41 protein-coding genes, 9 pseudogenes and 1 riboswitch (2 of these 51 running past the window's edge) are annotated in these 57,671 nt (G+C 64.4%); of the genes and pseudogenes, 23 read left to right on the forward strand and 27 right to left on the reverse strand.

Features of this window, described 5'->3' with window-relative positions:
- Window positions 1-1,009, reverse strand: a pseudogene (locus ACQVLG_RS25845) (DNA internalization-related competence protein ComEC/Rec2); it reaches 1,420 nt to the left of the window's first position.
- A gap of 214 nt (window positions 1,010-1,223) precedes the next feature.
- Here ACQVLG_RS25845 and ACQVLG_RS25850 point away from each other — a divergent pair.
- On the forward strand, window positions 1,224-1,985 hold the full coding sequence (locus tag ACQVLG_RS25850) for a hypothetical protein (protein ID WP_230539525.1): 762 nt from the start codon (window positions 1,224-1,226) through the stop codon (window positions 1,983-1,985).
- 147 nt (window positions 1,986-2,132) lie between these two features.
- Complete coding sequence (locus ACQVLG_RS25855; RefSeq protein WP_474291678.1) at window positions 2,133-4,118, forward strand: helicase-related protein; 1,986 nt, start codon at window positions 2,133-2,135, stop codon at window positions 4,116-4,118.
- Between the two features lie 3 nt (window positions 4,119-4,121).
- Here the strand turns inward: ACQVLG_RS25855 and ACQVLG_RS25860 are convergent, their stop codons facing one another.
- A complete protein-coding gene (locus tag ACQVLG_RS25860) occupies window positions 4,122-4,595 on the reverse strand; it encodes a T6SS effector amidase Tae4 family protein (protein WP_230539523.1) in 474 nt (157 codons plus the stop codon).
- A gap of 230 nt (window positions 4,596-4,825) precedes the next feature.
- Here ACQVLG_RS25860 and ACQVLG_RS25865 point away from each other — a divergent pair, with 230 nt between their 5' ends.
- Window positions 4,826-5,692, forward strand: a complete 867-nt coding sequence (locus ACQVLG_RS25865) for a hypothetical protein (RefSeq protein ID WP_474291679.1) — start codon at window positions 4,826-4,828, stop codon at window positions 5,690-5,692.
- Between the two features lie 44 nt (window positions 5,693-5,736).
- On the opposite strand, the gene ACQVLG_RS25870 is transcribed toward ACQVLG_RS25865, so the two are convergent.
- From ACQVLG_RS25870 to ACQVLG_RS25890, 5 genes and pseudogenes are all read right to left on the reverse strand, one after another.
- Window positions 5,737-6,975, reverse strand: coding sequence for a PQQ-dependent sugar dehydrogenase (locus tag ACQVLG_RS25870; RefSeq protein ID WP_474291680.1), 1,239 nt, complete (start codon window positions 6,973-6,975; stop codon window positions 5,737-5,739).
- Between the two features lie 4 nt (window positions 6,976-6,979).
- Window positions 6,980-7,779: pseudogene (locus ACQVLG_RS25875) on the reverse strand (TatD family hydrolase).
- Window positions 7,780-7,788: 9 nt separating this feature from the next.
- Window positions 7,789-8,517 (reverse strand): lipoprotein-releasing ABC transporter ATP-binding protein LolD, encoded by a 729-nt coding sequence (gene lolD, locus ACQVLG_RS25880; protein WP_474291681.1) that lies wholly within the window; start codon window positions 8,515-8,517, stop codon window positions 7,789-7,791.
- Between the two features lie 16 nt (window positions 8,518-8,533).
- A pseudogene (locus ACQVLG_RS25885) lies at window positions 8,534-9,801 on the reverse strand (lipoprotein-releasing ABC transporter permease subunit).
- 31 nt (window positions 9,802-9,832) lie between these two features.
- A complete protein-coding gene (locus ACQVLG_RS25890; protein ID WP_474291682.1) occupies window positions 9,833-11,110 on the reverse strand; it encodes a lipoprotein-releasing ABC transporter permease subunit in 1,278 nt (425 codons plus the stop codon).
- Window positions 11,111-11,473: 363 nt separating this feature from the next.
- Here ACQVLG_RS25890 and ACQVLG_RS25895 point away from each other — a divergent pair, with 363 nt between their 5' ends.
- From ACQVLG_RS25895 to ACQVLG_RS25950, 12 genes and pseudogenes are all read left to right on the forward strand, one after another.
- Window positions 11,474-12,022 (forward strand): fimbrial protein, encoded by a 549-nt coding sequence (locus tag ACQVLG_RS25895; protein ID WP_230539517.1) that lies wholly within the window; start codon window positions 11,474-11,476, stop codon window positions 12,020-12,022.
- A gap of 183 nt (window positions 12,023-12,205) precedes the next feature.
- Window positions 12,206-12,540, forward strand: a pseudogene (locus ACQVLG_RS25900) (fimbria/pilus periplasmic chaperone); the annotation flags it as partial.
- Window positions 12,541-12,735: 195 nt separating this feature from the next.
- A complete protein-coding gene (locus ACQVLG_RS25905; RefSeq protein ID WP_474295796.1) occupies window positions 12,736-12,879 on the forward strand; it encodes a hypothetical protein in 144 nt (47 codons plus the stop codon).
- A gap of 107 nt (window positions 12,880-12,986) precedes the next feature.
- The gene (locus tag ACQVLG_RS25910) at window positions 12,987-15,584 is read left to right on the forward strand and encodes a fimbria/pilus outer membrane usher protein (protein ID WP_474291683.1); all 2,598 of its coding nucleotides are present in this window, start codon (window positions 12,987-12,989) and stop codon (window positions 15,582-15,584) included.
- Window positions 15,581-16,675, forward strand: coding sequence for a fimbrial protein (locus tag ACQVLG_RS25915; protein WP_474291684.1), 1,095 nt, complete (start codon window positions 15,581-15,583; stop codon window positions 16,673-16,675). The genes ACQVLG_RS25910 and ACQVLG_RS25915 overlap by 4 nt, the downstream gene beginning before the upstream one ends.
- 175 nt (window positions 16,676-16,850) lie before the next feature.
- Window positions 16,851-17,870, forward strand: a complete 1,020-nt coding sequence (locus ACQVLG_RS25920) for a hypothetical protein (protein ID WP_474291685.1) — start codon at window positions 16,851-16,853, stop codon at window positions 17,868-17,870.
- Window positions 17,867-19,568: pseudogene (gene recJ / locus ACQVLG_RS25925) on the forward strand (single-stranded-DNA-specific exonuclease RecJ). Before ACQVLG_RS25920 ends, recJ begins: the two are co-directional and overlap by 4 nt.
- A gap of 234 nt (window positions 19,569-19,802) precedes the next feature.
- A pseudogene (gene fos, locus ACQVLG_RS25930) lies at window positions 19,803-20,215 on the forward strand (fosfomycin resistance glutathione transferase).
- A gap of 263 nt (window positions 20,216-20,478) precedes the next feature.
- Window positions 20,479-20,565: riboswitch (cyclic di-GMP riboswitch) on the forward strand.
- A gap of 86 nt (window positions 20,566-20,651) precedes the next feature.
- Window positions 20,652-23,267: a S53 family peptidase gene (locus ACQVLG_RS25935; protein ID WP_474291686.1), complete on the forward strand. Its 2,616-nt coding sequence runs from the start codon at window positions 20,652-20,654 to the stop codon at window positions 23,265-23,267.
- Window positions 23,268-23,408: 141 nt separating this feature from the next.
- Window positions 23,409-23,846, forward strand: coding sequence for an MbcA/ParS/Xre antitoxin family protein (locus tag ACQVLG_RS25940; protein WP_070254193.1), 438 nt, complete (start codon window positions 23,409-23,411; stop codon window positions 23,844-23,846).
- A gap of 2 nt (window positions 23,847-23,848) precedes the next feature.
- Window positions 23,849-24,554 (forward strand): annotated as a pseudogene (locus ACQVLG_RS25945) (RES family NAD+ phosphorylase).
- A 41-nt stretch (window positions 24,555-24,595) separates the two neighbouring features.
- The gene (locus ACQVLG_RS25950; RefSeq protein ID WP_474291687.1) at window positions 24,596-24,916 is read left to right on the forward strand and encodes a DUF2288 domain-containing protein; all 321 of its coding nucleotides are present in this window, start codon (window positions 24,596-24,598) and stop codon (window positions 24,914-24,916) included.
- Between the two features lie 49 nt (window positions 24,917-24,965).
- On the opposite strand, the gene ACQVLG_RS25955 is transcribed toward ACQVLG_RS25950, so the two are convergent.
- The 5 genes from ACQVLG_RS25955 to ACQVLG_RS25975 all read right to left on the reverse strand — a co-directional run bounded on the left by ACQVLG_RS25955 (window position 24,966) and on the right by ACQVLG_RS25975 (window position 31,948).
- The gene (locus tag ACQVLG_RS25955) at window positions 24,966-27,044 is read right to left on the reverse strand and encodes a TonB-dependent receptor plug domain-containing protein (RefSeq protein WP_474291688.1); all 2,079 of its coding nucleotides are present in this window, start codon (window positions 27,042-27,044) and stop codon (window positions 24,966-24,968) included.
- Window positions 27,045-27,127: 83 nt separating this feature from the next.
- Window positions 27,128-27,850 carry an ABC transporter ATP-binding protein gene (locus tag ACQVLG_RS25960; protein ID WP_474291689.1) on the reverse strand — a complete coding sequence of 241 codons (723 nt, stop codon included), beginning with the start codon at window positions 27,848-27,850 and terminating at the stop codon, window positions 27,128-27,130.
- A gap of 10 nt (window positions 27,851-27,860) precedes the next feature.
- A complete protein-coding gene (locus ACQVLG_RS25965) occupies window positions 27,861-29,804 on the reverse strand; it encodes a branched-chain amino acid ABC transporter ATP-binding protein/permease (RefSeq protein ID WP_230539507.1) in 1,944 nt (647 codons plus the stop codon).
- A gap of 7 nt (window positions 29,805-29,811) precedes the next feature.
- Window positions 29,812-30,702, reverse strand: coding sequence for a branched-chain amino acid ABC transporter permease (locus tag ACQVLG_RS25970; RefSeq protein ID WP_010398938.1), 891 nt, complete (start codon window positions 30,700-30,702; stop codon window positions 29,812-29,814).
- Between the two features lie 85 nt (window positions 30,703-30,787).
- Window positions 30,788-31,948: an ABC transporter substrate-binding protein gene (locus ACQVLG_RS25975; RefSeq protein WP_474291690.1), complete on the reverse strand. Its 1,161-nt coding sequence runs from the start codon at window positions 31,946-31,948 to the stop codon at window positions 30,788-30,790.
- Window positions 31,949-32,314: 366 nt separating this feature from the next.
- On the opposite strand from ACQVLG_RS25975, the gene ACQVLG_RS25980 reads away from it, so the two are divergent.
- Both ACQVLG_RS25980 and ACQVLG_RS25985 read left to right on the forward strand, forming a co-directional pair.
- Window positions 32,315-33,217 carry a hypothetical protein gene (locus ACQVLG_RS25980; protein ID WP_474291691.1) on the forward strand — a complete coding sequence of 301 codons (903 nt, stop codon included), beginning with the start codon at window positions 32,315-32,317 and terminating at the stop codon, window positions 33,215-33,217.
- Between the two features lie 24 nt (window positions 33,218-33,241).
- Window positions 33,242-33,655 (forward strand): hypothetical protein, encoded by a 414-nt coding sequence (locus tag ACQVLG_RS25985; RefSeq protein ID WP_474291692.1) that lies wholly within the window; start codon window positions 33,242-33,244, stop codon window positions 33,653-33,655.
- A gap of 21 nt (window positions 33,656-33,676) precedes the next feature.
- Here the strand turns inward: ACQVLG_RS25985 and ACQVLG_RS25990 are convergent, their stop codons facing one another.
- From ACQVLG_RS25990 to ACQVLG_RS26000, 3 genes are all read right to left on the reverse strand, one after another.
- Window positions 33,677-36,718: a heparinase II/III domain-containing protein gene (locus ACQVLG_RS25990; RefSeq protein WP_474295798.1), complete on the reverse strand. Its 3,042-nt coding sequence runs from the start codon at window positions 36,716-36,718 to the stop codon at window positions 33,677-33,679.
- Between the two features lie 320 nt (window positions 36,719-37,038).
- Window positions 37,039-37,527, reverse strand: a complete 489-nt coding sequence (locus ACQVLG_RS25995; RefSeq protein ID WP_474291693.1) for a tetratricopeptide repeat protein — start codon at window positions 37,525-37,527, stop codon at window positions 37,039-37,041.
- Window positions 37,524-39,557, reverse strand: a complete 2,034-nt coding sequence (locus ACQVLG_RS26000; RefSeq protein WP_474291694.1) for a bifunctional 2',3'-cyclic-nucleotide 2'-phosphodiesterase/3'-nucleotidase — start codon at window positions 39,555-39,557, stop codon at window positions 37,524-37,526. Before ACQVLG_RS26000 ends, ACQVLG_RS25995 begins: the two co-directional genes overlap by 4 nt.
- 202 nt (window positions 39,558-39,759) lie before the next feature.
- Between ACQVLG_RS26000 and prfB the strand changes: the two are divergent.
- The 3 genes and pseudogenes from prfB (at window position 39,760) to lysS (ending at window position 43,120) form a co-directional block, all read left to right on the forward strand.
- Window positions 39,760-40,868, forward strand: a pseudogene (gene prfB, locus ACQVLG_RS26005) (peptide chain release factor 2).
- 2 nt (window positions 40,869-40,870) lie between these two features.
- Complete coding sequence (locus ACQVLG_RS26010; RefSeq protein ID WP_474291695.1) at window positions 40,871-41,572, forward strand: HAD family hydrolase; 702 nt, start codon at window positions 40,871-40,873, stop codon at window positions 41,570-41,572.
- A gap of 18 nt (window positions 41,573-41,590) precedes the next feature.
- Window positions 41,591-43,120: pseudogene (lysS, locus tag ACQVLG_RS26015) on the forward strand (lysine--tRNA ligase).
- 72 nt (window positions 43,121-43,192) lie between these two features.
- On the opposite strand, the gene ACQVLG_RS26020 reads toward lysS, so the two are convergent.
- The 12 genes from ACQVLG_RS26020 to ppnN all read right to left on the reverse strand — a co-directional run bounded on the left by ACQVLG_RS26020 (window position 43,193) and on the right by ppnN (window position 53,784).
- Window positions 43,193-44,194 (reverse strand): Gfo/Idh/MocA family protein, encoded by a 1,002-nt coding sequence (locus ACQVLG_RS26020; protein WP_474291696.1) that lies wholly within the window; start codon window positions 44,192-44,194, stop codon window positions 43,193-43,195.
- Between the two features lie 12 nt (window positions 44,195-44,206).
- Window positions 44,207-44,818 carry a porin gene (locus ACQVLG_RS26025; RefSeq protein ID WP_474291697.1) on the reverse strand — a complete coding sequence of 204 codons (612 nt, stop codon included), beginning with the start codon at window positions 44,816-44,818 and terminating at the stop codon, window positions 44,207-44,209.
- The gene (locus tag ACQVLG_RS26030; protein WP_474291698.1) at window positions 44,815-45,228 is read right to left on the reverse strand and encodes a porin; all 414 of its coding nucleotides are present in this window, start codon (window positions 45,226-45,228) and stop codon (window positions 44,815-44,817) included. Before ACQVLG_RS26030 ends, ACQVLG_RS26025 begins: the two co-directional genes overlap by 4 nt.
- 33 nt (window positions 45,229-45,261) lie before the next feature.
- On the reverse strand, window positions 45,262-46,221 hold the full coding sequence (locus ACQVLG_RS26035; RefSeq protein WP_474291699.1) for a 2-hydroxyacid dehydrogenase: 960 nt from the start codon (window positions 46,219-46,221) through the stop codon (window positions 45,262-45,264).
- 19 nt (window positions 46,222-46,240) lie between these two features.
- Window positions 46,241-47,200, reverse strand: a complete 960-nt coding sequence (locus ACQVLG_RS26040) for a sugar kinase (RefSeq protein ID WP_474295800.1) — start codon at window positions 47,198-47,200, stop codon at window positions 46,241-46,243.
- Window positions 47,201-47,211: 11 nt separating this feature from the next.
- On the reverse strand, window positions 47,212-47,961 hold the full coding sequence (locus tag ACQVLG_RS26045; protein WP_474291700.1) for a sugar phosphate isomerase/epimerase family protein: 750 nt from the start codon (window positions 47,959-47,961) through the stop codon (window positions 47,212-47,214).
- Window positions 47,958-48,692 (reverse strand): amino acid ABC transporter ATP-binding protein, encoded by a 735-nt coding sequence (locus tag ACQVLG_RS26050; RefSeq protein WP_230539495.1) that lies wholly within the window; start codon window positions 48,690-48,692, stop codon window positions 47,958-47,960. The genes ACQVLG_RS26045 and ACQVLG_RS26050 overlap by 4 nt, the downstream gene beginning before the upstream one ends.
- A complete protein-coding gene (locus ACQVLG_RS26055) occupies window positions 48,679-49,329 on the reverse strand; it encodes an amino acid ABC transporter permease (protein WP_230539494.1) in 651 nt (216 codons plus the stop codon). The genes ACQVLG_RS26050 and ACQVLG_RS26055 overlap by 14 nt, the downstream gene beginning before the upstream one ends.
- A gap of 1 nt (window position 49,330) precedes the next feature.
- Window positions 49,331-50,023: an amino acid ABC transporter permease gene (locus tag ACQVLG_RS26060; RefSeq protein WP_099410165.1), complete on the reverse strand. Its 693-nt coding sequence runs from the start codon at window positions 50,021-50,023 to the stop codon at window positions 49,331-49,333.
- A 90-nt stretch (window positions 50,024-50,113) separates the two neighbouring features.
- Window positions 50,114-50,884: a transporter substrate-binding domain-containing protein gene (locus tag ACQVLG_RS26065; RefSeq protein WP_474291701.1), complete on the reverse strand. Its 771-nt coding sequence runs from the start codon at window positions 50,882-50,884 to the stop codon at window positions 50,114-50,116.
- A gap of 253 nt (window positions 50,885-51,137) precedes the next feature.
- Window positions 51,138-52,208, reverse strand: a complete 1,071-nt coding sequence (locus ACQVLG_RS26070; protein ID WP_474291702.1) for a LacI family DNA-binding transcriptional regulator — start codon at window positions 52,206-52,208, stop codon at window positions 51,138-51,140.
- A 205-nt stretch (window positions 52,209-52,413) separates the two neighbouring features.
- A complete protein-coding gene (gene ppnN / locus ACQVLG_RS26075) occupies window positions 52,414-53,784 on the reverse strand; it encodes a nucleotide 5'-monophosphate nucleosidase PpnN (protein WP_034782951.1) in 1,371 nt (456 codons plus the stop codon).
- A 328-nt stretch (window positions 53,785-54,112) separates the two neighbouring features.
- On the opposite strand from ppnN, the gene ACQVLG_RS26080 reads away from it, so the two are divergent.
- The 3 genes from ACQVLG_RS26080 to ACQVLG_RS26090 form a co-directional block, all read left to right on the forward strand.
- A complete protein-coding gene (locus tag ACQVLG_RS26080; RefSeq protein WP_152251960.1) occupies window positions 54,113-55,618 on the forward strand; it encodes a peptide MFS transporter in 1,506 nt (501 codons plus the stop codon).
- A gap of 131 nt (window positions 55,619-55,749) precedes the next feature.
- Window positions 55,750-56,427: a UPF0149 family protein gene (locus ACQVLG_RS26085; RefSeq protein ID WP_474291703.1), complete on the forward strand. Its 678-nt coding sequence runs from the start codon at window positions 55,750-55,752 to the stop codon at window positions 56,425-56,427.
- A 12-nt stretch (window positions 56,428-56,439) separates the two neighbouring features.
- Window positions 56,440-57,671: the 5' portion of a hypothetical protein gene (locus ACQVLG_RS26090; RefSeq protein WP_474291704.1), read on the forward strand. 472 nt of this gene lie beyond the right edge of the window; the window shows 1,232 of its 1,704 coding nt (coding positions 1-1,232); it begins with the start codon at window positions 56,440-56,442; its stop codon lies off the right edge, out of view.

The following is a 57,671-nucleotide window of genomic DNA, read 5'->3' on the forward strand; positions in this document are numbered from 1 at the left end:
ACAAGGCCAGTGCCACCACCAGCAACATATATAAAGTGCGCTGCGCTGGCACGCCGAAGCCCGCCAGCAGTACATACACAAATGCCGCCAGCGCGCCGGCCAGCGCCGCCACCTTTTGCGCCGGCAGCCGCAAGGGCAGTTGCCAGTCGGTAAAGAATGAGCGCCGCCACAGCGCGCCCGCGCCCAGGGCGAACAAGCCCGCGATCATCGTAATATGCAAGCCGGAAATCGAAATCAAATGACTGACACCCGTGCGGTTGAACACTTGCCAGTCCGACTGGGGAATGGCGCGCTGGTCGCCCACCACCAGCGCCACGATCACGCCCGCATACTGTTTATCTTCCAGGCTGCGCAGTATGCGCGCACGCAATACCGCGCGGCTCGCTTCCACCACATTGCCGAAACCGGGCACGAAGGCGGCCACGCGCACGTTCGGCGTATCGGCGCGCGGCTGCGGCCGCACATAGCCGGTGGCGCGCACGCCCTGCTCCAGCAGCCATGCCTCGTAATCGAAACCCATGGGATTCGCGTTGCCGTGCGGACGCTGCAGCCGCACCGTCAGCCGCCAGCGCTCGCCCGGCTGCACGTCGCCCACCTCGTTCGTCACTTCATCGCGAAAACCCGCGTACCAGGACAGCGCGATCAAAGGCGGCACCTTCGCGCCAACTGCCTTCTCCACGGCAAAATTGAAGCGCACGCCCTGCTCGAAGCGGTACGGCAGGCTGGCCACCGTGCCCGTGACGATGATGTCCTGCCCCTCGTCCGCCAGCGCCAGTTGCGGCGCCAGCGCGGCCTGGGCCAGCCAGGCGGCCCAAAAGTAGCCCAAGGCGGCGCCGTAGCACAAGCCATGGATGGCACCCGGGCGCCACTGCCATTGGCACATCAACAAGGCATACCCGGACGCGACAACCATCAAGCCCAACAGTACCCAGCCGGCAACGGCCGGCAATTCTGCCTGCATCTGCAGCAGAACCGCACCGCATGCAAAACCAAGGATGCCCATGCGCATGATACGGCCTTGCGTTCAAATGCCGAAACGAGGAAATAGGTGCTGCCTGGGGAAGAATAGACTGTGCGGCCAAGGCCTGGCACTTCATCAGCTCTTGGTTGAGATGCGTCAATATCAAGCGATTTACTCTGGCGAAGAGCCGTAATTTTCTTGCATACAAGAAGCTTCCGCGTACGATGATCAAAAGCCCCCCTCACTACTTGCAAGGAAAATCATGTACGAAAGCCACTATACGCATCACTTTTTCCGTCTGTGGGGCGCGCGGGAAGGCGCGGAGGGTCTCGCTCCAGACACTGTATTGCTGGGCAATAGCCAAAATGACTTCGATGCCAAGTTTGGCGATCTCGCGGGACAAGTCGGACTTCGCTACTTCCTGGTGGAATTCAAGACCGACCGCGCCGGCATCGCCCAGGAAGTCGGCATCACGGGCAAGCCTCACCGTCACGCGCTGTACCAGCATTTGCGCAATGACAGCAACTGTGAACTGTTGGCCAGCGTAGGCCATTTTGCGGGCTATCCGGAAAACGGTCTCCTGGTATTTGAACCTTACGGCCACGCTGTTGCTCAACGCCAACCACGCAAGGACATCGTGGACGGCATCATGCTCAACGACAAACCTTGGCATGCGCTCGATTACGCACGCAAGCCTCTCGCCTTCGATGCCTTTTACACCTTGCTCAATAATATCGATGGAAGCTTGACCACGGCACCGTCTGGTTTTTTCAGCAATGGCATTGGCCTACCCTTGAAAAAATTCGAGGAATATATCGAATGCATGTACCAGCACTTGGAGCAGGTAGTGGACGACAAGGGCACCATGCTCCTGGGAATTACGCACCCCGGCACCGGCGTTTTCATTTACTTCAAAGAAACCGTACCACAGTTGATCACCAGGCTGCACTCGGCATTTAATGCGCTGCGAGCAACGATCCCGCCACGCCCAACGCCGCCTGCCAATCCAGCCGGCATCCCTTGATTTTCTAGCTTTTTCTTTCCCTATCATCCGTCATGTCCTCCTTTCGGCGCCACCGTGCAACGCCACGGCTGCGCCGCAAGGTGCTAGAGTCAGCGCAATTGCCACGCGGTATAATCGGCCTCGCTTACTTCAACACCCAGGCACGACATGACTTCCTCCGCACTTCCTCCCGATACCTCCACCGACCTTTCCGACAGCACTGAAGACAATAACGACGCCACCCTGGTCGCGGAACTGGGGGAACTGGCCGAGCATATCCGCCTGGTGAAAATGGAAGGCCGCGTCTTCGTGCGCTTTTCTGGCGTCGTCAAGGCCGGCCACCTGGTGGTGCCGTATGCACTCGTGCCGGCGCAGGGGGTGCTGGCGCGGCCGGCCAAGTGGCGCAAGATGGACCGCGAGACCAAGCTGGCCCTGGTGCGCGAGCGGGCCAGCGCGGCCGTCTTCGAGGAGCTGCGCCAGCATGTGATGGACTTCGTCGCCGATATCGCGGGCCTGAGCGAGGACGTGGATACGGACCCGATGGTCTTCCTGCACACGCTGGCCGACATGCAGACGTCGGAGCCGGCCGGCATGGTGTTCGACCGCATCCGCCAGCGCTTCAATCACGCCATCGAGCGCCAGCAGGAGGAGCAGCACGCGGCGCGCACGCGCCAGAGCATCAACCTGGCCGAGTATCCGGCCTCGTTCGAGATGGCGCGCCGCCTGCCGCGCCGCTTCATCGCCCTGCTGGGCCCGACCAATTCCGGCAAGACGCACCGCGCGATGGAAGCACTGGTCAAGGCGAAAAGCGGCATCTACCTGGCGCCCTTGCGCCTGCTGGCACTGGAAAACTACGAACGGCTGCAGGAAGCCGCGCCGCATGGCAAACCGCTGGCCGTGAGCCTGGTCACGGGCGAGGAGCGCCGGGTCGTCGACGGCGCCACGCACGTGGCCAGCACGGTGGAAATGCTGGACACGAAAACCGTCGTCGAGGTGGCCGTCATCGATGAAATCCAGATGCTGGCCGACCCGGACCGGGGCGCCGCGTGGACGGCGGCCGTCTGCGGCGCGCCCGCCCACACCGTCTACCTGGTGGGGGCGCCCGAAGCGCGGCGCGCCATCGAGGCGCTGGCCGAGCGCCTGGACTGCCCGCTGGAAGTACATGTATTGAAACGCATGGCGCCTCTGTCGATGGAGCCGACGGCCGTGCGCAAGGTGCGCAACCTGCGCCGCGGCGACGCCGTCATCGCCTTTTCGCGCCGCGAAGTGCTGATGTGGCGCGACATGATCACGGAGACGGGGCTGTCGGTTGCCACCGTCTATGGCAACCTGTCGCCCGAGGTGCGGCGCGCGCAGGCGCAGCGCTTCCGCGACGGCACGGCCGATATCGTCGTCGGCACGGATGCGCTGGCGATGGGCCTGAACATGCCGATCGCGCGCATCGTCATGACCACCTGCGTCAAATACAATGGCCGCGAAGAGGAAGAGATTTCGGCCGCGCTGGCGCGCCAGATCGCCGGGCGCGCGGGCCGCTACGGCGTGCATGAAGAGGGCCTGGTGGCCGGCTACGACAACGAGACGCATGAAGTGATGCGCGCGCTGCTGAAGGAAAAACTGCATCCGCTGAACACCAGCGGCTTCGCCGTGGCGCCCTCGCTGGAACACCTGCACCGCATTTCGGCCGTGACGGGCGAGCTGTCGCTTTCTAAACTGCTGCGCCGCTTCATCCACAATATCGACGTACCGGACGGCTTTTTCTTCCCGCGCATCACGGAAGACCAGAAGGAGCGCGCCGTCTGGCTCGACACCCTGCCCCTTTCCGTGGCCGACAAATTTACTTTGTCGCTGGTCCCGATCTCCAGCAAGGTGCCGTCCTTGCAGACGGCGTGGGAGCACTGGGCGAAGAATCTGTCGCAGGGAAAAACCAGCACCTTGCGCCAGCACGCGTACGGCGGCGGCACGCAGAACCTGCAGCAGGTGGAAGACACCTGCCGCTACTATTCCGCGTACGCCTGGCTCAGCTACCGCCTGCCCGAATTCTTCCCCGATATCGCGGTCGCGCAAAACCTGTCGCGCGATGCGTCCGAACGGGTCGACTCCATCCTGCGCGCGCACAACACGGCCTCGCGCGGACGGTCGAAGAAATTCAAATAAGCGTCAGCTGACTGGCCAGAACCAGACCTCGCCGCAATCCCAGTAGCATTCGGTGCCGCACACCTTGACGCCGATGGACGGCAGCAGGATGTCGATATGCCCGCCCGCGCCGCCCAGGTAACCGGGAATGCGGAAGAAGGCGACAACGCCCTGGCGCTGGCCGATGCCGGCGTTGGCCGCGTCGCGAGCGAATTTTTCGGGCGCGCCGAACAGTGCGGGGCTGGCCAGCATGTGCGCCAGCCTGGCCTGTCCCGGTTCGATCAGCGCGCCCTTGAACGGGCCCCTGCGAATCGCCATGCGGCCTTTCAGCTGTATGCCCGCCTTGATCAGGGCCAGGCTGACGCGGATGGCGCAGGTGTTGGCAAAGCTGTCCTTGCCGATCAAATCGTCCCAGCCGATTTCGCCGAACAGCGCCGCCTGGTCGACGGCGGCCACGCTCGAATAATTCTCGCGCAGCGTGATGAATGCAGGTTTCACGTCAGCCTCCCGTTGCCCCTGCACGGCAGGGAACATCAGGCCGATTGTACGAGGATGCGGCAGCCCCGCACTGAGCAAGGTCAAGCATTGGCTTGAGGAAAGCCAGCTACCCGCTAACGATGGGGACAGTTTGGAGACGGGCGACTTCCGGCCCTTGGCGTTGCACCACATCAATGCAAGGCGGCCGCCAGCGGCCTGGGTGACGACAATGACTGAGCTGGAACAAACATGTGCCAGCCGCGCTCTACCACCGCCACCAGATACGACCTATTCTGATCTCATTCCCTATGCGGGATACCTCGCCACCGGCGCTGCGTCTCCTGAACGCACCAGACAGCGCCGCATTTAAATCTTATACCGGGTTGACGACAATGGGCATTGAGGAGATCAAGAATTTTTCCACTATCGCCGCAGCGGTAATTGTACTGATTGGCAATCTGATACTTTTTGTGCTGGTTTTCAAAAAAGAAAGGCTATTTGAAACCGAGCGGCAAAAATTTTTATTAGTACTAACGAATGTTGAACAGCAGCACGCCAAGAAACTTCAGGACGAGCGACATGATTTTGAAAGGAAACAGCAGGAACTTGTCGAGGAGCAGAATAGACTGAACTATCAATACTCTCAGAAGCTGCAACGACAACGGGCCGAACTGGATGCCTGGAGAACTGGCTATGAAGTCGAAACAAAAATAAGGAATGACGCCCTGCGCAACCTCAGAACGGCCGTTGTCACGCTGTTTGACGGCTTCCAGAACATGCTTCAGCTCGCAATGCGGGTGGATGACCAGGAAATTCTCGGGGTGCTTGCCAAGTGTGTTAAAGCGCTATCCGACCTCGATCACGCTATCGATGCGGCAAAGAGTATTGTGCGCAATGATATTGAAGCCGAGAAACTCCACCGATTACACATCATTAAGCGATTTTTCCTAAGAGTGATTCTGGACTTAACAAGAAGAAAAACAGAACGGATATCGCAAGCGCCGGCACTTCGGAAAATGGAGATCCGCCTGAAAAAACGTAAAGAAGTCACCATGCACTATCTTCAATCGGTCATGGAAGAGCGGCCCAGGGCACCCGACATTGGTGCCTCAGAATGACATGGTATTCCATGCATGAGAATGCCGAGCCGCACGCAGCCCCCTTACGGTTTGGCCGCCGCATAATGCAGCTTCAGCACCAGCCCGTTATGGTCATCGGCCATGTAGATATCGCCGTCCTGGCCCTGTTTCACGTCGACGGGCGCGCCCCTGCCCTGCTTGCCCTTGCGCTCCCAGTTGCCGATCAACTCGACGGACTTGCCCAGCGGTGCGCCGGCCTTGTCGGGCAGCAGCGCCACCAGGCGGTGGCCGTTGCTGCGGTAGCCGTGGTAGCCGATGATCAGGCTATTCTTGTACAGCGCCGGGAAGCGGCTGGCCGTATAAAAGGTCATGCCCAGCGGCGCGGCGTGGCCGGGCAGCAGACGCTCCGGCGCCGCATACTGGGCGTCGCAAGCCGTCTTCGGGTATTCGGGACTGGCCACATTGTCGTCGTAGCAGTATGGCCAGCCGTAGTGGCGGTCGGCCTTGATCAGGTTCAGCTCTTCATGCGGCAGGTTTTCGTCGCTTTTCAGCTGCGGCATGGCCGCCTGGATGGCGTCGCGCGCGTTTTCCGCCTGCCACAGTTCGCCCGTGGCCGGGTGGAAGGCCAGCGCCATCGAATTGCGCAAGCCGCGCGCGTGCGTGCGCCAGCTCGTCACCGTGCCGGCCGGCCAGGCCATCGTGTATTCGCGGATGGCGCCCAGCGCCTCAAGGCCTTCCGCCGAAGGACAGGCCTTGGCCGGATCGGGCGCCTTGCCATCGTTCTCGCAATGGTCGGTGCTCGAACCCACGTTCACGTACAGGTCGCCCTTGGGACTGAAACGCATGTTCGTCAGCAGGTGCAAGCCCAGGCCCGGCAGGCGCGGCGTCTTTGCCGTGCCGCCGATGATGTCGGTGGTGGCGCGGGCGGGATCGCGCAGATCGAAGCGGAAGATGCGCCCCACCTCGCCCACGTAGACCAGGCCGTCCGGCCCCTGCACGATGCCGTTCGGGCGATCGAGCTTGTCGAGCAGCAGCTTGCGCTCGTAGCCCGGGCCGGCCGCCTTGCGCTGCAACAGCCACAATTTGCCCTGCTTCGGCGTCCATCCCGCCATGTCCGTGACGAGGATGTCGCCATTCGTCAGCGGCAGCACGCCGCGGGGGAAATTCAGGCCGTCGGCCAGCACGGCCACGCAAAAGCCGGCCGGCGTGGTCACGTCGAGGCGCGGCATGCCGTCGCACTGGGCGCCAGGTGCCGCCAGGGCGGGCGCCAACGCGCCGGAAAGGCAGGCCGCCAGGGCGCCCGCGAGCATTTTCTTGTTCATGGTCTCATTCCATCAAGGGTAATCGGGACAGTACGGCGCGCGCGTTGGCGCTGGTCGCAGCCGCCACTTGCGCAATATCAAGGCCGCGCAATTCGGCCAGCACGGCACCGATGCGGGGCAATTCTTCGGGGCTGTTGCGGCCCGGGTGGATCCAGGCGGGGGAAATGTCGGGCGCGTCCGTCTCCAGCACGATGGCATCCAAAGGCAGGTCCGTGGCCATGCGGCGTATCTGCAAGGCCCGCGTAAAGGTCATGGCGCCGCCGAAACCGAGCTTGAAACCGAGATCGATATAACCCTGCGCCTGCTGGAAGCTGCCGTTGAACGCATGGGCGATGCCGCCGTTCGGGGGCGGATCTGGCGCGCGTGCTTGAGGACGATGTCCTGCGAGCGGCGCACGTGGGCCAGCACGGGCAAGTCGAAGTCGCGGGCGATTTTCAGCTGCTCGCGCAAAAAATGCTCCTGTTTGGCGCGCATGGCCGGTTCGCACAGCATCGGAATGAAGAAATCGAGGCCGATCTCGCCGATGGCGACAAAATGCGGGTCGGCCATGGCGGCTTGCACGGCCTCGCGCAGCGCGATCAAATCATCGTCCGTGGCGTGCGGCATGTAGATCGGGTGGATACCGAGCGCATAGCAGGCATTGGGCGCCGTTGCCGCCAGATCGCGCACGATGCTGAAATTGGCCCGTTCGACGGCGGGGACGACGATCATCGCCACGCCCTGCGCGGCCGCGCGCGCCGCCACCTGCAGCGATTCGCTGCCGAATTCATGCGCGTCGAGGTGGCAGTGCGTGTCGATCCACATGGCGGCTCCTTAATACTGGTACGGCTGCAGCCCTTCGTCCGTCAGGCGCAGCACGCGGTCGCAGCGTTTGGCCAGTTCGATATCGTGCGTGACGATGACGAAGGCCGTGCCCAGGGTGCGCGACAGTTCCAGCATCAGGTCGAAAATCTGTTCGGCCGTGGCGTGATCGAGATTGCCCGTCGGTTCATCGGCCAGCACGCAGGCCGGCTGCGTGACGAGGGCGCGGGCCAGGGCCACGCGCTGGCGCTCGCCGCCCGACAATTCGCCCGGCGTGTGCGTGACGCGCTTGGCCAGGTTCACGCGCGTCAAAATCTGCTGCGCCAGCTCGGTGGCCGGCGCGCGCTTCATGCGCCGTATCATCAAGGGCATGGCGACGTTGTCGAGCGCGGAAAACTCGGGCAGCAGGTGGTGGAACTGGTAGACGAAGCCCAGCGAGGCGTTGCGCAAGTCGCCGCGCGCCTTTTCGCTGAGGGTGGCGAAATCCTTGCCCAGCAGGGTCACCTTGCCGCTGGTGGGCGTATCGAGGCCGCCCAGCAGGTGCAGCAGCAGGGTCGACTTGCCCGAGCCGGAGGCGCCGACGATGGCGACGCGCTCGCCGCGGTGGACGTCAATGTCGATGCCGGCCAGCACCTGCACCTTGTAGCTGCCCTGCGTAAAAGTCTTGCCCAGGCCGCGGCAGCTAAGGACGGCAGAATCGGCGGTGGCGCCGTTGGAGGCAGGTTTGTTCAGATCGGTCATGGTCGTAGTCAGTGGTTTATTCATAGCGCAGGGCTTCCGCAGGTTTGACGCGGGCAGCCCACCAGCTTGGGTACAGGGTCGCCAAAAAGGCGAGGATCACGGCCAGCACGCCGATCTTGGTGACGTCGGGCCAGCGCAGGTCGGACGGCACGGTGCTGATGAAATAGATGTCCTTGGAGAGGAACTGCACGCCCAGCAAATGCTCGATGAAGGGCACGATCACGTCGATGTTCATGGCCACCAGCACGCCGCCGCCCACGCCCAGTATCGTGCCCAGGATGCCCACCAGCGCGCCCTGGATCATGAAGATCTTCATGATGGAACGGGGCGAGGCGCCCAGCGTGCGCAAAATCGCGATATCGGCCTGCTTGTCCGTCACCGTCATCACCAGGGTCGACACGAGGTTGAACGCGGCCACGGCGATGATCAGGGTCAGGATGATGAACATCATGCGCTTTTTTCCGTCTGCACGGCGGCGAACCAGTTGGCGTTCAGCTTGGACCAGTCGCGCAGCCACAGGTCGCCCGGCATGGATTTCTTCAATTCGGCGGCCACTTGCGGCGCCTGGTTCATGTCGGCCAGGCGCAGGCGCAGGCCGGACGGGCCGTCGAGGCGCAGCAAACGCTGGCCGTCTTCGATATTGATGAAGGCCAGGCCGGCGTCGAATTCATTGTGGCCCGCCTGGAAGATGCCGCTGACGGTGAAGCTGCGCATGCGCGGCAGCACGCCGGCCGGCGTGACCTGGCCCTGCGCCAGCATCAAGGTCACTTTTTCGCCGAGGTTGACGCGCAGGGCGCGCGCCAGCTCGATGCCCAGCACGATATTGAAGGTGCCCGGCTGCAGGGCCTTGAAGCTGCCCATGCGCGTCTGGCCGGCCACGTCGGAGACGTTCGGCTCTTCCTCGGGCAGCACGCCGCGCACGATGGCGGGACGCAGCGCATCGTCGCGCAGCAGCATGCCTTGCGTTTCCACAAACGGCGCGGCGCCTTTTACTGCCGGATTCTTGAAGGCCTGGGCCGCCTCGGCGCGCCAGTCGGGCATGCTGCCGCTGTTGTCGAACACTTCCACGTGGGCCAGCACGGACAGCATGCGGTCCGTCACTTCCTTCTGGAAGCCGTTCATCACGGACAGCACGACGATCAGCGCCGCCACGCCCAGGCCGATGCCGGCCATGGAAATGAGCGAGATGAAGGAGATAAAACTGTTACGGCCACTGCGCTTGCCGGCCCGCGTGTAGCGCAGGCCAACCAGCCATTCGAAGGGCAGATTCTTGAAAATACTCATTGTTCAGGCGGTCTTATCGTTTCTTGATGTGTTATTCGTAGCGCAGCGCCTCGGCCGGCTTGACTCTGGCGGCACGCCAGCTCGGGTAGATCGTCGCCACCAGCGCCAGGCCAAAGGCGATCAGGCCGATCTGCGCCACGTCCAGCCAGTGCACGTCGGACGGCACGGCGCTGATCTGGTAGATTTCCTTGGAAATGAAGTGCAGGCCGAAGATGCCTTCGATGAAGGGCACGATGACGCCCACGTTCAGCGCCAGCACGACGCCGCCGATGACGCCCAGGGCACTCCCCAGCAAGCCCACCAGCGCGCCCTGGATCATGAAAATCTTCATGATGGAGAACGGCGAGGCGCCCAGCGTGCGCAAAATGGCGATATCGGCCTGCTTGTCGGTCACCGACATGACCAGGGTCGAGACCAGGTTGAACGCGGCCACGGCGATGATCATGCTGAGGATGATGAACATCATGTTCTTCTGGCTTTGCACCAGCGCATACCAGCTGGCGCTGGCGCGCGACCAGTCGCGCATCCACAGCTGGCCCGGCATCGAGGCCTTGAGTTCGCGCGCCACCTGGGGCGCCTGGTTCATGTCGTGCAGGCGCAGGCGCAGGCCGGACGGGCCGTCGAGCTGCAGCAGCTGCTGCGCATCAGCCATATTGACGAAGGCCAGGCTGCCATCGAGTTCATTATGACCTGCCTCAAAGATGCCGGCCACCTTGAGCGCGCGCATGCGCGGCATGATGATGCCGTTGGCCGGGTCGCCGGCCCTTGGCTCGCGCTCCAGCATCAGGGTCACGTTCTGCCCCACCTGCACGCCCAGCGCCTTGGCCAGGTCGATGCCCAGCACGATGTTGTACGAACCGGGCGTGAGATCCTTGAAACTGCCCTGCTTCATCTGGGCGGCCACGCTGGAAACGGTGGCTTCCTGCTGCGGCAGCACGCCGCGCACGATGGACGGGCGCATGGTTTCGTCATTGAGCAGCATGCCCTGGGTTTCCACGAAGGGCGACACGGCTTTCACTTGCGGGTTGGCGTAGGCGGCGCGCTCCTGCGCCTGCCAGTTGGGCATGGAGCCGCTCGTGTCGAACACCTCGACGTGGGCCAGCACCGACATCAGCCGGTCGGTGACTTCCTTCTGGAAGCCGTTCATGACGGAGAGGACGACGATCAGGGCGGCCACGCCCAGGCCGATGCCGGCCACGGAAATGAGGGAGATGAAGGAAATGAAGCTGTTGCGGCCACTGCGCTTCCCGGCGCGCGTGTAGCGCACGCCGACCTGCCACTCGAAAGGAAATTGTTTGATGATGCTCATGCGCTCCCGCGACAACGATGATATGCGAGCGCGCAGTGTGCCACACAATGGGCATTTTATGCATGAACTCTGCGTGAAACAGGGCACCCCGCGCTATTTCCGGCCCCGCGCCGGCCCGAAAACCGGCAACAACTGCCGCGCCAGCGCATGTTGACGCCGCCCGGGCCGGACGGCGCCATCAGCCGATGCGCCGCAACAACAACTTCAACTACTAGTTACATGCGCGGCAAAAAGTACGTCCATATACTTGTTTATCGACGGCGCCGGTTTCATGGGCAGCTCATCCGCGTTTGCCTTGCCTGGAACTGCGCCCGCCATGCCAACGCCTTTCACTACAACACGACACTACTCGATAGGATACCTATGACATTCGCACGCTCAGGCGTCCTGGCGGCGCTCATCGCGGCCGCCTCCGCCATGCCGGCCCTTGCACACGCTGCCGACGGCACCATCACCTTCACGGGCCAGGTCACGGCCCAGACCTGCACCATCAACGGCGGCGCCGGCAAGGATTTCACCGTCGCACTGCCCCCGGTCTCGGCCTCCTCACTCTCGATTGACGGCGCGACGGCGGGCCGCACACCGTTCAAGATCGTGCTGACGGCCTGCACGTCGGCCACGGGCAATGTGTCAGCCTATTTCGAAGCAGGCACGACCATCGATACGGCGACGGGCCGGCTGAAAAATGCGGCGGGTACGGCGACCAAGGTGCAAATCGGCCTGCTCAACTCCGACCTCACCAACACCGCGATCGTGCTGGGCGCGGCACAGGCGGCGCAGAACTCGCAGAGCGTGGCGATCGCCAGCAACACGGCCACCCTCAATTACTTCGCCCAGTACGTGGCGAGCGGCGGCGCGGCCGGCGTCGGCACGGTCAGTACCTCCGTCATGTACACGATGTCCTACCAGTAACTACCAGTAACCATCAGGAATTGACGCGGTGTCAAGCGGTGCCCCGAAAATGCGCCGGTTGGCGAAGAGACAGAACGAAATACGAATGCAATATGTAATCAAAATTACAAGATACGCGATGGCAAAATGACAGTGCGCAACAAATTATCCAGAACGATTGCGGTTTTCGCCTTGTCATGCATGATGGCGGGCGCGCATGCGTCTGTCGTGATCGGCGCGACGCGCGTGATCTATCGCGCCAGCGACCGCGAAGTCACCGTCAAGCTGGCCAATGAAGGCAATGCGCCGGCCCTGGTGCGGCGTGGCTCGATACGGGCAATCCGAACGCCCTGCCGGACGAATCGAAAGTGCCGTTCACCCTGCTGCCGCCGCTGTTCCGCCTCGATCCGAAGAAAGGCCAAAGCCTGCGCCTGATCTATACGCAGGAACCGTTGCCGCAAGACAAGGAATCCTTGTTCTGGCTCAATGTGCTCGAAGTGCCGCCGCGCGCCGGCGCCGCCGCCAACGGGGACAGTCCGAATTTCCTGCAACTGGCGTTCCGCACGCGCATCAAGCTGTTCTTCCGTCCCACGGGACTGTCGGGCAAGGCGGACGATGCCGCCGCCCTCGTGCGCTGGCGCTTCAAGCGCCTGGAGAATGGCCGCTACGTGCTGGAGGGCAATAATCCCACGCCATACCACGTAACATTCAGCAAGCTCACCGCTGCCGACGGCGTGGCGAGCTGGAGCAACGACATGGGCGCCATGCTGACCCCCGGCGCCAGCGCGGACTTCGACCTCGGCAACGCCGCGCCGCGCGCCGCGCCGTGCCCACGCAGGTCGACTACACTTATATCAACGATTATGGCGCCGGCGTGAGCGGCAAGGCCCTGCGCAAGGGCACGAACGAGTAAGCCATGCGTACCCGGGAACAGTCTGCGCCCCCGCGTGCCGGAACGCGGCTTGCGCTCAGGCGCGGCCACGCCGTGCTGCTGGGCGCGCTCGCCGCATGGGGCGCCCCGCCCGCCTGCACCGCGGCGGCCGAGGTGGCCGAGGTGGCCGCGGTGGCCGCGGTGGCCGATGTTGCCGAAGTGCAATTCAACAGCGATTTCCTGATGAAGCCGCCAGGCCAGAGCGTCGACGTGGCGCGTTTCGCGCGCGGCAATCCGGTGCCGCCCGGCGCCTACACGGTCGACCTGTACGTCAACGGCCGTTGGGTGGGCCACGATGCGCTGCGTTTCGTCACGCATGCGGGCGCCGCCAGCGCCACGCCGTGCCTGGACAGGACCGCGACCACGCGCCTGGGTCTCGACCTGGAGAAGCTGTCCGCCCCGGCGCGCGCCGCACTGGCGGCCCCCCGGGCGGACTCTTGCGCGAATCTCGCCGACCTGGTCGACGGCGCGACGCAAGCGTTCGACCTGTCCGAGCTGCGGCTCGACCTGGGTATTCCGCAAGCCTCGCTGCTGCGCCAGCCGCAAGGCTACGTGAGCCAGGAATTCTGGGACGAAGGCGTCGCGTCGGCCACGCTCGGCTACAGCCTGAATACCTTTCACGTGGCCGGCGCCGGCACGGCGGGCACGCAGACCTACCTGGGCCTGAACGGCGGCGTCAATCTCGGCAGCTGGCACCTGCGGCAAAATACCGCGCTGACGTGGCAGGCGGGCGGGCAGCGCAGCCGTCAGAACATCGCCACCTACCTGCAGCACGAGCTGCCCGCCCTGCGCAGCCAGCTGACGCTCGGCGATGCCTTCACCGACGGCGCCGTGTTCGACAGCATCGGCATACGCGGCGTGGCCCTCGCCAGCGACGACCGCATGCTGCCAGGCTCGCTGCGCGGCTATGCGCCGCTGATACGCGGCGTGGCCTTGAGCAATGCCCGCGTCAGCGTGACGCAGAACGGCAACAAGCTGTACGAGGCCACCGTGGCGCCCGGCCCCTTTGAAATCAACGACTTGTATGCCACCGGCTATGGCGGCGACCTGCTCGTCACGGTAACGGAAGCCGACGGCAGCGTGCACGGTTTTCCCGTGCCGTATGCGTCGGTGGCGCAATTGTTGCGCCCAGGAACCACGCGCTTCCACGTCGCCGCCGGCCAGTTGCGCGACGCGCAGTCGAACGGACGCCCCCATCTGCTGCAGGGCACGGTGCAGCACGGCTTCAGCAATTTTCTCACCGCGTATGCGGGCATGATCGTTGCCGATGGCTACCTGGCCGGCTTGCTGGGCACGGCGTTCAACACGCCCGCAGGCGCCGTCGCCGTCGACGTGACGGGCGCGCGCGCGCGGATTCGCGGCCTGGACGGCACCACGGGCCAGAGCGTGCGGCTCGGCTACAGCAAACTGCTGCCCGCCACCGGCACCAATTTCGCGCTGGCCGCCTACCGCTACTCGTCGAGCGGCTTCTGGGCCTTGCGCGACGCCATGCTGGCGCGCAGCGAAGCGGCCGCGGGACGCGACCCGGGCGCCGTCGGCCGCCGGCGCAACCAGCTGCAACTGACCATGAACCAGAGCCTGGCGGACGGCTGGGGCAATGCCTATGTGCTGGCGTCGACGCAGGATTACTGGAACCGGGGCGGCGCCACCGTGCAGTTCCAGCTGGGCTACAACAATACGCGGCGCGCGCTCGGCACCAGTGTCAGCTACAACGTGTCGCTGTCGCGCCAGCGCAACGACCTGACGGGACAAATGCAGAGCCAGGCCTTCGCCAGCGTGTCGCTGCCGCTCGGCACGGACGAGCACGCGCCGGCCTTGTCGACGTTTCTCACGCGCAACAACACGAACGGCTCGTCCGCGCAAGCGATGCTGAACGGCTCGGCCGGCACGGACAACAACGCCTACACCTACGGCGTCATGGCGAATCGTGCGCCGGGTTCCAGCACGGCCGGCGCGAACGGCCAGTATCGCAGCCCGTACGCGACCTTCTCCGCCAGCGCCAGCGGCGGCGCGGCGTATTCGCAACTGTCGGCGGGCGTGACGGGCGCCATCGTCGCGCACCCGGGCGGCGTGACCCTGGCCAACAACCTGGGCGACACGATAGCCGTGGTCGAGGCGAAAGGCGCGACTGGCGCCCGCGTCAGCAATGCGGCCGGCGTGCGCATCGACGGCTTCGGCTATGCGGTGATTCCATACTTGTCGCCGTACAGCCTGAACACGGTCGACATCGATCCGAACGGAATGCCGCTCGACGTCGAATTCAAGTCCACCAGCCAGCAGGTGGCGCCGCGCGCGAATGCGGTGGTGATGCTGCGCTTCGACACGCTGACGGGCCGGGCGGCGGTGATCGCGGCCCGCTTGCCGGACGGCGCGGCGCTGCCGTTCGGCGCGGCGGTGTATGACGCGCAGGGGCAAGGCGTGGGCGCAATCGGCCAGAACAGCCGCATCTTCGTGCGCGGCGTGGCCGACGAGGGCATGCTCACGGCGCAATGGGGCGACGCCGCCGACGAGCAATGCGCGTTCGCGTATCGCCTGCCGCCCAAGGGCGAAGACAGGGGCGCGTATGCGCATATCGACGCCGTGTGCAGTGCGACGGGCGTCATGGCAAGCCCGGCGATGGCGCGGCGGTCCAACGGAGGAAAAATACGATGAACAGCCAGATTTCATGTCACTTTAGCAAGAAATTGTCCGGTGTACCGCTCGTGTGGGCCGCCAGCTGTGCCGGCCTGATCTTGAGCGCGCCGGCGCAGGCGAAGAATTGCACGATCACCCCCGCTGCCACGACGATCACCTTCGGCACGGTGACGGTGCCGCGCAATGCGCCGGTGGGCACGCAGATCGGTGCAACGCAGACTTCGTCGGGAACGTGGACGTGCCCGGCGAATCCTTCTACAAACCCCGACCTCCCCAACATACACGGCTACAACGTGGGCATTACCCCGTCGCGGGCCGACATCAGCTTGCCCGCCACGTGGGTATGGGATACCGGCATCGCGGGGATCGGCATCGAAGTGATGGACACGACCTACCTTGGTCCCGACAACTATAACGGCCTTATCTCCAGGCTGGGCTACACGGGCGGAATTAACTATTATGTGCCCTTCGTCGAGCCCGCCCTGACGTATACCAGCACCTTGGCGAGCGGCTCCTTCGGGTTCAGGTATCGGCTGGTCACCACCGCCGCGCCGGTGACCGTGGGCGGCCCGATTCCCACGATTGAGCTGGCTTCCCTGGGCAGCAACGACCGCACCGGCGGTGGTTCGACGACCATGACGACCGACGTCAAGATTTATCTGGGCAGCACGACGATCGTCGCGAACGGCGCCACGTGCACGGTGAGCGCGCCAGCGAGCGTGGTCTTGCCGGCCGTCAAGGCAAGCGCATTGAACCCGGCCGGCACGGCGGCGGGCGACACCGCCTTCAGCATCGATCTCTCGTCCTGCCCGGCCGGCGTGAACGTCTACATCACCTTGACCGACATGAATGGCGCCGACACCACCACCAGCAACCTGAACCTCACGGCCGATTCCAGCGCGCAAGGCGTGAAGCTGCGCGTGTCGAACAGCGGCGGCCCCGTGAAATATGGACCGGCCTTGCCGGACGCGGGCAATACGAACCAGTGGCTGGTCGGCGCGTCGGCCAGCACCATGGCCATCCCGTTGAAAGTGCAATACATCTCGACGGGGCCGGTGACGGCCGGCACGGTAAAGGGGCAAATGCAGTTCACGATGAGCTATCAGTGAGCCATCTGACCACAGCTGCGCGCAGATCGTTTTATTGCATTAAGAGAAAGTCTGACGCGCCGGCAAAGGATGCCGCCCGCGGCAAAAAACCATGCGCCCTTCTCGCGCGGCGCCACAATCGCCTACAATCTCGGGATGAATCAACTTACCCTCGTCCCTCGTCCTGCCCTTCGCCTTGCCCAATGCCGAACTGGCTGCCGACCTGCTCAAGGTCTTGCAGGCGCCCGCGCTGGCGGCCCTGCTGTCGCGCACGTCCACTTGCCATTTAGAAACTTTTGACAACGCCAGCCGCCTGCTGCCGCACGAAGCGTGGCTGGCGCACGCCTTGACCCTGTCGCCCGCGCCCAACGGCGAGGCGGCGCGGGCGGCCTTTGCGGCCCAGGCCATGCGCGGCTACGGCCTCGTGCCGGAACCGGGCGGGCGCTATTTCCTGCTGCATCCGGCCCACCTGGCCATTGCCCGCAGCCATATCAGCCTCGATGAGTTGCGCCAGCTCAAGCTGGGCGAAGCGGAAAGCCGCGCCCTGTTCGACATCGCGGCCCCGTATTTCGACGAAATCGGCCAGCCGCTGGCATATGGCGACGCGGGCACCTGGTTCATGCGCGCCGATGGCTGGACCGACTTGCAGTGCGCCACGCCGGATGCCGCCACCACGCAAGACCTGTCCGTGTGGATGCCGGAAGGCGAGCACGCGCGCGCCGCGCGCCGTTTGCAAAATGAAGTGCAGATGCTGTGGCATGAACACCCGGTCAATGCGGCGCGCGAGGAACGGGGCTTGAAAGCCGTCAACGCCTTCTGGATCTGGGGCGCCAGCGTCGCCACGGCGCAAGCTCCCGGCTGCGCCGCCAGCCTGCATACCCGGGACGCGCCCGGCTGGCTGGCCGCACTGGCGGAACCGGCGCAGCGCGATGCCAGTCTAAACAGTGTGCTGGCAAGCCAGCAGGACGCCATCGTCGTGCCGGGCGGCCTGATCGAAGCGGCGCAGGCCCAGGAATGGGGCATGTGGCTGCAGCAATTGCAAGCGCTGGAAGCGGACTGGTTCGCGCCCCTGCTGGCGGCCCTCAAGGATGGCCGCCTGGGACAGCTGCGCCTGGTGCTGAGCCACCGCGACGCCTGGCTCGACGTCACCACCAGCAAGCATGCGCAGCGCAAATTCTGGCGCGCGATGACCCTGAACAAGTTGAAAGCATCATGACCCGTACCCGCATCGCCACCCGTCCCTGCCCTTACCGCGAATCCGAATTGCTGCGCCAGGGCGGCATCCATCCCGTGCTGGCCCGGCTGTACGCCTCGCGCGGCTTGTCCGACGCGAAAGAACTGTCGAGCGAACTGGCGGCCCTGATGCCGCCGTCCGGCTTGCTGCACATCGGCGCGGCCGGCGTCTTCCTGGCCGACGCGATTGCCGCCAAGAAACGCATGGTCATCGTGGCCGACTACGATTGCGACGGCGCCACCGCCTGCGCCGTGGCCATCCGCGGCTTGCGCGCCATGGGCGCCGACGTCGATTTCATCGTGCCCAACCGTTTCGAGTACGGCTACGGCCTGACGCCGGAAATCGTCGAGCTCACTGCCCGCGAAAAGTCGCCCGACATCATCATCACCGTCGACAACGGCATCGCCAGCATCGATGGCGTGGCCGAGGCCAACCGGCGCGGCATTTCAAGTCGTCGTCACCGACCACCATTTGCCGGCCGACACCCTGCCCGACGCGGCCGTCATCGTCAATCCGAACCAGCCCGCCTGCGGTTTTCCGTCGAAACACCTGGCGGGCGTGGGCGTCGTGTTCTACGTCTTGCTGGCCCTGCGGGCCGAGCTGCGCCGGCGCGGCATCTTTGATGCGCAAACGCAACCCAAGCTCGACAACCTGCTCGACCTGGTGGCGCTGGGCACGGTGGCCGACGTGGTGCGCCTCGATACCAACAACCGCATCCTCGTCGCCCAAGGCCTCAAGCGCATGCGCAAGGGCAATATGCACGCGGGCGTGGCCGCCCTGTTCCGCGTGGCGGGCCGCGAAGCGCGCAGCGCCACGCCGTTCGACCTGGGCTTTGCCCTGGGACCGCGCCTGAATGCGGCCGGCCGCCTGCAAGACATGTCGCTGGGCATCGAATGCCTGGTCACGGACGACGAGGGCCGCGCCTGGGCGCTGGCCCAGCAATTGAACGACATCAACCTGAAACGGCGCGAAATCGAGGCGGAAATGCAGGATACGGCCCTGCTGCACCTGGACGATTTCGAACCGGCCAACAGCAGCACCATCAGCGTGTTTGACGAATCCTGGCACCAGGGCGTGATCGGCATCGTCGCTTCGCGCCTGAAGGAAAAATTCTACCGCCCGACGATTACCTTCGCACCGGGCGCCGATGGCTGGATCAAGGGTTCCGGACGCTCGATTCCCGGTTTTCACTTGCGCGACGCGCTCGACCTCGTGTCGAAACGGGCGCCGAGCCTGATCGACAAGTTCGGCGGCCACGCCATGGCGGCGGGCCTGACCATCCGCGCCGACGCCTTCGAGGCGTTTTCGCAAGCGTTCGAAGCCGTGGGCCAGGCCTGGCTCAGCCAGCAACAGCTGGAACGTGTGGTGGAAACGGACGGCCCGCTGGAGGACGCCTACTACACGACGGCCTTCATCGAGCTGATGGATGGCCAGGTGTGGGGCCAGGGCTTCGCCCCGCCCGTCTTCTGCGACGAATTCCGCGTCGTCAGCCAGCGCATCTTAAAAGAACGCCATTTGAAACTGTTGCTGGAAAAGAACGGCGTGCGCTTCGACGCCATCTGGTTCGGGCATACGGACGCCCTGGGCGAACGGACAAGGGTCGCCTTCCGCCTCGATGCGAATGAATACAATGGCACGACCAAAGTGCAACTCATGGTGGAGCACGCCGAGCCTGCGTAGTGACACCTGACAGTACCTACTGCGCGTTGGTATAGGCCGCCTGCGATGCTCACCGTACCAGAAGTACGGTTGCGCTTCTCGGCCGCCTCTCCCTTCCGCTCGCTACGGTACTGTCAGGCGTTGCGACATTTGTGGTCTTATTGCTATGTCTCATGTTTACGTGAAACAATGTCGCACCAAACCACAGCGACGGCTGGAACAGCGATTCACACCACCTGAAAGTTATCCAGCACCATGTTGACCGGCCTGAACCACCTCACCCTGTCGTGCGCGACGTGGCGCGCAGCGTCGCCTTTTACCGCGACACCTTGGGCCTGCGCCTGCATGCGCACTGGGACAGGGGCGCGTACCTGTCGGCCGGGGATTTGTGGCTGTGCCTGTCGCTCGATGGGCAGGGCACGGCCGCGCTGGCCAGCTCCGCCTACACGCACTATGCGTTTGCCATTTCACAAGAAAACTTCGCCGCCTTTGCCGCCCGCCTGCGCACGGCTGGCGTGGCGGAATGGCAGCAAAACAGCAGCGCCGGCGATTCCCTGTATTTCCTCGACCCGGACGGCCACCAGCTGGAAGCCCATGCGGGCAGCCTGGCGCAGCGGCTGGCGGCGTGCCGCGCAGCGCCGTATCAGGGCATGGCGTTCGAGGATTGACGTAAAATCGGTATATTTGATAAATTCATTAAAATATCAGGCGACACAAGCACCGTTGCCGTGAAAAAACACTGTCACCCAACGATAAGCCTCTGATAACCTTGCTTTTAAGTCTTAATAAAGCTGACAAGATTCCACCTGACAATAGGCAAATTCGCCACATTTTATTGCAAAAATAAAAATATTGATTGAAAATAGTTAACACTTATTTGTCGTATTCGCTAGAATCGATAACGCATCAGCTAATCCTGAAGATGCATGATCAGTTCTGAGGGCAAACCCGTCGAAAGGCGGGGACGCAAAGCCACCGGCCTACCGCGCGCAAGCGCCACGGCAGCGGGGCTGCCAATGCCCAGGACCGGGACCGCCAGAGCGCGGCGCCAGGCCTGGATGCATTGTCGAGATGTGGCCCTCGCCCAACTCGGAGAGTTTCGCCATGAAAAAAATCATCCCCCAGCATTCCCGTCACGGGCGCCTGCTGCTGGGCGCGACTGCCGCGCTCGTGCTGGGCGCCTGCGGTCCCGGCCAGGAGACCTCGGCGCCGCCTGCCGCCATCGCCACGGCGGCGACCCATTTCAATGTCGAGGTACCCGTCATTCCCGCCGCCGTCGGCGCACTGGTGGTGCAACCGATGTTCCATGCGGCCCCCGCCCTGCTCGATGCACCTGACGGGCGCGACAGCGCCAACAGCAGCGGCTCGGCCCACTGGCGCCCGCACTTGCAGAACGTGCCCGGCGCCATGACGGACATGAGCACGCGCCGCCTGACGGCGCAAAAAATCGCCGTCGCGGAACAGACGGCACAGGATATCGCGCCGCTGGCCAGCGACGGGTCGGGCCCGGCCGCCCCCATGGCCGGCAGCAGCGTGGTAGCCACCTATTCTCCCGCGCAAATCCGCGCCGCCTACGACCTGCCCGCCCTGCCGGCGGCAGGCACGGCGCTGACGCCGGCCCAGGCGGCCCAGCTGGGCGCGGGGCAGACGATCTACATCGTCGACGCCATGCACAACCCGAACGCGGCCGCCGAACTGGCCATCTTCAACCAGAAATTCGGCTTGCCCGGCTGCACCACCAAGGCCATCGCCACGAATGCCACCCTGCCCCTGCCGCCCGCCCCGGCCAGCGGCTGTGAATTTTCTGTTGTCTACAACACGCCATCGAGCACCATGACGGCCACCGCGCCCGCCTATAACTCGGGCTGGGCCATGGAAATCGCGCTCGATGTGCAATGGGCGCATGCCACGGCGCCGCTGGCGCGCATCGTGCTGATCGAGGCGCCCGATGCATCCGTCAACAGCCTGCTGGGCGCCGTGCGCCTGGCCAACCTGATGGGCCCTGGCGTCGTCTCGATGAGCTTTGGCGCCGCCGAAGGCAGCTGGACGGCTTCCGTCGACAGCGCCTTCACGGGCAAGAACATGAGCTACCTGGCCGCCACGGGCGATTCGGGCAGCGGCGTGTCCTGGCCTTCCGTCTCGTCCAACGTGCTGGCCGTGGGCGGCACCACGCTCAGCTACAGCGGCAGCGGCGTGCGCAGCGAAGCAGCCTGGTCCGGCACGGGCGGCGGCATCAGCGCCTACACGGCCCTGCCCACCTACCAGACGGCCAGCGTGCCCGGCCTGACCAATCTGCTGCGGCGCAATGTGGCCGACGTGGCCTTCAATGCCGACCCCGCCACGGGCCAGTACACGGCCGTGATGGCGCCCGGCAGCAGCACCGCCAGCTGGCTCAGCATCGGCGGCACCAGCCTGTCCACGCCGCAATGGGCCGGCCTGATCGCCATCGCCAACGCCAGCCGCGCGCTGCAGGCGAAAACGGCGCTCGGATTGCCGCACAGCATGCTGTACGGCCAGATCGCCACCGTGCCCGGCACCTTTGCCAGCAGCTTTGCCGACATCACGCGGGGCAGCAACGGCACCTGCAGCGTGTGCACGGCCAGGATCGGCTATGACCCGCTGGGCGGCCTGGGCACGCCGAACGTCAAAAGCCTGCTGGCCAGCCTGTCGGGCACGCAGATCGCCCCCGCCGCCCCCGTCGTGGCGCCGGCCGGCATCAGCGGCACGGCCGGCAAGCCGCTGTCGTTCACCGTCTCGGCCACCGCGTCCAATCCACTCAGCTACACCATGCTGGGCGCGCCGGCCGGCATGAGCATCGCCTCAACGGGCGTGGTCAGCTGGACAGCCCCCGTGGCAGGCACGTATGCCGTGACCATGGTGGCCAGGGATAGCGTCAGCGGCCTGACCGGCCAGGGCGTGTACAGCATCGTCATCGCCCCCGTCGCGCCGCCCGTCGTCGCCGCTGGCGCCATCACGGGCAAGGTGGGCACGGCGCTGGCATTCAATGTCAGCGTCACGGCCGCCAATCCCGTCAGCTACGCGCTCGCCGGCGCGCCGGCCGGCATGTCCATCAGCAGCGCCGGCCTGGTGAGCTGGGCCGCCCCCGTGGCGGGCACCTATGCCGTCACCGTGACGGCCAAGGATACCAAGACGGGCCTGAGCGGCAAAGGTCTCTACACGGTGGCCATCGCCGCCCCGCTGCCGCCCGTGGTGACGGTCGCCAGCGTCAGCGGCAAGCCCGGTGTGGCCCTGTCGTTCACGGCCACGACGGTGGCGCCCAACGCCGTCACGTACAGCCTGTCGGGCGCACCGTCCGGCATGGCCATCAGCGCCGCCGGCGTCGTCAGCTGGGCCAAGCCCGTGCTGGGCAGCTACAGCGTGACCGTCACCGCCAGAGATACGAAAACGGGCTTGACGGGCAAGGCCGTGGCCACGGTGAAAATCGCCGCCGCCGGCCCCACGATCAGCGCCGCCCCCATGACGGGCGTGGCGGGCAAGGCCATGAGCGGCAGCATCGTGCTGACGGCGCCTGGTGCAACCTGGCTGCGGATCTCGATCGACGGCGCGCCGCTGGGCATGCAGTTTTCCATGAGCGGCCTGACCATCACCGCCTACTGGCCGCAACCGGTGGCCGGCAGCTATACGCTGAAGGTGGTGGCGCTGGACAGTAACGGCTTGACGGCGCAGCTGACCGTGCCGGTGAGCGTCACGGCAAAATAGACTGCCGCAACGCGGCCTGCCAACGGGGCGCAGCGGGACACACGTCCCCTGCGCCCCGTTTTTCATGCGCGCGGCCCTTGCAGCGAATCCATAAAAGGAGTATACATAGTCCATAAACAGAGTTTTATTGAAGGACATCCCATGAATCTCGCCTACGCCTACCCCAAGAGCCGCTTCGAGCCGGCCGTGCTCGTCGACCTGAACGCCAAGGCCGAGCGCGAGCGCTTGTCGCAAGCGGCCCTGAAAGGCTTCTTCAAGCTGGCCGCCGCCTGGAAGTTGCGCGACGACGATGCGCGCGAACTGCTGGGCGGCCTGTCCAGCAGCGCCTGGTACGAGTGGAAAAAGCACCCGGACCGCGTGCTGGAAGTGGACCGCATCACGCGCATTTCGTATTTGCTGGGCATTTATAAAGCCTTGCACATCCTGTATGGCGACAAGCTGGCCGATGAATGGGTAAGTTTACCCAACAAGAACCCCGTGTTTGGCGGCCGCACGCCGTTGTCGCAGATGCTGGCAGGCGGCCTGCTGGCCATGCAGACCGTGCGCAAGCTGCTCGACGCGCGCCGCGGAGGATTGTAATCGTGCCTGCCGCCCCGCATGCCCACCTGCCGCCGCTGGCAGCCCTGCGCCAGATCGACACCTGCCGCCTGATTCCCTCGCGCTTCGCCGACATGGAAGATTCCGTGCTGGCGCCGCTGGCCGAGGACGACGGCCACCTGCGCGAGCTGTTCGAACTCGATAACGCGACGAATGCGCGCCTGGTGGCCGAGTACGGCGGCGCGCCAGGAATTGGCGTGGACGAGCTGGTTTTTGGCGTGCCGAACTTTCGCATCATCAATGCCGCCTACACGTATGCCCGCCCGGAAGGGGCGCGTTTCAACGATAGCGAGCGGGGCGCCTGGTATTGCGCCTTCGACATGAAAACGGCGCTGGCCGAGATCATTTTCCACAAGACCGTGGAATACCAGGAAATCGACTATTTCGACGACAGCGTCAGCTACCAGTCGCTGCTGGCCGATTTTTCCGCCAGCTTCCACGACTTGCGCGGCCAGCAGCGCTATGCGCGCCTGCCTGGATCCGGCCAGCTACATTGCCTCGCAAGACCTGGCCGCCATCCTGCTCGACGCGGGTTCCATGGGCGTGATCTTCCCCAGCGTGCGGCATGCCGGCGGCACCAACCTGGCCTGCTTCCGCCCTGCCCTGGTGGGCAATGTTCGCAAAGGCGCCGCCTATCGGTTAACATGGCGGGGTACGCCGGTGCCGCGCGTGGAAATCCTCCCAGGATAGCTGCGCGGCACGGCACCCGACTCACCGCAACCTGATCTCACATGCAAACCAATCCTGAAAAAGACACCGAACTGCGCCTCAAAGTGAACAGCGAAACGGCCCGCCTGGCCTGGAGCGAGCTGGAAAAGCACTTCGCCCAGGGCAATGTCGTCTGGATCGCCAATGAACTGGACCTGGTCGAAGTGGCCGTGCGCATCTCGCACGACGACAAGGCCACCATCACGCAATGGATGGCCGACGGCAAAGTCGCCAAGGTCTCCGACCAGCAGGCGCTGGACTGGCAAGCAGCCGATGCGGCCCTGTGGGCCGTCGTCGTCAGCCCGTTCATCCTGGTGCAGCAGGAAAAACCGACGAAACACTAAAGACTGCGTTCGAGCAGCAGGCGCAGCGACGCGCTGCCATCGATACGCGTCACGCTGTCGCTGCGGCCCGCATCCTCCACATACGATTGCCCTTGCAGCTGCTGCTGGCGCAGCAGGTTGGCCGCCGACAGGCGCACGCGCGTCTTCGCGTCCGGCTGCCACAGCGCATACGCGTCCAGGGTGCGCCGCACGCCCCCGCATCACTGCTGGCATGCGCATCGAGCCGCGCCAGGCCGCCCGTCTGCACGTGCAGATTGCCGCCCATGCTCATCCCAGGCGAGAGCCGGTAATCGAGTCCAAGGTTCAGCGTGGCCGGCACCTGGCTGGCCAGGCGGTTGCCGGGACCCGGCACGGCGGCGACACTCGACCAGTTGCGCCCCGCGTTGGCGCGCACGTCGAGGTCGGGCGCCTGCGCCCACCAAGTCCGCAAGGGGAACTTCACATCCATCTCGATGCCGCGCACCGTGGCCGTGCCGTTGTTGAACGGGCTGGCCGTCCAGATGCCATCGCGCTGGAACAAGCGCTGCACGGTGACGTCGCTGATGCGCCGCGCGTAGCCCGACAGGCTGGCCACGCCGCTCTTGCCGAAATAACTTTCCCAGGCCGCGTCCAGCCCCCACGCCAGTTCCGGGCGCAGGTCGGGATTGCCCTGGAAATCGGGATTGTTGGCACTGTTGCCATTGTTGATGGTATAACGGCGCGGCACCAGGTTGCGCGTGGCGGGCGCCTTGTAGGTGCGCGCCAGCGCCAGCCGCAGCTGGTCGCGCTCCCGCTCCGGCAACTTCCACAGCAGCTGCGCCACGGGGCTCCAGACCTTGGCCCGGGTGCGCACTTCGCTCAGGGTGCGGCCCTCGGTCGCCGTCTGCAAGCCTTCCCAGTGCACGCCCGCATACATTTGCAGGCGCGGCGTCACGTCCCATTCATCCTGCGCATACAGGGCCAGGCGCCGCACGTCGGCCGTGTAGTCTTCATCGAGCGCATACGGCGCGCCGCCGGCAAGATAGGTGTCGCGCTGGCGGCGCGACTCGCTGCGGCGTATCAGGCTGCCGTCCCAGCCCAGGCTCAGGGCGTGTCCGCCGCCCAGCCGGCCCAGGTATTTGCCGCTGCTGTTGACGCTGTCGTCGACGGCGTCGGAGACCACGCCGCGCAGCAGCAGGGGCGCGCCATCGGCCGCCGCGCCATGAAACGCGTAATCCGTGTCGCGCCGGTTGTGGCTGACGCCCAGTCTGGCCGTCAGCTTGCCCGCCGCCCCCAGCGCGTGCGACCAGCTCACGTCGCTGCGCGCTGAAAACACGCTCGCTTGCGAGGTGGCGCCATTGCGCGGATACGCCGTGGGCATGCCCAGCAAGACCGTTTCGCTGGCCACGCCGTCAAATCCCGTGCGGTACCAGTCCAGCAGGCTTTGCCAGGTGACGGTGTCGCCCTTGTCCAGGGTCCAGTGCAGGCGCGGCGTCAGGCTGGCCTTGTTGACGGACGAGGCATTGCGCGTGCGCGTGTCGCGCAGCGCCAGCGGCGTGCCGGTGGAATCGGCGATGGTTTCCGTCGTCCTGCCGGCCACGTCATCGGCCGTGCGCTCGACCGCCCCCGTCAGCGAATAGGCGAAACCGGGCAGCTTGTCCGCCACGCGCAGCGATGCGGCAGGCTGCCAGCGGCCATCCTGCCTGCCCGCACCCAGTTTCCATTCGCGCTCGGCGCCGCTGGCACCCTTGCGCAAGACCACGTTGATGCTGCCGGCGACGGCCTGCATGCTGTATTCGGCCGTCGCGCTGCGTAAAATCTCGATGCGCTCGATCATCTCGGGCGCGATCGATTCGATGGAAAAACCCGGTGGCGCCGGTTCGCCGTTGATCAGCATCTGCGTGTAGCCGGCGCCCAGGCCCCGCATGCGCACCTCGCTGCCGACGACGGACACGCCGGGCTGGCGCTTCAGGGCCGCCGCCAGGCTGGCGTCGCCATATTGGGCAAGATCGTCGCGGCTGACGATGATTTTCGCGGCCGTGTCGTCGCGCCGCTGCTGCAGGCCGCTGGCGGCGGTAATTTCAACTTTCTGCAGCGGCGCCTCGTCGGCGCAGGCAGCGGCCGGCAAGAGCAGAAAAAGGAGAGGGAAAGTCGGGCTGGCGCTGCGCATGATGCCTTTTCTACACTGCGGGTACGGGAGCGCGCAGTGTAGAGGATTTGACAATGCGCAGCAAGCGCATTGTCAAGCCAGCTTCAGTGCCCGCCGCCCAGATACGCCGCGATCACCTTCGGGTCCGTTTTCAGGCTCTCGGCCGGGCCATGCACGGAGATGCTGCCGTTTTCCAGCACGTAGCCGTAATCGGCCACGTTCAGGGCGGCGGCGGCGAATTGCTCCACCAGCAGCATGGTCACGCCTTCGCCTTTCAGGCGCGTGATGATGCGGAACACTTCCTCCACCAGGATCGGCGCCAGGCCCATCGACGGCTCGTCCAGCAGGATCACTTCCGGGTTCAGCATCACGGCGCGGGCCATGGCCAGCATCTGCTGCTCGCCGCCCGACAAGGTGCCGGCCAGCTGGTCGCGCCGCTCCTTCAGGCGGGGAAACAGCTCCAGGGCCTTGTCCAGATCGCCCTTGATGTCGCCTTTCGGGCGCGCCCGCGTAAAACGGGGAAAGGCGCCCAGCAGCAGGTTGTCCGTCACCGACATCGAGGCAAACACGCGCCGGCCTTCCGGCGAATGGGCCAGGCCGGCGCGCGCGATGCGGTGCGAATCGAGCCCCGTGACATCCTTGCCGCCCAGGGTGACGCTGCCGGATTTCGGTTTGAGCATGCCGGAAATGGCGCGCATGGTGGTGGTCTTGCCGGCGCCGTTCGAGCCGATCAGGGTCACCAGCTTGCCCTTCGGGACTTCCAGCGAAATGCCGTGCAGGACTTCGACTTTGCCGTAGGCGGCGTGCAGATTGTTAATGGTCAGCATGGTCTTCCTCTCAATGCGCCGCAGGGCTCAGGGTGTCGGCGCTGCCGCCCAGGTAGGCTTCGATCACTTTCGGATCGCTCTGGACAAGCGCGGGCGCGCCCTCGGCGATCTTCTGGCCGAAGTCCAGCACCGTCACCACGTCCGACAGGGCCATCACCACGTCCATGTGATGCTCGATCAGGATGATGGTGATGCCGTGTTCGCGGATCTTGCGGATGATGGCCATCAACTCTTTGATGTCGGGCGCCGTCAGGCCCGCCGCCGGTTCGTCGAGCAGCAGCAAACGGGGGTTGAGGCCCAGCGCGCGGCCGATTTCCAGCAGCCGCTGCTTGCCGTATGGCAGATTGCGCGCCTCTTCGTTGGCCAGGTCCGCCAGGCCGACGAATTCCAGGATGCTGGCGGCCCGCTCGCGCGCGGCCTTCTCTTCGCGCTTGTAGCGGGGCGTATGCAGCATCACGTCGAGCACGTTCGACTTGAACGTATTGTGCAAGCCCACCAGCACGTTCTCGGTGGCCGTCATCTCGCCGAACAGCTGCACGTTCTGGAAGGTGCGCGCCACGCCGCCCAGGGCGATTTCGGACGGCGTGCGGCCGGAAATGACGGCGCCGGCAAACTCCACCTTGCCCGCCGTCGGCTTGTAGATCCCCGTGAGCACGTTCATCATCGTGCTCTTGCCCGAGCCGTTCGGCCCGATCAAGCCGTGCACGGAGCCCTGCGTGACGTTCAGGTCCACCTGGTTCAGCGCTTTCAGGCCGCCGAACTGCATCAGGGCCTGCTCCACGCGCAGCAGGGTGGCGCCCTGCTGCCCGCCTTGCGCATGATCAAACGGCGCCACGCCGTGCGAAGCGACGGCTTGCACATGGCGCCGGCCCTTGCCAATAAAGCTCATCAAAAAGCCCACGATGCCGTCCTGCAGGTAGTACACGACAAATAAGGTCATCAGGCCGAAGATGGTCAGACGCCAGTCGACCATGTTGTCCAGTTTATACGAGTAGGCGGCCAGGCCGATGGTGGCCACCAGGGGCACGAGCACGCCGCGCACGGTGGAGCGCTTTTTCGCCAGCATGAAGGCCGAACCGATCACGCCCAGCACGGCGGCGGATACGGCGATCTTGCGGAACAATTCGATGTCCGACAAGAGGCTGGGCAGCATGACGACGATCAGGGCGCCGATCAGCGCGCCCGAGCGCGTCTTGCGTCCGCCCATGATGACGGCCAGCAGGAACAGGATCGTCAGCTCGAAGTTATAGGTATTCGGCGAAATATACTCTTCCGAATACGCATACAGGCTGCCGGCCAGGCCCGCGAAGCCGGCGCTGATGACGAAGGCATACACCTTGTAGCGGTACACGGACACGCCCATGCAGTCCGAGGCGATGGGGCTGTCGCGCAGCGCCTCGAAGGCGCGGCCCAGGTTCGACTTCAGGATGCGGTGCACCACCACCAGCGAGATCACCAGCAGCGCGGCGACCATGTAGTAGTACTCCACTTCCGTCAGTTTGTGGCCGAACAGGACGGGCTTGTGAATCTTGATGCCCATCGGCCCTTCCGTCAGGAAGCTCATCTCGTTGATCAGGATTTGCACGATGGTGCCGAAGGCCAGCGTCACCATGGCCAGGTAGGGTCCCGTCACGCGCAGGGCCGGCAAGGCCAGGATGGCGCCGAACAGGGCCGCGCCCGCGATACTGGCGGGGATGGCCAGCCAGAACGACACGCCCAGCTTGAACACCAGCACGCCCGTTACGTACGAGCCGATGCCGAACAGGCCGGCGTGGCCCAGCGACACCTGCCCCGTGTAGCCGACGACGATATCGAGGCCGAACAGCAGAATGGCGTAGATCAGGATGGTCTCGGCCAGGTGGATGTAATACGGGTTCGGGATGACGATGGGGAACAGCGCGAGCGCGGCCAGTCCCGCCGCGCTCAGCGCCAGCATGGTGATTTTCTTGTTCATGTGGTCCTCAGACTTTCTTGATCGCGGCTTTGCCGAACAGGCCGGACGGCTTGACGGCCAGTACCAGCAGCAACAGCAGCAGGCCTGGCACTTCCTTGTAGCCCGTGGAGATGTAATAGCCGGTGGTCGTTTCCGCGATGCCCAGGATCAGGCCGCCCACGATGGCGCCCACGCCCGAGGTCAGCCCGCCGATGATGGCCACGGCAAACGCTTTCAAGCCCAGCGAGGCGCCCATGGTGGCCCCCGTCAGGGTCAGCGGCGCCACCAGCACGCCCGCAAAGGCGGCCGTGGCAGACGACAGCGCATAGGAAAAGGTGATGACCATGCCCGTGTTGATGCCCATCAAACCGGCCGCGTCGCGGTCGTTGGCCGTCGCCACGACGGCCTTGCCGTAGATGGATTTGCGGTTGAACACTTCGACGGCCAGCATGATGGCCAGCGCGCCGACGATGACGGCCACCTGCATCTGCTGCACGTTGGCGCCAAACACCTGGAACGGCGCGGCCGACAGCGGCGACGGGAACATCAGGTCATCCTTGCCCCAGATGTTTTCCGCCACGTTCTTGAAAATGATGGCCAGCGCGATGGTCGACATGATCCAGCCGAATTCGGACTTGATCTTGATGGCGGGCCGCACGCCTATCCATTCGACGAACACGCCCTGCAAGGCGCCGAAGACGATGACGATGGGGATCATCAGCAGGTAGCTCATGTACGGGCCGCCGTGGATGGTGCCCACCAGGGACAGGCCCACGAGCGCGCCCAGCATCAGGGATTCGCCCTGGCCAAAGTTGAGGGTGCCCGATGTCGCGAAGGTCAGCTGGTAGCCGAAGGCGATGACGGCATAGATCATGCCCAGCGCGATGCCGCTGAAGACGAGCTGCAGGAAGATTTCCATGGTATTCCCCGAAGGATGGAGGATAAAAAAATGGCCAGTCCTGATTCCTCAAGGCTGGCCACTGCGCGGCGAATGTCTGCCAGGCTTATTTCGCGAGGACGACTTTGCCGTCCTTGACTTCGCCAAACACGGTCAGCTCGGCCGTGATCGCTTCATGGTTGGTCTTGCTGAACGGCTTGTTGTAGGTGGTGACGGCGCCTTCCACTTTTTCACTCAGGTTTTCCAGCGCGGCGCGCACTTTCGGGCCATCCGTGCCGCCCGCCTGCTTGAAGGCCGCGGCCAGCAGGTAGATGGAATCGTAGCCTTGCGCAGCCGAGACGGCCGACGGCATGCGTCCGCCCGACGGCTTGTAGGCGGCCACGTAGGCGTCGATGAAGGCCTTGCGCTTGGGCGTGCTGGCATCCTGGATGAAGGTTTGCGGCATGCGCGTGCCATTGCCGTTCTTGCCCGCGTTGTCGATGAAGTTACCCATGGCCAGGGTCCAGCTGCCGATCAGCGGCACTTTCCAGCCCAGTTTTTCCATGCCGTTGGCGATCTGCGCCAGTTCCGGGCCGATGCCGTAGGTCAGCACGACTTCCGCCCCCGCCTGCTTGGCTTTCAGCAGCTGGGCCGTCATGTCGACGTCCTTGATGTTGTTGTATTTTTCAACGGCGACGGGCTTGATGCCCTTCTTGTCGAGCGCCTTTTCCAGGTCTTCACGGCCCAGCTGGCCATAGTTGGTGGAGTCGGCCAGGATCGCCACTTTCTTGAACTTGCGGTTCTCGATCGCCTCATGCACGATCATGCCGGACTGGATGGTGTCATTGGCCGCATTGCGGAAGATGTAGTTTTCCGGCTGGTCGGCGAATTGCTTGGTGACGATGGAACCCGTCGCCACATTGTTCATGACGGGAATCTTGGCTTCCTGGTAGAAGCGCTGCGAAGCGAGAGCCACGCCCGTATTGATGTAGCCGACAGTGGCGGCAACCTTTTCCTTGTTGATCAGTTCCTGGGCGATCTGCACGCCGCGTTCGTTCTTCGCTTCGTCATCGCGCTCGATCAGCAGCAAGGAACGGCCCAGTACGCCACCCTTGGCATTGATTTCCGCGACGGCCAGCTTGACGCCGTCGCGCATCGACACGCCCATCGGCGCGGAACCGCCCGTAAACGGACCGGACACGCCGATCTTGATGGGGTCGGCTGCGACGGCCGCCTGCGAAAAACCCAAAACCAAACTTGCCACGAGCAATTTCTGTTTCAAATTCATTGTCATCTCCTCTAATACAACGTTTTTAATGCCACTTATTTTTATAGTCGTACGCTGGATAACCGCCCCATCGATAAATCATTGTAGGTGAGTAAACATGCACCAGCAACAACTACATATGACGCGTCGCAACATGCGAAAAAGACCGCATTACCCGTCCGATGTCAGTCTTTTGTAAGGAAAATATGGCGCAAATTGGCGCACCTGCGCCATTCGGCAACAGCCCTGCCGCCGATACGGGACGGCCAGGCGACTTCGACAGCGAGCTGATCTGGCGCAATACTGCTACTCCTCAGCATGCTAATGTCGGCCATGCCAGCGCATGCGCGCCGGCCCCGTCAGCCACTGCTACCGCATGGAGGCCATATGCAGCGCCCGTCGACATCATCCCTCTTCCCCCTGCTGCTTGGCGCCAGCCTGCTGCTGGGCGGCTGCGCCACCGATCTGGCGCCCGTGCGCACCTTTGCCGAACAGACGCAAAAGATGGCGGTTCACTTCGAGCCCATGCTGGCGGGCGGCGTCCACAGCTGCATGGACAAAGCCATGCGCAAGCGTTTGATCCTGGCCGAGCGTTTCGATGCGCAAGCCAGCGAACAGGCGGCGCGCGCCGATTGCGCCGCCCTCGCGCAGGCCAGCGCGTCGGTCGCCAGCCTGAACGACGTCCTGTTGCGCTATGCGCACACGCTGGCGGCGCTGGCCGACGACAAGCTGCCCGTCTACAAGGAAGAGTTTGGCGGACTCGGCGAGGCGCTGGGCGGCCTGGCGCAGCCGGGCGCCGGCGCGCCCCTGCTCGATGCGGACAAGCTGTCCAAGGTCGTCAAGCTGAGCGAGCACCTGAGCCGCCTGGCCACGCAGCGCCTGCAGAAATCGGCCCTGCGCGAACTGCTCGACGAGCAGGAAGCCATCGATATCGTCGGCAATGCGCTCAAGGAGTATGCGCTGCGCGGCTACCGCGCCGGCTTGCAGGATGAATTGCGCGACCTGGCCCTGCTGCGCGGCGCCGTCGATAACGCCGCGCCACGCGAACCGCTGGCCGCCAACTACATCCGCACGCGCTTGCACCTGGAAGGCCGGCAGCTGCAGGAAAGGGAAAAGATCGCCGCCGCGTACGTCGCCGCCGTCGATGCGCTGCAAGCGAGCGTGGCCGCCCTGCGGGCCAATCTCGACCGCCTGCAGGCGCCCGAACTGGAACGGCAACTGGCGCGGTTTTCACGCGACGTCGAAACGCTGCAGCGGCAAGCGGCCTTCTATGCCCCGGCCCGCTGGTAAATGGCAGGCCCACCGGAGAATCCCATGTCCCCCCTGACCGAACTGACGAAAGAGCAAAGCTACGCCATCGCCGACAGCCTGGCGCAGGCGTCAAGCCTGGTGCTGGAATTGCGCATCCGCGAACGGGAGGCGCTGGCGCCGGACGAGCGCGCGCTGCTGGAGCAATATGAAAACCACCTGGACCAGATGGTGGCCCTGTTCCGCGCCTATGGCATTTACCTGACGGCCGAAGGCGCCGAGCAGGCGCGCGTCGAGATCGACGGCGCCATCGCCAGGGGCAAGCAACAGCTCAAGCGCATCGCCGACGTCAAGGCCGCCATAGTCGCGGCGGCCAAACTGGTCGACCTGGGCGCGGCCATTTTGTCGCGCGACCCGTTTGCCATCGGCGAGGCGGCGGCCAGTTTGCGGGCCAAGCCTAAAAAAAACGCTCAGGCTTGACCCGGCCGCCGGGCAAGCGGCTTACTCGATGCTGAGCACGCCCTGCTCCGAACTCTGATGCGTCCCGGCGCCATCGGCCGCTTCGGCCAGGCTCCAGGCGTAGCCGCCGGCCGCCGGCGCCGACGTCAACGCGTAGTGCGCGCCCGGTTTCAGTCCGGTAGCCAGGATGGTGCCGCCGGCCTGGGTCGAGACCCAGTCCATGCGGGCGGCGGGCGCCACTTCGCGGTTGAACAAGGCGTGCAGCTGCCCGCCCAGCAGCAGTGCCTCCGTGTTGGCTGCCGCCGGCAGGCGTATGGCGCTCGGCGCAGCGGCCGGCCCCGTGCCGCCGTCATTGTCGGCAACGGCCAGCACATGCAGGAAGTACTCGGGCGCGTTCAGGGCGGGCGCCGCGGGCGCCGCCACTTCCAGGCGCCAGGCGCCGACATCGCTGGTCCACGATTGCTGCTTGCTGACCAGCGGCGTCTGATTGCGCCACAGATAACTGCCATCGGCCTGGCGCCGGCGCACGGTGAAGCGGCAATCGGCGCCGTTGGCGGCAACGGCGCCCGTTTCGAGATCGGTCTGCGCACAGCCATTGCCCCCCTCCTGCGCACCGCCCACCTTGCGCACGCTGGCATTGAGCGGCAGGATCGTCTGCGCCGTCAGCATGCCGCCGCCATTGCGAATGGTGACGATGCGCTCCTGGCCCGCGTTGTAGCCCAGCTGGTACTGGCCATTGCCCAGCGCCGTCACGCCGGGCGCGCCCGATACGGGATCATTTGCCGTGTGCAGCAGGAAGGTGGCCGGCAAGGCCTGCTTGCTGCGCACGCTGTCGAAGACGACAGTGACCGGCTTGCCCCAGAACGATGGCGAGCGCAGGAACAGCACATTGCGCACGAAACCGTTGGCCATATCGAGCTTGCTGGACGCATAGGCCTTGCTTGCATTGCCGCTGGTGTAGGTGTACTGCGGCGTATTTTCGTAACGGATGATGCCGTCGAGCGCATTCGGGCCCGCAGGGCTGATTTCCTCGATCGTCGGATAGCCCTGTCTCGGCGCATAGAACCATTGGCCGCCGTCATTGCTGAATTCCCTGTCTCCGCGCGTGAACCGCTCGTTCTTGTCGAATATCAGCAGCGTATTGTGGGCAATGCTGCGCGTGTAGTAGTTCCACCAGTGGCTGCTGCCATATTCTTCATACAAGCCCGTGTCGAGCAGCAGCGGCGCCTTGTAATTGAGCGAAAAACTGTTCTGGTCGAAGTGCTGGTGATTTTCCGCGATAAAGGACGTCGATTTGAATTCCAGCAGCGTGGCATTCGCATAGTCCCAGGTATCGCGCATCAGCACCTGGCCCGACGTCCTGAAATGGCGCGACAGTTCCAGCGATTCCAGCGGCGCCGCCGGCAGTTGAACGGGCCACAGCAGCCGTTCCAGTATCAGGGCATCGTGCGCGCTGCGCGACGCCACGACATGCTCGCGATAAAACTTCCCGGCCACGCCATCGGCCGTATCCGTCACCGCGCCCAGCGCCAGCTGCCCGATCAATGTGCTGCCGAGCGGCGTCGTGAAATTGTCGCCGCTGGCGGGAAAGCTGCCGTCATGGCGCAAGCCGTAGATATACGGATAGATCAGCCTGGCTTGCCAGTCGGCCTGCAACAGGGGCGCCGTCCCCGTACTTTCCAGCGCGCTGCGCCACAGGAGCAGGCGCTCGGGAATGCTCGATACGCCATAGGCAAAGCCCATATGGTGGCCGCCGTCGACCGAAATCAGGGCGCGTGCCGCAAGAAAGCCCTTTTCGTAGTGCGCATACGATGTTTCAATCATCGGCAACACTTCCGGATGCTCGTCGACGATGGCCAGCAAGCCGACGGTGACATTATTGACGGCGCTGAACGGGTGGCCGCTGATATAGAAGCCGGCGATGGACGGCTTCGATTCGCTGCGGTCCCACTGTTCATACACGGGCTTCTTCTTGCAATCAAAACTGGTGCTGGTGATATATAACTGCTGATAGCCGCACATCGAGACAAACAGATTCTCGTGCCCCTTGCCCGTATCGGCGGCGATCGTTTCCTTGATTCGCTGCGCCGTCAGGTCGCGGTAGGTGCCGAAACCCACGGCGTCGGGCACGGCGCGCGCGCCCGTTTCGGCAAACAGCCAGTCGTACAGGATGCCCATGGCGCCCACCCGTCCGCCCGACGACCACTCGCCGCCGGCCACGGCGGGCGTCACCAGCAGCTTGTCGAGGTAATTCAGGGCGCCATTCAGATATTTCGCATTGCCCGTCAGGCGGTAGGCCATGGCCAGCATCTGCGCAGTTTCATAAATCGTGCCGCGGCTGCCGGTAGCCACGTTGCACACGTCCGGCACGCCGCCGGCAGGGGGAATCAGCGGACAGGCCTGAAGCGTGGCCACCCGTCCGTCGACACGCTCCATGAAGCCGTACCAGGCCTTATTGAGCAAAGCATCCATCGCCGGTGCCTGCCACAATTCATGGCCGCCGCCATCGAGCAAACGGAAATTGCGCATGGTTTCATTGCGCCGCATGCCTATCCTGCTGATCTGCCCATCCGCCTTCCATTCCATCGGTGGCGTGGCGCCGGTGCCGTCGACCGTTCTCCAGCCCATGGGCACGGCAACGCCATTGACTCTCAGGTCAATTTTATGGGTCTGGCTATTCCATGACAACTGGATGTTCGACCAGACATCGGGTTTTAAATCGATCCTGGCGACAGACAGATACTGGGCCAGTCCATTGACCTGGAAGCCGACCTGAAAACCGAGGCTTTCCCCCGCCGCACCGGCCGGGCTATCGTAGGAATCGACGTGGCGGATAAAAAAGCCATTGCGGCTCGGACTGAATTCGCCAAAAACCGGCTGGTTGACGCTATCGAGCGCATCCTTGCGCCCGGCGAACAGCTCCAGGCTGATGCTGCCGCCTGCGGCGGGAAACGCGGCCGGCAGATTCGGCAATTGCGGTTTCAGCGCATCGAAACTGGCTTGATTCAGGAATAGCCGCGGATGGCCCTGCTTGATGGGCGCTGGCAATTGCGCCATCGCGGAAGAGGCAAGCAGGCAAAACATGCCCAGCACGGCATGCGCCATTTTCCTCGGCAAGAACGGCACACCGCTGTGGCGATGGCGAAACATTGTTTTCTGTTGGCGAATCATTTGACTTTGCACACGGGCTCCCGGAATCAACCAGTTAATAAAAAAACCATATGGCGAATACTGCCATACAATTTTTCAAAAAAGCCAATAATGATCATCAAATAACAAATTATTGAAAGAAAATATAAGCAGTAGGAATTACCACGAAGAATTAATATTTCCGATCAAAAACAAACAATTCCTTCAACACATTCCAATTGCACCAGGCCTGCCCCAGGCAGCCGGCCATGCCCTCAAGGCTCGGGCGGACGGTGCCCCATCGCATGCGTGGCCATCTTCAGGTACAGGAACGATTGCTCCTCGCTGTGCGCGTAGCCCATCTGCCCTTCGGCCAGGGCCACGGATTTCTGCTGCAGCGCTTCCGGGTAGTCCAGGTCGCAGGCGGCGTCGAGCCAATGGCGCGCCCGGGCTTCGTCGATATCGGCCAGCATGTTCGCCACGATGAACATGGCCGGCGCCACGCCCCGTTGCGCGGCCAGCTCCAGCCAGCGCAGGGCGGCGGCGCCGTCCTGCGGCCCGCCCATGCCGTTCTTGTGCATCAGGCCCAGGTAATACGCGGCGGGACCGCTGCCCTGCCCCGCCTCCCGTTCGAACAGGATGCGCGCCTGCGGCTGGGCCGCGGCTCCCGCGCGCATCAGGGTCTTGGCCTGGGCCGTGAGATCCTGCCCTGCCGATGCCAGCGGCGATACGGCCAGGGCGACGACGCACAACCATGCCTTCATTTCGACAGGTCCACTTGATACAGCGCAAAGCCCTTGCCCGCGCCATCATCAGGCTTCAGCTGCGTGACGTTGCCGATGCCGGCCGCCCTGGCCAGCTCGATCACGTTCGGCGCCGAATGGAACACTACCGGACCTTTCGTGGCAACCCTGGCGAAGCGCCAGCTGCGCGCCGCGCCGTTTTTCGCCCGCGTCAGGTTTTTTTCTTGCGTCACATAGGCGATCAGCAGTTCGCGGTTGTTGTCGGGCGAGGCCACCACCGTCTTGCTGCCGTCGAGGCCAGGGAAATTGCCGCCGCCGCTGGCGCGGTAGTTATTCGTCGCGATGAGGAACTCCTGGCTGGAATCCACGGGCTTGCCCTTGTAGGTGAGCCCCTGGATGCGCCGGCCCGGCGGCTGCGTGACGTCGATCTGGTAGCGCACGTCGGCGCTGGTGATCGTGTCGAAGTTGTAGCTCGGATGGGCCGTGTTGACCAGTTCCTGCGCTTCCAGCTTGTTCGGGTCGATGGTGTTGAAGCGCCGCGCCGACTGCTCCAGCCAGGCTTTCAGCTCCGCGCCATTCATCTTCACGCCGTACAGCGCGTTCGGATACAGATACAGGTCGGCCGCGTTGTTCAGCGCCACGTTGCCCGCCTTCACGTCCGTGTAGTCGGATACGCCCGCCGAGCCGCTCTTGAACGGCGACGACATCGACAGCACGGGCAAGTGCGCGTACTGCGGCAAATTCGCCTTCACGTAGGCGGCCAGGTAGGCCGATTGCGCCTGGTTCACCACCTCGATGGCACTCACGTCACCCACGTCGGCGAAATATGTCGACATGCGGAAATCCGTGGCGCCGACCGGTGTCTGCACGTAGGCGATGGTGGCCGCGTGCTCCTCGGCCACCAGTGCGGCGATGGCCGCATCAGGCTGTACATAGCTCTTGTCCGCGTTCTGGATGCCCCGTGCTTCCACCGTGGTGGCGCTCTTGTCGACCACCCACTGCTTGCCGTCGTGGCGCAGGCGCAAGCCGATCACGCCCAGGTGCTTGCCCCACAAATTGGCCATCACGGTGGGCACGCCGTTGACCAAGCCACGGGCCTTGTCGACGCCGGGCAGATTAAACTGCGGCACCGTGCTGGCCGCGTTCGGGAACAGCTGGTGCGAGTGGCCGATCAGCATGGCGTCCACGCCCGGCACTTGCGACAGGTAGTAATTGCCGTTTTCCATGGTGGGCGAGTACGGGCTGTCATCGAGACCGCCGTGCGAAATGGCCACCACCAGTTCGGCGCCTTTCGCGCGCATCTCGGGAATGAATTTTTCCGCCGTCTCGCGCACGCCCTGCGTGTAGACGCGGCCTTCCAGCCAGCGCTTGTCCCAGGCCATGATGGTGGGCGGCGCAAAGCTGATGATGCCCACCTTCACGCTGCTGGTCACCGGTTTTCCGTCGGGACCGGTGGCCGTGATCTGCTTGTCGATGATGTGATATGGCGCAAACAGGGGCTTGCCCGTCCTGACGCTGTAGACGTTGGCCAGCACTTGCGGGAACGCGGGACCGGCGCAGCGCGGCTTGCCGGCATCGACGCTGTCGACGTCGAAGCGGTTGCCCGTCACCTGGCTCAAAAACGCCAGGCCGTAGTTGAATTCATGGTTGCCGATGCCGCCGCCGTCCACTTTCAGCAAATTCATGGCCTTGTAGATGGCCAGGGTCTGGTCGCAGGCCAGCGGTTTCACGAGGGCCTGGTAGTCGGCCAGGGCCGTGCCCTGGATGGTGTCGCCGTTGTCGAGCAGCAGATTGTTCGGAAATTGCGCGCGCGCCTGGGCGATCAGCGCCGCCGTGCGTTCCAGGCCGATCGACGGCTCCGCCTGCAGCTTGTAGTAATCATAACTGAGCACGTTCGCGTGCAAGTCCGTCGTCTCCAGCAGGGCCAGGGTGGCGCTGCTGCCGGCCGGCGCGGCCGATGGCGCCGGGGCGGATCCCGTGGCGGCGGGCGGCAAGGCGCCGCAGCCGGCCAGCAGCAGCGGTAACAGGGCGAGACGGGGAAGTTGAAGCATGATGTATTCCTGTGGAAAGACAATATCGCCAGCATCATACGCAGCACGCCAGCCATCTTCAAGGCAAAAATATTGTCGAAAATACAGCAAAATCGGCATTTTATTGCCCCGCGCGGCGGCAATTGCGCCGCGGCGGCAGCGGAAACGCGCCGCGCTCGCGTATAATTCAAGGTTTGATTTCACCATAGAAGACCAGAACATTATGGAAGCCGAACGCATCAATATCATCTCCGCCCTGCTCAACGACCTGACGGTCCGCGAAGCCGAACTTCGGAGGTATCTTTGACTTCACTGTCAAGTCGGAGAAACTAGAGCAAGTCAACGAAGAGCTGGAAGACCCTACCGTCTGGAACGATCCCAAGCGCGCCCAGGACCTCGGCAAGGAGAAGAAAGCGCTGGAAGCCATCGTCTTCACCCTGGCCAAGGCCGATGCCGACCTGCGCGCGCGACACCCGCGACCTGTTCGACATGGCCCGCGAAGAAGGCGATGACGAGACGCTCGAAGCGATCGAGCAGGACGTGCAGGAGATCCGCAAGGTCATCGAAAGCATGGAATTCCGCCGGATGTTCAACAATCCGATGGACCCGAACAACTGCTTCATCGACATCCAGGCCGGCGCCGGCGGCACGGAAGCCCAGGACTGGGCTTCGATGCTGCTGCGCCAGTATCTGCGCTATTGCGAACGCAAGGGTTTTAAAGTTGAAATCCTCGAGCAGTCCGACGGCGAGGTCGCCGGCATCAAGACGGCCACTTTGAAGGTCGAGGGCGATCACGCCTACGGCTTCCTGCGCACGGAAACGGGCGTGCACCGCCTGGTGCGCAAGTCGCCATTCGACTCGGCCAACGGCCGCCATACGTCGTTTACGTCGCTGTTCGTGTATCCGGAAGTCGACGATTCGATCGAGATCGACGTCAACCCGGCCGATATCCGCGTCGATACCTACCGCGCGTCGGGCGCCGGCGGTCAGCACATCAACAAGACCGACTCCGCCGTCCGCATGACCCACGCGCCGACCGGCATCGTGGTGCAGTGCCAGAACGACCGTTCGCAGCACCGCAACCGCGCCGAAGCGATGGAAATGCTGAAAGCGAAACTGTACGAGCATGAACTGCGCAAACGCATGAGCGAACAGCAGAAGCTGGAAGACTCGAAAACGGACGTGGGCTGGGGGCACCAGATCCGCTCCTACGTGCTGGACCAGTCCCGCATCAAGGACTTGCGCACCGGCTTCGAGACGGGCAATACCAAGGGCGTGCTCGATGGCGACATCGACGACTTCATCTCCGCCTCGCTCAAGCAAGGCGTATAAGGATGAACGCCTCCGCTCCAGTACCGGCGCAGCGTGCCTTCCTGTTCGACATGGATGGCACGATCGTCGACAACATGGCCTTCCACACGACATCGTGGCTGGCGTTCTTTGAACGCCACGGCCATGCGCTGGACGCGGACGCCTTTTTCCGCGACACGGCGGGACGGCAGGGGCACGAAATCATCGCCAAGTACCTGGGCGAGGATGCCGACCACGCCACCCTGCTGGCGGAAAAGGAAGTCGTCTACCGCGAACTGTATGGCCCGCACCTGGCGACAGTGCTTGGCTTCGACCGGCTGATCGCCAGCGCGCGCCAGGCTGGCGTCGGGCTGGTGGTGGGCACGGCCGCGCCGGACGAGAACATCGCGTTCACGCTCGACGGCCTGAACCTGCGCCACCGCTTCGACGCCATCGTCGGCGCCGCCGACGTGGAACGGGGCAAGCCGCACCCGGACGTTTTCCTGAAAGGCGCGCTGCTGGCCGGCGCGCTGCCGCAAGACTGCATCGTCTTCGAAGACGCGCCCCTGGGCGTGGAAGCGGCGCGCCGCGCCGGCATGCGCGTCGTGGTGCTCACCACCACCCTGCCGGCCGAGGCCTTTGCCGCCTTCGACAACGTCATTGCCATCGTGCCGGATTTCTCCGCACTCGACGTCGACGCACTGTTTGCCAGCGTGGCGCCAGCGCTGGCGCCACATCATCAATAATCACCAACGAAGAACACCATGACTACGGATATCCAAGAACAAGCCGCCGCCCCCGATGAAAACAAGATCATCGCCGAGCGCCGCGTCAAGCTGGCAGCACTGCGCGAACAAGGCGTCGCCTTCCCGAACGATTTCCGCCCCGAGCACAAGGCGGCCGACCTGCACGCGCAATACGGCGGCAAGACGCGCGAAGAGCTGGAAGCCGAACCTGTCACAGTGGTGCTGGCCGGCCGCATGATGCTCAAGCGCGAAGCAGGCAAAAAAGCCGCTTTCGCCACCTTGCAAGACGCTTCCGGCCCGAAGGCCGACGGCCGCATCCAGATCTACGCCACGCTCGACCTGACGGGCGAAGCGGCCATGGCCGCCCTGCACCACTATGACCTGGGCGACATCCTGGGCGTGACGGGCACCCTGTTCAAGACCAAGACGGACGAACTGACCATCAAGGTCACGGAACTGCGCCTGATCACCAAGTCGCTGCGCCCGCTGCCGGACAAATTCCACGGCCTGGCCGACCAGGAAACCAAGTACCGCCAGCGCTACGTCGACCTGATCATGAACGAAGAGACGCGCCGCACCTTCAAGGCGCGTACCGCCGCCATCTCGTCGATCCGCCGCTTCATGGAAAAGAACGAGTTCATGGAAGTGGAAACGCCGATGCTGCACACGATTCCGGGCGGCGCCGCGGCCAAGCCGTTCATCACGCACCACAATGCGCTCGACATGCAGATGTTCCTGCGCATCGCGCCCGAGCTGTACCTGAAGCGCCGGTCGTGGGCGGCTTCGACCGCGTGTTCGAGATCAACCGCAACTTCCGCAACGAAGGCGTGTCGATCCGTCACAACCCGGAATTCACGATGATGGAATTCTACGCGGCCTACACCGACTACAAATGGCTGATGGATTTCACGGAAGCCGTCATCCGCCAGGCCGCCATCGACGCGCACGGCACCGCCACCCTGACCTACGGCGGCCGCGAGCTGGATCTGGCAAAGCCGTTCCACCGCCTGACCATCGTCGAAGCGATCAACAAGTACGCTCCAGGCTACACCGCCGGGCAGTTGAACGATGCCGAATTCATCAAGGAAGAGCTGAAAAAATTCGGCGTCAAGCCGTTTGCCACGGCCGGCCTGGGCGCGCTGCAACTGGCGCTGTTCGAAGAGACGGCTGAAGCGCAGCTGTGGGAACCGACCTACATCATCGACTATCCCGTCGAAGTGTCGCCACTGGCGCGCGCTTCCGACACGGTGGCCGGCATCACCGAACGCGCTCGAGCTGTTCATGGTGGGCCGCGAAATCGCCAACGGCTTCTCCGAGTTGAACGACGCGGAAGACCAGTCGGCCCGCTTCCTGGCGCAAGTCGCCGCCAAGGACGCCGGTGATGAAGAGGCGATGTTCTACGACGCCGACTACATCCGCGCGCTGGAATACGGCATGCCGCCAGCCGGCGGCTGCGGCATCGGCATCGACCGTTTGATGATGATCATCACGGATTCGCCGAACATCCGCGACGTCCTGCTGTTCCCTCACCTGCGCCGCGAAGAATAATCACGGACGCCAGCCGATAAAAAGCCGCCTGATTTTGCGATCAGGCGGCTTTTTTACTTGTGCGGCATGCCGTCAGCCGGCCAGGGTCACGCGCTGGTGGCTGCGGCTGGCCTGCTGCGCCGCCAATGCCGCCGCCAGCGCGCGCATGCCGTCGTCGCCGGTGGCGGCCGGCTGCCCTTCGCCGCGCATGGCGCGCTGGAAGGCGCGCACCGAGCGCACGTACAGGTTTTCATGCTCGACGGGGATGTCGACGCTGCCGCCGTCGCGCGTCAGGCTGATGCTGCCGACGGGGCGCTGCGTCATCACGCCGGTGGCGAAGATGGTGCCCTTGCTGCCGATGATTTCCACGCCGGACAGCGAATACGGCGCATTGAACGCGTCGTGCACCTGCACCAAAGTGCCGTTATCGAACTCGATGACGGCCATCAGGCCCTCTTCCAGCCCGGCCACCGTCATGCCGCCGCTGGTGGCGCAGGCCGTGACGTGGCGCGGCTCCGAGTCCAGCAGGAAGCGCAGGGTGTCGACGTCGTGCACGAACATGTCGAGCGTGACGCCGCCCGACTCCGGCGCGTCCAGGCGCCAGCCGCGCAGGTGCTGCGGCAGGTTGTTCGCGTGCAGCACGCGGCAATACAGGGGCTGGCCGATCTCGCCCGCGCGTATCAGCTCGCGCACCTTGCCGTGGCTGGCGGCGTTGCGCAGGTGATGGTTAATCCCCAGCACCACGCCCGCTTCGGCGCAGCCGTCGACCATGCGGCGGGCATCCTCCAGGTTCAGCGCCAGCGGTTTTTCGCACAGCACGTGCTTGCCCGCGCGCGCCGCCTGCAAGGTCTGCGCCATGTGCCATTCGTTGGTGGTGCTGATGTACACGGCGTCCGCGCCCGGGTGCGCCAGCGCCGCATCGAGGTCCGTGTAGCTGGCGGCGATGCCGAATTGTTCAGCAAAGGCGGCGCCGCGCACAGCATCGCGGCTGACCACGGCCAGCACCTCGGCGTCGCCCTGCTGGCGGATCGCGTCGACCATCCATTCGCGCGCCACGGTGCTGGCGCCGACCAAAATCCATCCGGTTTTCTTCATTCGAATCTCCAGTTAAAAAGTGTGGCGCAGGCCCAGGTTCCAGGCCTGGTTGCCGGTGCCGTTGTCGGTGGCGTTGCCCACCAGGTAGGCGGCGCCATTGCGGTTGTCGATGTGGGCATAGGCCGCATACAAGGTGCTGCGCTTCGACAGCGCATAGGTGTAGCCGATACCGAGCTGGCTGGCGTCGCCGTTGGCGGCGCGCCGGTCGTCGCGCCGCACGTACGAGAACAGGACGCGGTGCGGGCCAAAAGGCACGGTGGCGCCCAGCATCAGGTCCGCGCTGTCGACCGTGGTGGCGGCGCCCGCCGTGCTCTTGCTGACGGCGACGGCGCCGTGCGCCTTGACGACGCCGAAGTCCCAGGTGGCGCCCAGCACCGTGTTTCTCGCCGTCCCCGCCACCAGCGCGCTTGACAGGGTGTTGGCGTTCTGGTGCGCCATGCGCACATACAGCGGCCCGCTGGCATAGGTGGCCGCCGCCCCCGTGTAGCGCCTGGCCGAAGCGTCGCCCGGCACTTCGCCGAAGCCGTACGCCAGTTCGCCGGAGAGTCCCCCGCGCACGGGCGAGCTGTAGGTGATGCTGTTGTCGACCCGGCTGATGTAGCCGGCCGTGAAGACATTGCTCATCCTGCCCGCAAAACCCAGGTAGACGGGTCCAGCGCGCCCAGGCTGCTATCGATGAAGGTGTACTGTCGGCCCAGGCGCAAGGTGCCCGCCGCACCGGCGAGGCCGACGAAGGCCTGGCGCCCGAACAGCAGGCCGCCCTGGGCCGAAGCGCCCGTATCGGCCAGGATGCCCGCATCCATCGTAAAGATCGCCGTCATGCCGCCGCCCAGGTCTTCGCTACCCTTGAAACCGAGCCGCGAACCGTTGGCGATGCCGCTCGTCAGCTTGAGCACCCTGCCCCCGGGGCCGCCGCTCTCGGACACCACGCCCAGGTCCGCGATGCCGTACATGGCCACGTTCGACTGCGCCGAGCACAGGCCGCCGCAAACGCCCGCGCCGATGATCATTGCCCTTGCTACCTTGTTCTTCATGTCTTGCCCTGTCTTTTTTTGTAAATGCTGTTCTTAGCTGACCAGGTGGCGCGGACGCTCGCCACGCAAACCCGTCAGCAGGTTGTCCACGGCCTGCTGCGCCATGGCGTAGCGCGTTTCGTGCGTGGCCGAGCCGATGTGCGGCAGCGCCACCACATTGGCCATGCCCGGCAGCGGATTGTCCGGCGCCAGCGGTTCGCGCTCGAACACGTCGAGACCGGCGCCGTGGATGGTGCCCTGCTGCAGCGCCTCGATCAGCGCCGCCTCGTCGACGATGCGCCCGCGCGAACCGTTGATGAAGATGGCGCCGGGGCGCATCAGCGCGAACTCGCGCCGGCCCATCATGCGTTCCGTCTGCGCCGTCAGCGGCAGCACCACGCAGACGAAGTCGGAGCCGGCCAGCAGCTCGTCGAGCGCCACCTGGCGCGCGCCCAGCGCCGCTTCCACCTCGGGCACGGCTTCGCCGTTCACGTACAGCACCTGCATGCCGAAGCCCAGCGCGGCGCGGCGGGCGACGGCGCGGCCGATGCGGCCCATGCCCAGCATGCCGATGGTCTTGCCATGCACGTTGACGCCGTACTGGCTTTCGCCCACGCTGCGCGTCCAGCGTCCCGCCTTGACGAATTCGGCCAGTTCGACGACCCTCCGCGCGCTGGCGAGGATCAGCGCGAAGATCGTGTCGGCCGTCGTTTCCGTCAGCACGTCCGGCGTATTGGCCAGCAAAATGCCCCGTTCGCGCAGATAATCGACGTCGAACTGGTCGACGCCCACCGAAATGGTGGAAATGATGCGCAGGTCCAAGGCCGGGTCCAGCAGTTCGCGGTCCAGGCGCACGCTGGCGCCCAGCAAGCCATGCGCGCCACGGATGGCGGCGGCAAACGCGGCGCGGTTGCCCGCGTCGATCGCCTCGAAATACGTCACCTCGCATTCGGCGCGCAGGCGCGCCAGCAGCGGCTCGGCCAGCTTTTTATACACAACCACATGTTTTTTCACGAGTTTTCCCCTGTTCGGTTCAAGATTGGCCCAGCGCATCGAGCTGGGCGCGGGTCGGCAAGCCTTCCATGTCGCCGGCCACCTGGATGGCGAAGGCGCCGACGCGGTTGGCGCGCCGTACCGCCTGCGCCAGCGGCAAGCCTTCCAGCAAGGCGCTGACCAGGCCGGCCGCGAAGCCGTCGCCTGCGCCCACCGTGTCGACCACCTTGTCCACGCGCTCGCCCGGTACCATGCCGCTGTCGCCGTCGGCCGTGCGGTAATAGGCGCCGTCGGCACCCAGCTTGATGACCACCAGCCGCACGCCCTGCTGCAGGTAAAAGCCGGCGATGTCATGCGGCAGGTCGTGGCCGGTGAGGATTTTTCCCTCCCCCAGGCCGGGCAGCACCCAGTCGGCCCTGGCGGCAAGACGGTTGATCTGTTCGACCATGACGGCTTGCGACGGCCACAGCGAGGGCCGCAGGTTCGGATCGAACGACACGGTCCGGCCATGCTCGCGCATGAAGTCGATGGCCTGGCCGGCGAACGCCAGGCTGGTGGCGGACAGCGCCGCCGCCACGCCCGTGGCGTGCAGGTGGCGCGCCGACAGGAAATAGGCGGGGTCGAAGTGCTCGGGCGCCAGCCGGCTGGCGGCGGAACCCTTGCGGAAGTATTCGACCAGCGGGTCGGCGCCGTTTTCAGCCCGGGCCTTGAGCTGGAAGGCGCTGGTCTGGCCGGCGACGGTGACGACCCGGCTGCAATCGACGCCCTCGGCCTGCACGCTGGCGCGGATGAAGCGGCCGAAGGAATCGTCGCCCACGCGGCTCAGCCAGCCGACTTTCAAGCCCAGGCGCGCCAGGCCGATGGCGACATTCGTCTCGGCGCCGGCCAGGCGGCGCGTGAAATGCGCCACGGCCGCCAGGTCGCCCGGTTCCTCGGCAACGAACATCGCCATCGCCTCGCCGTAGGTGACGACGTCGAGCGCATGCGCTCCGTGCATCATTTCGTGTTCCCTCATGCGGCCTCCAGCATCTGGATATAGCGGCCCGTTTCGGCCACCAGGTCGGCGCCCTCGAGCGGGAATTCGATGGCACGCTGCACGCCAGGCGCGAAATGCGCGAAGACGGCGCGCCAGGCCGGATCGGCGTCGTCGGAGACGGCACAGGCGGACAGCCGGCCTCCGTCATCGAGAACGGCCTTGCAGTGCACATAGCGCACGTACGGCGCCAGCAGGCGCGCCGCCTGCTGCGCGTCCTCGCCCACCCAGCGCCAGTTGCCGATGTCGAAGGTCAGCCCCACGGGCAGCCCGATTTCGTGGGCCGCCGCCAGGAAGCGCGCCATCGGTGCCAGCGCGCCGCCGTGAGCCGTCTGGTCGTTTTCCACCAGCAGCGCGACGGGCGCCGCCGCCAGTTGGGTTTTCAAGGCAGGCAAGTCCGGCGCGGCCGGGTAATGGCCCAGCGACACCTTCAGGTAGCGCGCGCCCAGGCGCGCCGCCTCGTCCAGCATCTGCTGCAGCAGCTCTTGCTGCATCCGCCCGTCCGCGTCCCACAATTCGATGGGCGTGGAATACACGGAGTACAGGCCGCGCGCGGCCACCGCCGCGCCCATGCGCGCCAGATCCGGCAAGTCGGAAGTGAACAGCTCGCGGCGGATTTCGATGCCGGCGCCGCCCGCATCGGCCACCACGTCGATGAAATGGCTTTGCCCCAGCTGCCTTACCCTGCTTGCGCCGTAGGCCGACGCCGCCACCAGCACGGGGCTCATTTGATCGCTCCCGCGCCGACGAACTGGCGCGCTTCAGGCGTTTGCGGGTTGCTGAAAAACGCTTCCGACGGCCCGCTTTCCCACACCAATCCCTGGTGCATGAAGACGGTGACGTCGGCCATGCGCCGCGCGAATTCCATCTCGTGCGTCACCAAGAGCATCGTCATGCCGGCCTGCGCCAGTTCTTCCATCACATTGAGCACTTCCTGCGTCAGTTCCGGGTCGAGCGCCGACGTCACTTCGTCGAACAGCATCACCTGCGGCTCCATCGCCAGCGAACGGGCGATCGCCACGCGCTGCTGCTGGCCGCCCGACAACTGCTCGGGATAGGCTTCGCGCTTGTGGTCCAGGCCCACCTGCTTGAGCACGCGCAGCGCCGTGGCGCGGCCCTGGGCGTCGGGCACCTTCTTGACGATGCGCGGCGCCAGCATGACGTTTTCTTCCACGGTCAGGTGGGGGAACAAGTTGTAGCTCTGGAAGACCATGCCGACATCCTTGCGCAAGTCGAGCAAGTGTTCCTGGCGCGCCGTCAGCGTGTGGCCTGCCACGACGATGCTGCCGCTGTCGATGGTTTCCAGGCCATTGATACAGCGCAACATGGTGCTCTTGCCGGAGCCGCTGCGGCCGATCACGGCGATCACCTGGCCCCGCTCGACGGCGAACGAGACGCCCTTGAGCACATGGTTGGCGCCGAAGCTCTTGCTGATATTGTCGATTTCAACGATGGGCATGGAATTTCCTTTCCAGTGAATGGCTGTAGCGCGACAGCGGATAGCACAGCGCGAAGTAGATCAGGGCGACGATGGGGAAGACGATGAACGGCAGGAAGGTCGCGTTGCTGACCAGTTGCCCTGCCCGCGTCAGTTCCACCACGCCGATGATCGAGGTGATCGAAGTGTTCTTGATGATCTGCACCATGAAGCCCACGGTCGGCGGCAGCGAATGGCGCAGCGCCTGCGGCAGGATGACGTAGCGCAGCTGCTGGTAGCGGTTCAGCGCCAGCGCGGCCGATGCTTCCCACTGCTGCCGCTGCACGCCTTCGATGCAGCCGCGCCAGATCTCGCCCAGGTAGGCGCTGGCAAAGATCGTCATCGCCGCGCCTGCCGCGATAATCGGCGACAGCTTGTAGCCGAACAGGGCCAGCCCGTAATATGTCAAAAACAGCACGATCAGCACGGGCGTGCCCTGCACCAGCTGGATGTACAGGGCGCTGATGCAGCGCAGGAGCGGGCTGCGCGCCGTGCGCAGCAGCGCCACGGCGAAGCCGGCGATGCCGCCCGTGATGAAGACGAGCAGCGACAGGCCGATGGTCCAGCGCGTGGCCTCGAGCAGGAATTGCAGGTTATCCCAGGAAAAGTCACTGATCATGTCAAGCTCCCATGCGCGCCGCGCCCAGACGGCGGCGGCGTTTGAAGACGATCTGGCCCAGCACCCAGAAGCCGAAGCGGAACAGCAGGGCCAGCAGGATGTACAGCACCATCACGACGATGTAAATCTCGAAGCTGCGGAAGGTTTCCGCGTCGAGCAGGTGGGCGGCGGCGGTCAGCTCTTCGGCGGAAATGGCCGACACCACGCTTGAAGCGAGCATCATCAAAGTGAACTGGCTGGCCAGCGCCGGATAGACTTTTTCCAGCGCCGGCAGCAGCACCACGTGGCGCATCACCTGCCAGCGCGTCATGCCCAGCGCCTGCGCCGCCTCCAGCTGCGAGGGATGCACGGCGCCGATGCCGGCGCGCACGATTTCCGCCGCGTAGGCGCCCAGGTTGACCGTCATGGCGACGAGCGCCGCGCCGTTGGCATCGAGCTGCAAACCCAGCGACGGCAAGCCGAAGTAGATGATGAACAGCTGCACCAGAAACGGCGTGCTGCGGATGATCTCGACATACGCGCGCACCACGGCGCGGGCATAGGCGGGACCGTTCTTCAGGATGACGGCGGCGCACACGCCCACCGCCAGTCCCAGCACCATCGCCAGGGCGCTCAGGCGTATCGTCAGCGCCGCGCCCCACAACAGGCGGTCCAGCGATTGCATGACGAGTTCGAAATGAAATTCATACGGCATACTCAACTCCTTGTCTGCGTGCCCATCCCCGGCCGCGCCACCATGGCGGCGCGCCGTGCGGACGGGCACTTTCCTATGCGGCTGGCGGTATCAGAAGGTCGGCAGTGCCGGCAGCGGCGCGCCGCTCCACTTGCGCGCGATGGCGTCGAGTTCGCCGTTCAGCTTGACGTAGTAGATGAAGTTGTTGAGCCACTGGTGCAGCTCGAAGTCGCCGCGGCGCACCGCCATCGAATTCGGTTGCAGCGAGTAGGCGAAGCGGACCTCGATCTTGCCCGCGCCGCGCGTCTTGATGATGTCGAGCGCCATCGTGCTGGGAATCGAGACGGCATCGACCTGTTTGCTGAGCAAGGCCTGGGTGACGGTGGCGTCATCCTCGAAACGCACGATATTGGTGCCGGCCGGGGCCATGCGGCTCAGCGCCGTGTCGTTCGTGGTGCCGCGCGTCACGCCCACCTTCTTGCCCTTCAAGTCGGCCAGGGCCTTGAATTTGCCGCCCACCGGCGCGACGATGGCCAGTTCGAACGCGCTGTAGGGCATGGTGAACATCAGGGTCTTGGCCCGTTCCGGCGTGGGCGCAAGGGTCGCCACGAGGAAATCGACCTTGCCCGACTCCAGCGACGGCACGCGCGACGGCGCCGTCAGCGGCACCACTTCCACGGGCAGGTTCAGGTATTTTCCGATCAGGTTGGCGACGTCGACGTCATAGCCGACGGGCGCGCCCTTGGCGTCGATGCTGCCGAACGGCGGCGTACCGCTGACCACGCCGATGGTCAGCTTGCCTTTCTTGATCAGGTCGCCAAGCGTCTGGGCGCCGGCATCGGCGCCGCCGCACCGAGGGCAAACGTTGCTGCTAGTGCGCATGCCAGTACTTTCGAATAGAACAGTGTCGTCATCTTCATGTTTCCGTCTCCTGTGATCCCGGTTCCGGCCTCGTCGAGGCACTTCCGGGAATATTGTCAAATGGACGATTCAGATCGTCTCTTGCCGTGTCCTGCCAACTTCCTGCCAACTTCCTGCCATTGCCCTGCCTGACTCCCCCCTTTTCCGTATGAGCACACTTTATGAAACCGGTTCCATAACTTATCCAAAAAAAAGGGCAAGGCCCTCTTTCCCGTCAAGCGCCGCCGCCCTTGTCCGCTTTCCCGCCCTGGGTGGAATTGCGCACAATCAACTTACCCGGCAACAACACCTCGCGCGGCGGGCATTGCTCGCCCTGCAGGCGCGACAGCATGCACGTCATCGCCGTAAAGCCGATTTCATAGGTCTGCTGCTCGATCGTGCTCAGGCCCGCCAGCGGCGACCACGGCAATTCGTCAAAGCCCAGCAAGCCCACGTCCTGCGGCATGCGCAATTCGAGGCGCTGCAGCATCAGCGCCAGTTCCAGCGCCACCATGCCGTTCGAGGCCAGCAGCGCCACGCGGCGGCCGCGCCACTGCGCCAGGCATAGACGCACCTGCGCGTCGATGGAGGGCCGGTCGTCCAGGTCCACCGCCAGCACTGCGCCCACGCAGCCCGGATGCTCGGCCATCACGGCCTGGAAACCTTCGGCGCGCATCAGCCGCGAGCTGACGCCCGTCAAGGGCGGCGCAATGAAGGCGATGGCGTCGAAACCCTGTTCGATCAGATGCGCGGTGGCCAGCCGGCCCGCCTGCACATTGTCCAGGCCCACCAGATCGAAATCGGCGCCCTCGATGCGGCGGTCGACCAGCACGATGGGCATGTCCGCCTGCTGCAAGTCGGACGATTCGATGTTGCGCCCCTGCGTGTTGACGATCAGCCCTTCCACGCTGTACGAGCGCAGCGCGGCCAGCGACTGGCGTTCGCGCTGTTCGTCATTGCCGGTATTACATAAAATCAATGTATAGCCATGTTGCTGGCAAGCCGCTTCCACGCCTTGCAGCACGGCCACGGTGTAGGGATTGAGCATGTCGGCCACGACCATGCCGATCAGGCGCGTGCGTCCCCGCTTGAGGCCGCGCGCCATCTGGTTCGGCTGGTAGCCGAGGCGCGCGATGGTGCTGGTGATCTGCTGGCGGATGTTTTCCGACAGAGCATCGAGTTCGCCGCCGAGAAAGCGCGACACGCTCGTCTTCGACACGCCCGCCTCGCGCGCCACCTGGGCGATGGTCACGGGCCGGGCCGATTCGCCGGAGACCGTTTTTTTACTGCCGCGTACTGAATCCAAGGGTGCTCTCCACTACCTGTTGATCTGCATATTTTTATTTGGGAACCGGTTCCAAAGATAGCACCCACGCATCGATGACGCAAGCGATTTGATTGCCTGTGGCGGCGAAGGAACACGATGGGGGCATGGATGGGAACGCGGATGAAAAAACGCCGCCCGCCCCTTGCAAACGCGGGGGCGGGCGGCGCGATGGTGTCAAGACTGTTTACTGGACCACGGTATAGCACGGCACGTAAGCCGTGCCCGCCAGCTTCATGCGGTGCTGCGCCACGAACGAGGCCAGCAGCGCATCCATGGGGCCGGCGATGGATTTGTCGCCGTGGATCTCGAAGTTGCCATGTTCCTCGATCGAGCGGATGCCGTCATCCTTGACGTTGCCCGCCACCACGCCGGAGAACGCGCGGCGCAGCTGGGCCGCCAGCAAGTGCGTGGGCTGGTTCTTGTGCAGGCTCAGGTTGCGCATGTTTTCATGCGTGGGCTGGAACGGCTTCTGGAACTCGTGGTCGATTTTCAGCAGCCAATTGAAATAATACGCGTCGCTGTGCGCCTTGCGGAATTCGCGCACCTGGCGTATGCCTTCGAGCATTTCGCGCGCCACCAGTTCCGGGTCGTCGATGATGATTTTATAGCGCTGCTGCGCTTCCGGCCCCAGGGTGTCGCTGATGAACTGGTTGATCTGCACGAAGTACTCGCGCGACGTTTCCGGTCCCGTGAAAATCAGCGGGAACGGAATCTCCGCATTGTCCGGGTGCAACAAAATACCGAGGATATACAGAATCTCTTCGGCCGTGCCCGCGCCGCCGGGGAAGACGACGATGCCGTGGCCGGCGCGCACGAACGCTTCCAGGCGCTTTTCGATGTCCGGCATGATGACCAGGTCATTGACGATGGGGTTCGGCGACTCGGCCGCGATGATGCCCGGCTCGGTGATGCCCAGATAGCGGCCATTGTGCAGGCGCTGCTTGGCGTGGCCGATGGTGGCGCCCTTCATGGGGCCCTTCATGGCGCCCGGGCCGCAGCCGGTGCAGATGTCGAGGCCGCGCAAGCCCAGCTGGTAGCCCACTTCCTTCGAATAATTGTATTCGGCGCGGTTGATCGAGTGGCCGCCCCAGCAGACGACCAGGTTCGGGTTGAGCTGGGTTTGCAGCACGTTGGCGTTGCGCAGGATGTGGAAGACGGCGTCCGTCACGCCTTCCGTGCTCTGCAAGTCGAATTTCGGGTTGCCCGTCACTTCATCGCTGACGAAGATAATGTCGCGCAACACGGCAAACAGATGCTCGTGGATGCCCTTGATCATCTTGCCGTCAACGAAAGCGATGGCTGGCGCGCCCTTGATGTCGAGCTTGATGCCGCGCTCGCGCTGGATGATGGAAATCTCGAAGGATTGATATCGCTCAAGCAAGGCACGGCCATCGTCGATGGTGCTGCCGCAATTCAAGACCGCCAGCGCGCAGCGGCGGAAAGTGTTGTACAGGCCGCCCTGGCTGGTGTCGAGCAGTTTATTGACTTCAGTCTTGGAGAGCACGTCCAGGCGGCCTTCCGGTGAAACCAGAGTATCGATAACGTCGTGTTCCATAATGCGAAAAATCCTTTAAAAATCGATGCTCGAAGGTGTTGCAGCCTCAAAATGTGTTGCAGCCTCAATATACGACAAGTCGGGCAAGTTGTGCTGTGGTGCCGCAAAATCGCCGGAGAGGAGCTTTGCCTGAAACCGGTTTGACCAATATGAAACAGTCATTCTTGCTAATGCGAATCGAAATCTTCGCTCAGCGCAATTTGTAGATTAGAATGCCAGCCTATTGGAATTCCCGAGCGTACGGTTCTTCATGAGAGTCCCCGCCGCCCGCAGGCTTCCATAAGTTTGTTTTATCGATTGACTATAATAATTTTTCAGGAGGAACCGCATGAGCGGTGCGACTACGCCCAACAAGGAAGCCGTTATTCCCGAGTTCAAGCAGATTATGGGCCATCCAAGCCCATTGTGGATGTTGTTCATGACTGAATTCTGGGAACGCTTCGCGTTCTACGGAGTTCGCTGGGCGCTGGTACTGTACATCGTGGCCCAGTTCCACGGCGGCGACGGTTCGGGACAGGCAGCGGCCAACCTGACCTACGGTTCCTTCCTCGCGCTGGTGTACGCCGGCGCCCTGTTCGGCGGCTACATTGCCGACCGCGTCATCGGCTACCAGCGTTCCATCCTGCTGGGCGCCATCTTCATGGCCGCCGGCCTGTTCTGCATCTCCGTGCCGAACCAGGACATCTTCAACCTGGGCCTGGCCACGATGATCGTCGGTAACGGCATGTTCAAGCCGAACATCTCGACCATGGTCGGCAAGCTGTACACGACCGCCGATCCGCGCCGCGACAGCGGTTTCACGATCTTCTACATGGGCATCAACATGGGCGCCATGGTCGCGCCCGTCTTCACCCAGTGGCTGGCCGAGTCGATCTTCGGCACCAGCGCCATGCCGTCGTACAAGATGGTCTTCATGGCGTCCGGTTTCGGCATGCTGATCAGCCTGGTATGGTTCTTCATCGGCCGCCGCGCCCTGAAGGGCATCGGCGCACCGGAAGCCGGTTCCGGCAACCCGATGCGCGTCGTCTGGGTGGCCGTCGGCTCCCTGTGCGTGATCCCGCTGATGTACTTCCTGCTGACCGTCGGCGCTGAAAAGCTGCAAATCGTCCTGACCGTGCTGTTCGTCGGCCTGGCCGTGATGCTGATGATCGAAGGCATACGCAACGGTAAAATTGCGCGCGACCGCGTCATCGCCATGCTGCTGATCTTCGTCTTCAACATCCTGTTCTGGATGTTCTTCGAACAGGCTGGCAGCTCGTTTACTTTCCTGGCTGACAAGATCGTCAACCGCGACCTGGGCTTCTGGATCTTCCCGACCGCCTACTTCCAGACCGTCAACTCGGTCGCCATCATCGTCTTCGCGCCGATCATCGCCGCCGTCTGGGTCTTCCTGGCGCGCCACAACGTCAACCCGTCGATCCCGCGCAAATTCGGCCTGGGCTTGCTGGGCAATGCGCTGGCCTTCGGCCTGCTGATCTTCGCTCTGTCGAGCCTGGTTGGCGCCGATAACAAGATCCCGTTCTGGACCCTGACCACCGTCTACGTGCTGCAATCGATCGGCGAGCTGTGCCTGTCGCCTATCGGCCTGTCGATGGTGACCAAGCTGGCGCCAGTGCGCCTGGTGGGCCTGGGCATGGGCGGCTGGTTCCTGTCGACCGGTATCGGCAACAACCTGTCGGGCATCTTCGCCAGCCACGTCAGCGGCGAAAGCGGCATGTCGGTGCAATCGGCCCTGTCCGGCTACACCTTCGGCTTCTGGTCCCTGCTGGGCGCCGGTGTCGTGCTGTTCCTGATCGCACCGCTGATCAACAAACTGATGCACGGCGTGAAATAAGCGTCTTGCTGTAGATCAGAACGGCGGCCTGCGGGCCGCCGTTTTTCATTCCCGCGCCGGTTGTTGCCTTGGCGGGCGGTACAATACCGCCAGGGCCACCGGCCACTCCACCCACATCACCAAAGAATATTATGTCCAGCATCTCCACCACCACGCCCCTCTCCGACGACGAATACGCCGAACTCGACACCCTGCTGGCCGCGCCCGCGCTGGAAAGCCGCGCCATGGACGTGTCGATGCTGGAAGGTTTTCTCACGGCCGTCGCCCTGAACCCGAAGCAAATTGCAGTTGAGCAATGGCTGCCATGGGTCTGGGACAAGGCGGCTGGCAGCGCCGCGCCCGCAGCGGATGCGGCCAGCGAACGGGCGGCCAGCCTGGTCCGGCGCCACCACGCCTACATGGTTGAATGGCTGGCGAAGGACCCGGACAGTTTTGAGCCCATCTATGTGTGCGGCCCCGAATGGAGCGTGCCCGCCTGGTGCGCCGGTTTTATGCTGGGCACGAGCCTGGACAAGCCCCAGTGGGCGGCCCTGGCCGTCAGCCATCCCGAGTACCTGGCGCCGTTCCAGCACCTGGCCACGGCCACCGAACTCGATGACGATGCGGCCGAAACGGCCATGGATGGCGTGATTCCTGCCGTCATCGCCATCAACGCGGCCTGGGCGCGCCAGCGCCACCTGAAGCAAAGCCAGCCCGGCGCCACCGTGCTGCGCGAACTGCCGAAAACGGGCCGCAACGACCCGTGCCACTGCGGCAGCGGTAAAAAATACAAGAAATGCTGTGCCGACGCCGATAGCGCGGCCAGCTAAGGACGCATCTCCTTGCGCCTGCTGCTGACGGCCCTGCTGCGCTTCCTGCTGCGCCACGCGCTGCAGTTCGCCCTGTTCATCGTCATCCTGCTTGCCGGCCGCCTGCTGCTGGCCGAATGGCGCGCCTACAGCGCCGGCAGCGAGGCCGTCGCCGCACTGCGCCAGGCTTCCGGCAGCGCCGAGCATCATGGCGCCAGCCTGTCCACTGCCGCCACGCTGCGCGTCAACGCCCTGCGGCTGGCATCACAAACAAGCATCGCCACGCGCCTGACAGAAGTACAAGCGCAATTGACGGCCTTGCGCGCGCGGCAGCAACCGTCGCTGTTTACTATTCCCCTGCCCGACACGCACACCCTGGCCCTGCACGCGCAGGACGAAGCGGCGCGCCGCGTGGAAATCGAAGTGCTGGCACAGGAAGCCCGTTATCTGAGCGCCTTGCAGGCGGCGATCAGCGGCGAAGATGCACGCCAGACGCTGGCGCGCCTGCATGCGGAGCATGTGCGCGCGTATGCTGCATTGCAAGAAAATCTACGCCAGCGCCGGCAACTGGAAGCGCAGCACCCGCTGGCGGCGCACCTGCCCGGCAGCGACGCCTGCGCGCAACTGTCGCGTCTCGAAGCGCAGGGCCAGCGCTTGCGCGAGGTCAACCTGCAAGCGTATCAGGCCTGGCTGGCACAGCGCGCGCGCAGCAACAATACCACCAACATCACCCGCCCCGCCCCATTCGCCATCGACAGCGCGGCGCTGGCCGGCGCGCTGGCGCCCGTACAAAAGGCGATTGCGGCAGGCGAAGAACAACTGGCGCGCAACTGGATCGCCCGCTGGCGCGCTCCCGTGCTGGACGTGGCGCCCACGGCCGCCCTGCTGGTGCTGTCGGCCATCCTGCTGCCCGTCGCCATCAAGGCCTGCTTTTACTTCGTGCTGGCGCCCCTCGCTTCGCGCCTGAAACCCTTGTCCATCGCGCACGCGCTGAACGTGACGGCCACTGCGCTCCCCCTGCCGCCCGATGGCCAGTCGCGCATTTCCGCCGTCTCGCAGGCATTGCAGCTCAAACCCGGCCAGCGGATGCTGATCCATCCCGAATACCTGCAATCGTCGCCCGTCGGCACGCGCAAGCGCACGCAGTGGCTGCTGGACTGGCGCTATCCGTTCACCAGCCTGGCCGCCGGCATGGCGGCACTGACGCGGCTGGAAAGCGATGCCCCGGCATCCGTGACGATTTCCGCCAGCGACGACCCGCTGCT

The organism is Janthinobacterium sp. TPC_1 (assembly GCF_056037845.1).

Excerpts from the sequence above, each read along its gene's own strand:
- ACQVLG_RS25960 (WP_474291689.1), bottom strand. The coding sequence starts at position 27,850 with ATGCTGACCATTAACAATCTGCACGCCGCCTACGGCAAAGTCGAAGTC.
- ACQVLG_RS25985 (WP_474291692.1), top strand. The coding sequence starts at position 33,242 with ATGTCCCCCCTGACCGAACTGACGAAAGAGCAAAGCTACGCCATCGCC.
- ACQVLG_RS26045 (WP_474291700.1), bottom strand. The coding sequence starts at position 47,961 with ATGAGCCCCGTGCTGGTGGCGGCGTCGGCCTACGGCGCAAGCAGGGTA.
- ACQVLG_RS25975 (WP_474291690.1), bottom strand. The coding sequence starts at position 31,948 with ATGAATTTGAAACAGAAATTGCTCGTGGCAAGTTTGGTTTTGGGTTTT.
- ACQVLG_RS25890 (WP_474291682.1), bottom strand. The coding sequence starts at position 11,110 with ATGAGCATCATCAAACAATTTCCTTTCGAGTGGCAGGTCGGCGTGCGC.
- ACQVLG_RS26010 (WP_474291695.1), top strand. The coding sequence starts at position 40,871 with ATGAACGCCTCCGCTCCAGTACCGGCGCAGCGTGCCTTCCTGTTCGAC.
- ACQVLG_RS25895 (WP_230539517.1), top strand. The coding sequence starts at position 11,474 with ATGACATTCGCACGCTCAGGCGTCCTGGCGGCGCTCATCGCGGCCGCC.
- ACQVLG_RS26025 (WP_474291697.1), bottom strand. The coding sequence starts at position 44,818 with ATGAGCAATGTCTTCACGGCCGGCTACATCAGCCGGGTCGACAACAGC.
- ACQVLG_RS25995 (WP_474291693.1), bottom strand. The coding sequence starts at position 37,527 with ATGAAGGCATGGTTGTGCGTCGTCGCCCTGGCCGTATCGCCGCTGGCA.
- ACQVLG_RS25950 (WP_474291687.1), top strand. The coding sequence starts at position 24,596 with ATGCAAACCAATCCTGAAAAAGACACCGAACTGCGCCTCAAAGTGAAC.
- ACQVLG_RS25970 (WP_010398938.1), bottom strand. The coding sequence starts at position 30,702 with ATGGAAATCTTCCTGCAGCTCGTCTTCAGCGGCATCGCGCTGGGCATG.
- ACQVLG_RS25980 (WP_474291691.1), top strand. The coding sequence starts at position 32,315 with ATGCAGCGCCCGTCGACATCATCCCTCTTCCCCCTGCTGCTTGGCGCC.
- ACQVLG_RS25965 (WP_230539507.1), bottom strand. The coding sequence starts at position 29,804 with ATGAACAAGAAAATCACCATGCTGGCGCTGAGCGCGGCGGGACTGGCC.
- ACQVLG_RS26050 (WP_230539495.1), bottom strand. The coding sequence starts at position 48,692 with ATGCCCATCGTTGAAATCGACAATATCAGCAAGAGCTTCGGCGCCAAC.
- ACQVLG_RS25870 (WP_474291680.1), bottom strand. The coding sequence starts at position 6,975 with ATGAACAAGAAAATGCTCGCGGGCGCCCTGGCGGCCTGCCTTTCCGGC.
- ppnN (WP_034782951.1), bottom strand. The coding sequence starts at position 53,784 with ATGGAACACGACGTTATCGATACTCTGGTTTCACCGGAAGGCCGCCTG.
- ACQVLG_RS26030 (WP_474291698.1), bottom strand. The coding sequence starts at position 45,228 with ATGAAGAACAAGGTAGCAAGGGCAATGATCATCGGCGCGGGCGTTTGC.
- ACQVLG_RS25850 (WP_230539525.1), top strand. The coding sequence starts at position 1,224 with ATGTACGAAAGCCACTATACGCATCACTTTTTCCGTCTGTGGGGCGCG.
- ACQVLG_RS25940 (WP_070254193.1), top strand. The coding sequence starts at position 23,409 with ATGAATCTCGCCTACGCCTACCCCAAGAGCCGCTTCGAGCCGGCCGTG.
- ACQVLG_RS26000 (WP_474291694.1), bottom strand. The coding sequence starts at position 39,557 with ATGCTTCAACTTCCCCGTCTCGCCCTGTTACCGCTGCTGCTGGCCGGC.
- ACQVLG_RS26085 (WP_474291703.1), top strand. The coding sequence starts at position 55,750 with ATGTCCAGCATCTCCACCACCACGCCCCTCTCCGACGACGAATACGCC.
- ACQVLG_RS26055 (WP_230539494.1), bottom strand. The coding sequence starts at position 49,329 with ATGATCAGTGACTTTTCCTGGGATAACCTGCAATTCCTGCTCGAGGCC.
- ACQVLG_RS26040 (WP_474295800.1), bottom strand. The coding sequence starts at position 47,200 with ATGATGCACGGAGCGCATGCGCTCGACGTCGTCACCTACGGCGAGGCG.
- ACQVLG_RS26060 (WP_099410165.1), bottom strand. The coding sequence starts at position 50,023 with ATGCCGTATGAATTTCATTTCGAACTCGTCATGCAATCGCTGGACCGC.
- ACQVLG_RS25935 (WP_474291686.1), top strand. The coding sequence starts at position 20,652 with ATGAAAAAAATCATCCCCCAGCATTCCCGTCACGGGCGCCTGCTGCTG.
- ACQVLG_RS25990 (WP_474295798.1), bottom strand. The coding sequence starts at position 36,718 with ATGTTTTGCCTGCTTGCCTCTTCCGCGATGGCGCAATTGCCAGCGCCC.
- ACQVLG_RS25915 (WP_474291684.1), top strand. The coding sequence starts at position 15,581 with ATGAACAGCCAGATTTCATGTCACTTTAGCAAGAAATTGTCCGGTGTA.
- ACQVLG_RS26020 (WP_474291696.1), bottom strand. The coding sequence starts at position 44,194 with ATGAAGAAAACCGGATGGATTTTGGTCGGCGCCAGCACCGTGGCGCGC.
- ACQVLG_RS25855 (WP_474291678.1), top strand. The coding sequence starts at position 2,133 with ATGACTTCCTCCGCACTTCCTCCCGATACCTCCACCGACCTTTCCGAC.
- ACQVLG_RS26065 (WP_474291701.1), bottom strand. The coding sequence starts at position 50,884 with ATGCGCACTAGCAGCAACGTTTGCCCTCGGTGCGGCGGCGCCGATGCC.
- ACQVLG_RS26080 (WP_152251960.1), top strand. The coding sequence starts at position 54,113 with ATGAGCGGTGCGACTACGCCCAACAAGGAAGCCGTTATTCCCGAGTTC.
- ACQVLG_RS25955 (WP_474291688.1), bottom strand. The coding sequence starts at position 27,044 with ATGCGCAGCGCCAGCCCGACTTTCCCTCTCCTTTTTCTGCTCTTGCCG.
- lolD (WP_474291681.1), bottom strand. The coding sequence starts at position 8,517 with ATGACCGATCTGAACAAACCTGCCTCCAACGGCGCCACCGCCGATTCT.